Origin of the sequence: Stenotrophomonas sp. ISL-67, from assembly GCF_018612915.1 — a bacterium.
Lineage (GTDB): Bacteria > Pseudomonadota > Gammaproteobacteria > Xanthomonadales > Xanthomonadaceae > Stenotrophomonas.
The window spans coordinates 286,597-343,783 of record NZ_JAGGRL010000002.1; the positions used below are offsets into that span (position 1 = coordinate 286,597).

At 66.7% G+C, this 57,187-nt stretch carries 49 protein-coding genes (2 of these 49 running past the window's edge); 12 read left to right on the forward strand and 37 right to left on the reverse strand.

Annotation, left to right across the window (positions count from 1 at the left end):
* The 3 genes from J7J08_RS04890 to J7J08_RS04900 all read left to right on the forward strand — a co-directional run.
* Positions 1 to 882, forward strand: the 3' portion of a protein-coding gene (locus J7J08_RS04890) for a glucokinase family protein (RefSeq protein WP_214902088.1). 141 nt of this gene lie to the left of the window's left edge; 882 of the gene's 1,023 nt are visible here — the last part of the coding sequence; its start codon lies off the left edge, out of view; it ends in the stop codon at positions 880 to 882.
* A 104-nt stretch (positions 883 to 986) separates the two neighbouring features.
* On the forward strand, positions 987 to 3,692 hold the full coding sequence (locus J7J08_RS04895; protein ID WP_214902091.1) for a TonB-dependent receptor: 2,706 nt from the start codon (positions 987 to 989) through the stop codon (positions 3,690 to 3,692).
* 119 nt (positions 3,693 to 3,811) lie between these two features.
* The gene (locus J7J08_RS04900; protein ID WP_214902093.1) at positions 3,812 to 6,148 is read left to right on the forward strand and encodes a family 20 glycosylhydrolase; all 2,337 of its coding nucleotides are present in this window, start codon (positions 3,812 to 3,814) and stop codon (positions 6,146 to 6,148) included.
* Between the two features lie 214 nt (positions 6,149 to 6,362).
* On the opposite strand, the gene J7J08_RS04905 is transcribed toward J7J08_RS04900, so the two are convergent.
* The gene (locus J7J08_RS04905; protein ID WP_251006420.1) at positions 6,363 to 6,737 is read right to left on the reverse strand and encodes a VanZ family protein; all 375 of its coding nucleotides are present in this window, start codon (positions 6,735 to 6,737) and stop codon (positions 6,363 to 6,365) included.
* A gap of 16 nt (positions 6,738 to 6,753) precedes the next feature.
* Positions 6,754 to 7,938: an SAM-dependent methyltransferase gene (locus tag J7J08_RS04910; RefSeq protein WP_214902099.1), complete on the reverse strand. Its 1,185-nt coding sequence runs from the start codon at positions 7,936 to 7,938 to the stop codon at positions 6,754 to 6,756.
* A gap of 55 nt (positions 7,939 to 7,993) precedes the next feature.
* Between J7J08_RS04910 and J7J08_RS04915 the strand changes: the two genes are divergently transcribed.
* The gene (locus J7J08_RS04915; protein ID WP_214902101.1) at positions 7,994 to 8,731 is read left to right on the forward strand and encodes a pteridine reductase; all 738 of its coding nucleotides are present in this window, start codon (positions 7,994 to 7,996) and stop codon (positions 8,729 to 8,731) included.
* A 405-nt stretch (positions 8,732 to 9,136) separates the two neighbouring features.
* Here J7J08_RS04915 and folK read toward each other — a convergent pair whose 3' ends face one another.
* Complete coding sequence (gene folK / locus J7J08_RS04920) at positions 9,137 to 9,622, reverse strand: 2-amino-4-hydroxy-6-hydroxymethyldihydropteridine diphosphokinase (RefSeq protein ID WP_214902103.1); 486 nt, start codon at positions 9,620 to 9,622, stop codon at positions 9,137 to 9,139.
* 84 nt (positions 9,623 to 9,706) lie between these two features.
* On the opposite strand from folK, the gene J7J08_RS04925 reads away from it, so the two are divergent.
* Positions 9,707 to 10,444 (forward strand): 20S proteasome subunit A/B, encoded by a 738-nt coding sequence (locus tag J7J08_RS04925; protein ID WP_214902105.1) that lies wholly within the window; start codon positions 9,707 to 9,709, stop codon positions 10,442 to 10,444.
* A 7-nt stretch (positions 10,445 to 10,451) separates the two neighbouring features.
* Here J7J08_RS04925 and J7J08_RS04930 read toward each other — a convergent pair whose 3' ends face one another.
* The 4 genes from J7J08_RS04930 to J7J08_RS04945 form a co-directional block, all read right to left on the reverse strand.
* Positions 10,452 to 11,969 (reverse strand): ATP-binding protein, encoded by a 1,518-nt coding sequence (locus J7J08_RS04930; protein ID WP_214902107.1) that lies wholly within the window; start codon positions 11,967 to 11,969, stop codon positions 10,452 to 10,454.
* Between the two features lie 3 nt (positions 11,970 to 11,972).
* Positions 11,973 to 12,413, reverse strand: a complete 441-nt coding sequence (locus J7J08_RS04935) for a response regulator (RefSeq protein ID WP_214902109.1) — start codon at positions 12,411 to 12,413, stop codon at positions 11,973 to 11,975.
* Positions 12,410 to 14,230: an ATP-binding protein gene (locus J7J08_RS04940; protein WP_214902111.1), complete on the reverse strand. Its 1,821-nt coding sequence runs from the start codon at positions 14,228 to 14,230 to the stop codon at positions 12,410 to 12,412. Before J7J08_RS04940 ends, J7J08_RS04935 begins: the two co-directional genes overlap by 4 nt.
* Positions 14,231 to 14,420: 190 nt before the next feature.
* A complete protein-coding gene (locus J7J08_RS04945) occupies positions 14,421 to 14,804 on the reverse strand; it encodes a BON domain-containing protein (RefSeq protein WP_214902421.1) in 384 nt (127 codons plus the stop codon).
* Between the two features lie 160 nt (positions 14,805 to 14,964).
* On the opposite strand from J7J08_RS04945, the gene J7J08_RS04950 reads away from it, so the two are divergent.
* Complete coding sequence (locus J7J08_RS04950; protein ID WP_251006422.1) at positions 14,965 to 16,008, forward strand: oxidoreductase; 1,044 nt, start codon at positions 14,965 to 14,967, stop codon at positions 16,006 to 16,008.
* A 2-nt stretch (positions 16,009 to 16,010) separates the two neighbouring features.
* On the opposite strand, the gene gnd is transcribed toward J7J08_RS04950, so the two are convergent.
* The 7 genes from gnd to J7J08_RS04985 form a co-directional block, all read right to left on the reverse strand.
* Positions 16,011 to 16,916: a phosphogluconate dehydrogenase (NAD(+)-dependent, decarboxylating) gene (gnd, locus tag J7J08_RS04955; protein WP_214902114.1), complete on the reverse strand. Its 906-nt coding sequence runs from the start codon at positions 16,914 to 16,916 to the stop codon at positions 16,011 to 16,013.
* A gap of 3 nt (positions 16,917 to 16,919) precedes the next feature.
* Entirely contained in the window at positions 16,920 to 18,143 is a 1,224-nt protein-coding gene (locus J7J08_RS04960) for a hypothetical protein (RefSeq protein WP_251006447.1), read from the reverse strand.
* Positions 18,144 to 18,219: 76 nt separating this feature from the next.
* Positions 18,220 to 18,906 (reverse strand): DUF2242 domain-containing protein, encoded by a 687-nt coding sequence (locus tag J7J08_RS04965; RefSeq protein WP_214902115.1) that lies wholly within the window; start codon positions 18,904 to 18,906, stop codon positions 18,220 to 18,222.
* 26 nt (positions 18,907 to 18,932) lie between these two features.
* Entirely contained in the window at positions 18,933 to 21,110 is a 2,178-nt protein-coding gene (locus tag J7J08_RS04970; protein WP_214902116.1) for a carboxy terminal-processing peptidase, read from the reverse strand.
* A 597-nt stretch (positions 21,111 to 21,707) separates the two neighbouring features.
* Positions 21,708 to 22,718, reverse strand: a complete 1,011-nt coding sequence (lipA, locus tag J7J08_RS04975) for a lipoyl synthase (protein WP_214902117.1) — start codon at positions 22,716 to 22,718, stop codon at positions 21,708 to 21,710.
* A gap of 18 nt (positions 22,719 to 22,736) precedes the next feature.
* Complete coding sequence (gene lipB, locus J7J08_RS04980) at positions 22,737 to 23,444, reverse strand: lipoyl(octanoyl) transferase LipB (protein WP_214902118.1); 708 nt, start codon at positions 23,442 to 23,444, stop codon at positions 22,737 to 22,739.
* Complete coding sequence (locus J7J08_RS04985; protein WP_214902121.1) at positions 23,432 to 23,710, reverse strand: DUF493 family protein; 279 nt, start codon at positions 23,708 to 23,710, stop codon at positions 23,432 to 23,434. Before J7J08_RS04985 ends, lipB begins: the two co-directional genes overlap by 13 nt.
* Positions 23,711 to 23,900: 190 nt before the next feature.
* Here J7J08_RS04985 and J7J08_RS04990 point away from each other — a divergent pair, with 190 nt between their 5' ends.
* Entirely contained in the window at positions 23,901 to 24,962 is a 1,062-nt protein-coding gene (locus tag J7J08_RS04990; RefSeq protein WP_214902124.1) for a lipid A deacylase LpxR family protein, read from the forward strand.
* Positions 24,963 to 25,496: 534 nt separating this feature from the next.
* Here J7J08_RS04990 and J7J08_RS04995 read toward each other — a convergent pair.
* The 8 genes from J7J08_RS04995 to J7J08_RS05030 form a co-directional block, all read right to left on the reverse strand.
* Positions 25,497 to 26,714, reverse strand: a complete 1,218-nt coding sequence (locus tag J7J08_RS04995) for a D-alanyl-D-alanine carboxypeptidase family protein (protein WP_214902126.1) — start codon at positions 26,712 to 26,714, stop codon at positions 25,497 to 25,499.
* A gap of 59 nt (positions 26,715 to 26,773) precedes the next feature.
* Positions 26,774 to 28,024 (reverse strand): septal ring lytic transglycosylase RlpA family protein, encoded by a 1,251-nt coding sequence (locus tag J7J08_RS05000; RefSeq protein ID WP_214902129.1) that lies wholly within the window; start codon positions 28,022 to 28,024, stop codon positions 26,774 to 26,776.
* Entirely contained in the window at positions 28,021 to 29,166 is a 1,146-nt protein-coding gene (gene mltB / locus J7J08_RS05005) for a lytic murein transglycosylase B (protein WP_214902131.1), read from the reverse strand. The genes J7J08_RS05000 and mltB overlap by 4 nt, the downstream gene beginning before the upstream one ends.
* Positions 29,167 to 29,832: 666 nt before the next feature.
* A complete protein-coding gene (rodA, locus tag J7J08_RS05010) occupies positions 29,833 to 30,945 on the reverse strand; it encodes a rod shape-determining protein RodA (protein ID WP_214902133.1) in 1,113 nt (370 codons plus the stop codon).
* A complete protein-coding gene (mrdA, locus tag J7J08_RS05015; protein WP_214902135.1) occupies positions 30,942 to 33,005 on the reverse strand; it encodes a penicillin-binding protein 2 in 2,064 nt (687 codons plus the stop codon). Before mrdA ends, rodA begins: the two co-directional genes overlap by 4 nt.
* 1 nt (position 33,006) lies before the next feature.
* On the reverse strand, positions 33,007 to 33,492 hold the full coding sequence (mreD, locus tag J7J08_RS05020) for a rod shape-determining protein MreD (RefSeq protein WP_214902138.1): 486 nt from the start codon (positions 33,490 to 33,492) through the stop codon (positions 33,007 to 33,009).
* Positions 33,489 to 34,577 carry a rod shape-determining protein MreC gene (gene mreC, locus J7J08_RS05025; protein ID WP_214902140.1) on the reverse strand — a complete coding sequence of 363 codons (1,089 nt, stop codon included), beginning with the start codon at positions 34,575 to 34,577 and terminating at the stop codon, positions 33,489 to 33,491. The genes mreD and mreC overlap by 4 nt, the downstream gene beginning before the upstream one ends.
* A 177-nt stretch (positions 34,578 to 34,754) precedes the next feature.
* Positions 34,755 to 35,801 carry a rod shape-determining protein gene (locus J7J08_RS05030; RefSeq protein WP_038686189.1) on the reverse strand — a complete coding sequence of 349 codons (1,047 nt, stop codon included), beginning with the start codon at positions 35,799 to 35,801 and terminating at the stop codon, positions 34,755 to 34,757.
* Between the two features lie 275 nt (positions 35,802 to 36,076).
* Here J7J08_RS05030 and J7J08_RS05035 point away from each other — a divergent pair, with 275 nt between their 5' ends.
* A complete protein-coding gene (locus J7J08_RS05035) occupies positions 36,077 to 37,015 on the forward strand; it encodes a carbohydrate kinase family protein (RefSeq protein ID WP_214902142.1) in 939 nt (312 codons plus the stop codon).
* A gap of 197 nt (positions 37,016 to 37,212) precedes the next feature.
* Here J7J08_RS05035 and J7J08_RS05040 read toward each other — a convergent pair whose 3' ends face one another.
* From J7J08_RS05040 to ubiE, 4 genes are all read right to left on the reverse strand, one after another.
* Positions 37,213 to 37,944: a hypothetical protein gene (locus tag J7J08_RS05040; protein ID WP_214902144.1), complete on the reverse strand. Its 732-nt coding sequence runs from the start codon at positions 37,942 to 37,944 to the stop codon at positions 37,213 to 37,215.
* Between the two features lie 389 nt (positions 37,945 to 38,333).
* Entirely contained in the window at positions 38,334 to 40,265 is a 1,932-nt protein-coding gene (locus J7J08_RS05045; protein WP_214902146.1) for a M1 family metallopeptidase, read from the reverse strand.
* A gap of 60 nt (positions 40,266 to 40,325) precedes the next feature.
* Complete coding sequence (locus J7J08_RS05050; protein WP_214902148.1) at positions 40,326 to 41,192, reverse strand: GGDEF domain-containing protein; 867 nt, start codon at positions 41,190 to 41,192, stop codon at positions 40,326 to 40,328.
* Positions 41,193 to 41,260: 68 nt separating this feature from the next.
* The gene (ubiE, locus tag J7J08_RS05055) at positions 41,261 to 42,022 is read right to left on the reverse strand and encodes a bifunctional demethylmenaquinone methyltransferase/2-methoxy-6-polyprenyl-1,4-benzoquinol methylase UbiE (RefSeq protein ID WP_214902150.1); all 762 of its coding nucleotides are present in this window, start codon (positions 42,020 to 42,022) and stop codon (positions 41,261 to 41,263) included.
* 71 nt (positions 42,023 to 42,093) lie between these two features.
* On the opposite strand from ubiE, the gene J7J08_RS05060 reads away from it, so the two are divergent.
* From J7J08_RS05060 to J7J08_RS05070, 3 genes are all read left to right on the forward strand, one after another.
* A complete protein-coding gene (locus tag J7J08_RS05060; protein WP_214902153.1) occupies positions 42,094 to 42,546 on the forward strand; it encodes a nucleoside deaminase in 453 nt (150 codons plus the stop codon).
* 335 nt (positions 42,547 to 42,881) lie between these two features.
* The gene (locus J7J08_RS05065) at positions 42,882 to 43,214 is read left to right on the forward strand and encodes a hypothetical protein (RefSeq protein WP_214902155.1); all 333 of its coding nucleotides are present in this window, start codon (positions 42,882 to 42,884) and stop codon (positions 43,212 to 43,214) included.
* Between the two features lie 70 nt (positions 43,215 to 43,284).
* The gene (locus J7J08_RS05070; protein ID WP_214902157.1) at positions 43,285 to 43,677 is read left to right on the forward strand and encodes a low affinity iron permease family protein; all 393 of its coding nucleotides are present in this window, start codon (positions 43,285 to 43,287) and stop codon (positions 43,675 to 43,677) included.
* A gap of 112 nt (positions 43,678 to 43,789) precedes the next feature.
* Here J7J08_RS05070 and J7J08_RS05075 read toward each other — a convergent pair whose 3' ends face one another.
* The 3 genes from J7J08_RS05075 to smeD form a co-directional block, all read right to left on the reverse strand.
* A complete protein-coding gene (locus J7J08_RS05075; RefSeq protein ID WP_214902159.1) occupies positions 43,790 to 45,184 on the reverse strand; it encodes an efflux transporter outer membrane subunit in 1,395 nt (464 codons plus the stop codon).
* Between the two features lie 261 nt (positions 45,185 to 45,445).
* Positions 45,446 to 48,586, reverse strand: a complete 3,141-nt coding sequence (smeE, locus tag J7J08_RS05080; RefSeq protein ID WP_214902161.1) for a multidrug efflux RND transporter permease subunit SmeE — start codon at positions 48,584 to 48,586, stop codon at positions 45,446 to 45,448.
* Between the two features lie 12 nt (positions 48,587 to 48,598).
* On the reverse strand, positions 48,599 to 49,774 hold the full coding sequence (smeD, locus tag J7J08_RS05085) for a multidrug efflux RND transporter periplasmic adaptor subunit SmeD (RefSeq protein WP_214902163.1): 1,176 nt from the start codon (positions 49,772 to 49,774) through the stop codon (positions 48,599 to 48,601).
* Positions 49,775 to 49,979: 205 nt separating this feature from the next.
* On the opposite strand from smeD, the gene J7J08_RS05090 reads away from it, so the two are divergent.
* A complete protein-coding gene (locus tag J7J08_RS05090) occupies positions 49,980 to 50,648 on the forward strand; it encodes a TetR family transcriptional regulator (RefSeq protein ID WP_214902165.1) in 669 nt (222 codons plus the stop codon).
* 273 nt (positions 50,649 to 50,921) lie between these two features.
* Here the strand turns inward: J7J08_RS05090 and hslU are convergent, their stop codons facing one another.
* The 8 genes from hslU to J7J08_RS05130 all read right to left on the reverse strand — a co-directional run.
* Positions 50,922 to 52,298 (reverse strand): ATP-dependent protease ATPase subunit HslU, encoded by a 1,377-nt coding sequence (gene hslU, locus J7J08_RS05095; protein ID WP_214902423.1) that lies wholly within the window; start codon positions 52,296 to 52,298, stop codon positions 50,922 to 50,924.
* A gap of 252 nt (positions 52,299 to 52,550) precedes the next feature.
* The gene (hslV, locus tag J7J08_RS05100; protein ID WP_017356659.1) at positions 52,551 to 53,102 is read right to left on the reverse strand and encodes an ATP-dependent protease subunit HslV; all 552 of its coding nucleotides are present in this window, start codon (positions 53,100 to 53,102) and stop codon (positions 52,551 to 52,553) included.
* A 91-nt stretch (positions 53,103 to 53,193) separates the two neighbouring features.
* A complete protein-coding gene (gene xerC / locus J7J08_RS05105; RefSeq protein ID WP_214902168.1) occupies positions 53,194 to 54,084 on the reverse strand; it encodes a tyrosine recombinase XerC in 891 nt (296 codons plus the stop codon).
* A gap of 22 nt (positions 54,085 to 54,106) precedes the next feature.
* A complete protein-coding gene (locus tag J7J08_RS05110; protein ID WP_214902171.1) occupies positions 54,107 to 54,784 on the reverse strand; it encodes a DUF484 family protein in 678 nt (225 codons plus the stop codon).
* Positions 54,781 to 55,632, reverse strand: a complete 852-nt coding sequence (gene dapF / locus J7J08_RS05115) for a diaminopimelate epimerase (protein ID WP_214902174.1) — start codon at positions 55,630 to 55,632, stop codon at positions 54,781 to 54,783. Before dapF ends, J7J08_RS05110 begins: the two co-directional genes overlap by 4 nt.
* Positions 55,625 to 55,870 (reverse strand): lipoprotein, encoded by a 246-nt coding sequence (locus J7J08_RS05120; RefSeq protein WP_214902178.1) that lies wholly within the window; start codon positions 55,868 to 55,870, stop codon positions 55,625 to 55,627. Before J7J08_RS05120 ends, dapF begins: the two co-directional genes overlap by 8 nt.
* A gap of 195 nt (positions 55,871 to 56,065) precedes the next feature.
* Positions 56,066 to 56,497: a YbaN family protein gene (locus tag J7J08_RS05125; RefSeq protein WP_214902181.1), complete on the reverse strand. Its 432-nt coding sequence runs from the start codon at positions 56,495 to 56,497 to the stop codon at positions 56,066 to 56,068.
* A 57-nt stretch (positions 56,498 to 56,554) separates the two neighbouring features.
* Positions 56,555 to 57,187, reverse strand: partial view of a S9 family peptidase gene (locus J7J08_RS05130; RefSeq protein ID WP_214902183.1) — the final stretch only. Its footprint extends 1,485 nt past the window's final position; the window shows 633 of its 2,118 coding nt (coding positions 1,486-2,118); the start codon falls outside the window, past its right edge; the stop codon is at positions 56,555 to 56,557.

Sequence of the window (57,187 nt, forward strand, 5' to 3'; positions counted from 1 at the left end):
CTCGAATACCGCAAGTTCCGCAATGCCGACTACGCCGGCCTGAGTGCGATCCTGCAGGCCTTCATCGCCGACGGCGAGCGCCCCGCGCATTGCGTGGTGGCCACCGCCGGGTATGCCCGCGAAGACGGTACGGTGATCACGGCCAACGTGCCGTGGCCGTTGTCTGCCCGCCAGATCGAAGCCGACCTGGGCCTGGAAGCGGTCTATATCGTCAACGACTTCGAGGCCGTGGCCTACGCCGCCGCCCAGGTCGATGCCAGCGGCGTGCTGCAGCTGACCGGCCCGGCAACCGCCCCGCGCGGCCCGACCCTGGTGGTCGGCCCCGGCACCGGCCTGGGCGCTGCAGTATGGATTCCGACCGCGCAGGGTGCGGTGGTGCTGGCCACCGAAGCCGGGCAGCCGACGCTGGCGGTGAGCACCGAGCTGGAAATGGCGATCGTGCGGCAGATGCAGCGCGAGCTTGCGCACGTATCGGTCGAACATGCGCTGTCCGGCCCGGGCCTGATGAACCTCTACCGCGCGCTGTGCGCGATCGAAGGCCAGCCGGCCGTGCTGGCCACGCCCGATGCGATCACCGCCGCAGCCGTCAGCAACCAGGACGTGCTGGCCCGCCAGAGCCTGGAAGTGTTCTGCGGCCTGCTCGGCAGCACCATCGGCGACATGGCGCTGCAGTACGGCGCCCACGGTGGCGTGTACCTGGCCGGCGGGATCCTGCCGCAGATCCGCGAATTCCTGTTGAACAGCACCTTCGTCTCCCGGTACCTCAACAAGGGGCCGATGCGCGAGGCGCTGGAACGCATTCCCGTGAAGGTGGTCGAGCACGGGCAGCTGGGCGTCATCGGCGCCGCCAGCTGGTACCTCGGCCGCACGGACGCTTTTTGAAAGGTAGGTAGGTCGCGCACCGGCAACGGTCGCTGGGCAAGGTCGCACGCATCGCAAACCGCACGCCGTCGCTGGCGCACAAACGATTGATGAGGAGAGACATCATGAACCACCGCAAGAGCCTGCTTTCGGCAGCCATTTTCAGCTGCCTTGCCTTCGGCGCCCACGCGCAGGACGCACAGCCCTCCCCCACCGACCTGGACACCGTGATCGTCACCGGTATCCGCGGGTCGATGGAGAAATCCCTCGACACCAAGCGTGAAGCCAATGCGCGCCTGGAAGTGGTGACCGCCGAAGACGTCGGCAAGCTGCCGGCGCACAACGTGGCCGATACCCTGCAGCGCCTGCCGGGCGTGAACATCAGCTCGGCCAGCGCCGACGAAGGCGGCTTCGACGAGGCCGACCGCGTCAGCCTGCGCGGCACCAGCCCCAGCCTCACCCAGACCCTGATCAACGGCCACAGCGTCGGCTCGGCCGACTGGTTCGTGCTCAGCCAGGGCAACAATGTCGGCCGCAGCGTGAGTTATTCGCTGCTGCCGTCCGAACTGGTCAGCTCGGTGGAAGTGAACAAGTCCTCGCAGGCCAAGCTGCAGGACGGCGGCACCACCGGCACCGTGAACATCATCACCCGTACCCCGCTGGGCTTTGCCAAGCAGTTCACGGCGGAAGCCTCGGTAGGCGCGGTGCGCTCGGACCAGGCCGACTCGACCGATCCGCAGTACTCGGCCCTGTTCAACTACAAGAACGACGCCAACACCTTCGGCGTGCTGGTACAGGGCTTCTACCAGAAGCGCGAGCTGCGCCGTGAAGCGCAGGAAATCCCGGGCGGCTTCTTCGCGCTCAAGGCGACCGACCCGGTGGTGGCAGGTATTCCCGACGAGGCCAACCCCGGCCAGTTCCTGCAGGCACCGCGCCCGGACCTGGAAGGCCTGTCCATTCCCGGCCTGCTGGGTTCAACCCTGTTCGAGCAGACCCGCAAGCGCAAGGGTGGCATGGTTACCCTGCAGTGGAAGCCGATCGACACCCTGACCCTGGGCCTGAGCGGGTTCACTTCCGAACTGGAGGCGAACAACTACAACCGCAACTTCATGATGTTCGGCAGCGGCTTCGGCAGGACCCAGGCCCCGGACCCGGGTTACACCGTGGTCGATGGCGTGATCACCAACGCGACGTACACCGGCGTTCCCGGCACCAATTACGGCGTGTACGACATGATCTACCGTGAGGCCACGGCGAAGACCAGCTACGTCACCTTCGATGCGGATTGGCAGATCAACGACAATCTCACCGCCAAGTTCCAGGCCGGCACCACCAAGGGCACCGGCGAAACCCCGCGCCAGTTCATCGCCGAAGTCACCGTCGGCCAGGGCGGTGGCGCATCCTACGCCAGCCATGGCGCCGGTTCGCCGGTCGATTGGAACATCGGGGGCGACCTCAGCGAAGCCGGTGTCAGCAGCTTCGGCACCTGGGGCAACCAGCTGGTCAAGGCCGAAGACAAGGAAGACTGGGCGTCGCTGGACTTCAACCAGTACTTCAGCGACGGCGGCACGCTGAGCTCGATCGACTTCGGCGTGCGCTTTGCCGACCACGAACGTGAGGCATTGTCCCCGGAAGGCGCGACGCCGGGCGATATCTGGTCGGCCCTGCAAGGCAGCCCCACCGGCCAGTATCCGGGCAACTTCGCCAGCGGCGTCGGCGGCACCTTCCCGCGCAACATCTGGTACTACACCCCGGACGCGCTGAAGAACGCCATCATCAACAACTCCACCTGGCTGTCCAACAATGACGGCGCAGATGGCCGCCACAACTACGGCGCCGAATGGAAGGTGAAGGAAAAGAACTTCGCCGGTTACGTCCAGGCCAACTTCACCGGTGACTGGTGGAGCGGCAACGTCGGCCTGCGTTACGTCAACATCAAGCAGGACATCGACACCTTCCTTGCGGTCAACGACCCGGCCCGTGCGGACGTGAGCAGCCTGTTCGGCATGTGGCAGCGCCAGGCCTTCCAGAACAAGCATGATCGCGTGCTGCCGAGCGCCAACATCAAGTTCGACCTGGACGACGACCTGGTGCTGCGCGTGGCCGCGTCGCAGACGCAGACCCTGCCCGACTACTCGGCGCTGGGCGCGTCGGCGTGGGGCTCGGACCTCAACAAGACCGGCGGCGGTGGCAACCCGAACCTGAAGCCGACCCTGTCGAGCAACCTCGATGCCAACCTGGAGTGGTACTTCATGCCGCGCGGTCTGGTGTCCGTCGGTGCGTACCATATGCGCCTGAAGGACTACATCGCCTTCGACGTGGTCCAGCGCCAGCTGTTCAGCGAGCTGACCAACCAGCTTGAGACCTACGACATCTCCACCCCCATCAATGCCGATGGCCAGGTCACCGGGGTGGAAGTGGCCTACGAACAGCCGATCGGCGATTACTTCGGCGTCAACGCCAACTACACCTACGCCAATGGCAAGACCGACCACACCTGGGCCGATGGCACCAACAACCTGCTGGGCACCTCCAAGAACACCTACAACGTGGGTGCGTACTTCGAGAACGAACGCTTCGGTGCCCGCGTCAGCTACACCCGCCGTTCGTCGTTCCTGATCAGCCTGTCCGGTGCCAACCCGTACTACCAGGATGATTTCGGCACACTGTCGGCGTCGCTGAGCTACAAGGCCACCGACTGGCTGAGCATCAGCCTGGATGGCCTGAACCTCAACAACCCGACCTACAAGTACTACCAGAGCGCGTTGATTCCGACCTCGTTCTACTCCAACGGTCGCCAGTACTATCTGAACTTCCGCTTCAAGTACTGATCCGGCATGGGGTGTGCCGGCCAACGGCCCGCGCTACCCGTGGGCCGTACCGCCCCACCAAAAACGGGCCCGGATCCGGGCCCGTTTTTTTTTTCACACCGCACCAAAGGAATGACCCGATGCATACCCGCACCCGTCGTACCTCGCTGTCGCTGCTGTCGTTCGCACTGGCACTCTCCCTCGTGCCGCTGGCCCATGCCAGCGATGCCCAGGCAGCGAACGGCCCGCGCGCCCTGCCCGGCACGCTACCGCTCATTCCCGCCCCCGCCCAGCTGCAACGCCTTGGTGGCGCGGGCTACACCGTCACCGCCGCCACCGCGCTGCGTGCGCAGGGCGCTGCCGCCCAGCGCGTGGCCGGCCTGTTCGCGACCCAGCTGCAGCACAGCGGCGGCCCTGCACTGACCGCTGCCAACGGAAGCAGCACCGATGGCATCCGCTTCGTGCTCGACGGCACGCTCAAGACCGGCGCGGAGGGCTACCAGCTGCGCAGCGATGCGCGCGGGGTGACCGTGCAGGCCGCGACCGAGGCGGGCCTGTTCTATGGCGCGGCCACCCTCTCGCAGCTGCTCACCGGCGGCAGCGACGGCGTGGTGCCGGCACTGAAGATCGACGACGCGCCCCGCTTCAGCTGGCGCGGCCTGATGCTCGATTCTGCCCGCCACTTCCAGAGCCTGGACGAGATCAAGCGCGTGCTCGACGCGATGGCCGAACAGAAGCTCAACACCTTCCACTGGCATCTCACCGATGACCAGGGCTGGCGCATGGAAATCAAGCGCTACCCGAAGCTCACCGGGGTGGGCAGCTGCCGCATTCCGGCCGGCGATGGCGGCCGTGATCCGGTTACCGGCGCGCCGCGCCCGTACTGCGGTTTCTATACCCAGGACCAGATCCGTGACGTGATCGCCTATGCCGCCGCGCGCCACATCCAGGTGATTCCGGAAATCGACGTGCCTGGCCACGCCACCGCCGCGATTGCCGCCTACCCCGAGCTGGGCACGATCGATACGCCGCTGCAGCCGCTGAGCGAATGGGGCGTGTTCCCGAACCTGTTCAACACCGAGGAGAGCACCTTCGAGTTCCTGGAGAACGTGCTGGAAGAGGTGATCGCGCTGTTCCCCGCCAAGTACGTCCATGTCGGCGGCGACGAGGCGGTGAAGGACCAATGGGAAGCGTCCGCGCGCGTGCAGGAGCGCATGCGCGAAGTGGGCGCTGGCACCGAGAACGAAATGCAGGCGCACCTGATCAAGCGCCTGGAGAAGTACCTGGAGCAGCACGACCGCCGCCTGATCGGCTGGGACGAAATCCTCGAAGGCGGCCTGCCGCCGGAAGCCACGGTGATGTCCTGGCGCGGCACCGAAGGTGGCGTGAAGGCCGCCAGCGAAGGCCACGACGTGGTGATGTCGCCGGTCACCGACATGTACATGGATTACCTGCAGACGAACTCGGAGAACGAGCCGCCGGGCCGCCCGCTGACTACCCCGCTGGGCCGAGTGTACGGCTTCGAGCCGGTGCCCGACGCATTGGCGAAGGACAAGCAGCAGCACATCCTGGGCCTGCAGGCCAATATGTTCACCGAGCACACCCGCAGCGTTGCGCGCCTGCACCACAACGTGTTCCCGCGCCTGGCCGCCGTTGCCGAAACCGGCTGGTCGCCGCGCGACCGCCGCGACTTCGCCGACTTCCTGGCCCGGCTGCCGTCGCAGCTGCAACGCTGGCAGGCGATGGGCATTGCGTACGCGCAGACCCCGTTCGAAGTGGAAGCGGACGTCACCAGCGACCGCAAGGCCGGCACCGCTACGCTGGCACTGCGCACCCCGCTCAACTACGAGATCCGTTACAGCGTGGACGGCAGCCCGGTCACGGCGGCGTCGCCGCGCTACAGCGCGTCACTGACCCGGCCGCTGCCGGTGGGCGTGCAGGCTGCAACGTTCTTCAACGGCCAGGCGCTGGCCAAAGCGGCCAGCCGCTTCGACATCACCGCGCAGTCGCTGCTGTCCCGCACCGACGAGCACCTGGCCATGTGCCCGGGCGAAGGCAAGCTGCTGCTGCGGCTGGAAGACGACGGCCCGGCCGACGGCGGGCGGGCGATCTTCAACGTCAACATCTTCAACCCGTGCTGGTTGTGGGAAGGCGCGGATGTGGACGGTATCGCCACGCTGCGGGTGCGCGCAGGGCAGATCCCGTACTACTTCCAGCTGGCCCATGACGAACCGCAGCGACGCTTCGTGGCGGCCCGCAGTGCGCATGGCGAGATGGACATCCTCAACGCGCAGTGCGATGGGACGCCGCTGGCCAGCGTGCCGCTGCCGGCCACGCCGGGTGCCGATGGCTTCATCACCCTGGAAGCGGCGCTGCCGCGTTCGTTGAAGGGCCGCCAGGACCTGTGCGTGCGCTTCACCGGCGATACGCGGCCGACGATGTGGGTGTTGGACGAGTTCACGCTGGTCCCGCGTTGATGCCGACAGGGTGTCGGCCAATGGCCGGCACCGTGTTTGAAAACACGGAACGTCGGTCGGTAGGGTCGGCTCCCAAGCGACCGCAGTGAACGGATCAACGTTCGCTGACGCATGACCTGCAACGAAGCAAACGCCGTTGCCGTTGATTGCAATGCGTTACCGGGGTTGCAACCGTAATCGGCGGTCGTCTGGGGACCGACCCTACCGTGGCGTTTCAGCCACGCAACCGTAGCAATGCATCACGCAGCGGCGTAAATGCAATGGCCATGCCGGCGAGCACACCCACGCTGTTGGCCAACGCATCCATCGGGTCGGCCATGCGCGTGGTGGTGAGCGCGCCCTGAAGGAATTCGATGCCCACTCCCAGCAGCACCAACCCGGCACTGGCCCACAGCAACGCCGCACGCGTGCGGTAGATCTGCACCGCGGCCGAGGCCAGCAGGAAATACGCCAGGAAATGCTCGACCTTGTCGCTGTTCTGCGGCAACGCCAACGGCGGCGGCGGGATCAGGCAGACCACGATCGTCACCACGATCGCCAGCCACCACAGCCCCAGCCAGACGCGCGCAAAGCGCAGTGGCTTCAACATCCCTGTCGCCTTCATCTCAGAGCCGCCAGGTCAGGTCGCCGAGCAGGAACGCCGGATCGAAATCCACGTCACGCTGGAAGCCCATCACCTGGAAGCGTTCGCCCATTTCGCTGGGCAGCGTGAGTTTCTTGACCTGGTCGCGCAGGCGTACCTTGCCGATCTCATCGGCGCGCGCTTCGGCCAACGCCAGCAACCCATCCAGGCCGTTGCCGAGCAGGAAGCTGGACTGGGTGCAGTAACCGGCCAGCTCGAATCCCGCATGCGTGCCGGCTTCGGCCAACGCGGTGAAATCCACCGACGCGGTCAGGTCCTGCAGGCCCGGCCACAGGAACACGTCGTTGTGCACGTGGTGGCGGTAGAACGCACGCACGGTGCCATCGTCGCGGTCATCGCGGTAGTACTCGTTGCGCGGGTAGCCATAATCGACGAACAGCATCGCGCCACGCTTCAGCCCGCCGGCCACCGCCTGGATCCAGTACGGCAGGTGCGGCAGCAGCTCGGAACGGTAGCCATCGGCGAACGGCTTTTCACGGTAGCGCTCCAGGTGCCGCACCGCCGAGGTGAGCATGGCATCGGCCGGCTGCGCACCCCGGATGAAGCGCCCGTCGGCATCCAGTTCCACGGTTTCTTCGTAGACCATGCCGTCGCGCGCAAGGAAGCGCGGGGTCGGCAGGACATCGATCACTTCGTTGGCAAACACCACGCCGTCCCAGTCGTCGTCGAACGGGCCGTCCAGCCATTCCACCAGTGCAAAGAGCGGTGGCACCAACGCCTTCTCCAGGCGCTCGCGCTGGCGCTCGCGCAGGTCCGCGCTGGGTTCCAGGATCGCGTAGCGCTCGGGCAGTGCATCCAGTTCCAGCATGCGCTTGAGCAGGACCTCGGCGAACGCACCGCTGCCGCCGCCCAGTTCGAGGAAGCGCGCCTGCGGGCCGAGCTGCTGCATCACCGGGGCGATGGCATTGGCCAGGGTAGCGGTGAACAGCGGGCCCAGTTCCGGCGCGGTGGTGAAATCGCCCGCCGCACCGAACTTGCTGGCACCGGCGCTGTAATAGCCCCAGCCCGGTGCATACAGGCTCAGCTCCATGAACCGGGCGAACGGCATGGCGCCGCCATTGGCCAGGATTTCCGCGCGCAGGGCGGCGGCCAGTTCGTCGCTGTGGGCCAGGGCGTCGGAATCGGGCGTGGGCAGGGAAGAATGCATGGTGCAGGCGATTGCGGTGACAATGCACAGCATAGCCGAGCAGCAAGGAGCCCCGATGACCGCCACCACACCCGTCGTGCTGATCACCGGCAGTGCGCGCCGGATCGGCGCGGCCATTGCCCGCCAGTTCCACGCCTGCGGCTGGTCGGTGGTGCTGCATGCGCACACGTCCACCGCCGAACTCCAGCAGATGGCCTTCGACCTGGACATGCTGCGGCCGGGCAGCGTGCTGGCCCTGCAGGCCGACCTGCGCGATGCCGAGGCCCTGCCCGACCTGGTCGAACAGACCGTGGCCCAGTTCGGGCGGCTGGATGCGCTGGTCAACAACGCCTCCAACTTCTACCCCACCCTGCTCGGCCAGATCACCGCCGAACAGTGGGACGACCTGTTCGCGGTGAACGCCCGCGCCCCGCTGCTGCTGGCCCAGGCCGCCGCCGCGCAGCTGCGCCGCCACCAGGGCTGCATCGTCAACCTCACCGACCTGCACGGCACCCAGCCGATGCGCGACCACCCGGTCTACGCCGCAGCCAAGGCCGCGCTGGAAATGATCACCCGCTCACTGGCGCTGGAGCTGGCGCCGAAGGTAAGGGTCAATGCGGTGGCGCCGGGCGCGATCCTGTGGCCCGAACAGGGCAAGGACGACTATGCCCAACAGGCGCTGCTGGCACGCACCCCCCTGGGCCGCACCGGCACGGTGGAGGAGATTGCCGAAGCGGTGTACTGGCTGGTCAACGACGCCCCGTTCGTGACCGGGCACACGCTGCGGGTGGATGGGGGGCGGATGTTGACGTGATGGGGGCCGTTGGTTGATTGATCCCGATCCCAATGGGCCCGTAACGGTTCGTAGCCCCGGCCGTTGGCCGGACACCGCGCGCAACGCGGCCCAAGCGTCCGGAGCCGGTCACTCGATGGTTGTGGCCAACACCCCGGCGTTTACACGTTCCGAAGCCGCGCGTCAGGCGTTCATGTCGCCGGATCGAAGAGCAGCCGGCCAACGGCCCGCGCTACCGCCGGCTTCGGATCGTCTAAACGTCGGGCGGAGTATCGAAACCGCATTCTGCCGTCTCCGGATACTTGGGCCGCGCTGCGCGCGGTGTCCGGCCAACGGCCGGGGCTACGAATTCATACGGCCCCATTGGGATCGGGATCAATCAACCATTGGCTTCGGAGGGTTGGCGATGCCCGCGATTGGATGCTGTCACCCCAGTTCCACGACCTCGAATTCGTCATCGAATTGCCGGTGCGCCCGCCACAACGTCGCCAGGTCCAACCCGCTGACGGGGTCGACGAACGCCGGCGCGATATCCGCCAGCGGCTTCAACACGAAGGCATGCTTGAGCTCGGGGCGCGGAATCCGCAGGTGGCCGGGACCTTCCACGATCAGGTCGCCGTAGAACACCACGTCGATGTCCAGGGTGCGGTCGCTGAAACGCGGCCCGCTGCGATCGCGGCCGTGGGCGTCTTCCAGCGCGTGCAGCCACTGGTCCAGCGCTTCCAGCGGCGCATCGGTCTCGATGGCAACCGCATTGTTGAGGAAGGCCGGGCCGTCGAAGCCGACGGCAGCGGTGCGGTACGCCGGGGATACCCGGATATCGCCGAAACGCCCGCGCAGCGTAGCTACCGCAGCGTGAAGATGCTGCTGCGGTTGCAGGTTGCTGCCCAGGCTCAAGAGCACAGTGGTCATGGTATTCAGCGTACGTGGGGCGAATCCACACGGGGCCAACGGGGGCACCGCATAGAATCGGGGTGCACATCATAGGACACCGACATGACCTATTGCGTCGGCATTGCGGTGGATGAGGGCCTGGTCTTCGCCGCCGATACCCGTACCAACGCGTCTTTGGACGACGTGCGCGTGCACCGCAAGCTGCACGAATTCGAGTTTCCGGGCCAGGCGGCATTCGTGATCATGGCCGCCGGCAACCTGGCCACCACCCAGCTGCTGATCTCGCGGCTGCATCGCGACGTGGAGGAACAGCGCCCGGAGAACCTGCGCGCCTACCGGCACCTGTTCGAGGTGGCCGAGTACGTGGGCCGGGTGCTGGTCGACAGCCAGGTCAAGTGCAGCACGCCCGAACACGGCCATGACGGGGTCAACACCCAGGCGACCCTGATCCTGGGCGGCCAGGTCGGCGGCGAACACCCGGGGCTGTACATGATCTACCCCCTGGGCAATGCGATTGCCGCCTCGCCGGAAACGCCCTTCCTGCAGATCGGCGAATCCAAGTACGGCAAGCCGATCCTGGACCGCATCATCCGGCCGCACACCCGCCTGGACGATGCGGCGCGCACGGCGATCGTGTCGCTGGATTCGACCATACGCTCCAATCTTTCAGTGGGCCTGCCGGTCGACCTGGTGCTGCTGCGTGCCGGCGACCTGCGCGTCAGCCACCGCATGCGCCTGGCCGGCGACAGCCCGCTCTACGCCGAGATCCACGGCAACTGGTCGCGGCGCCTGGAACAGGCCGTGGCCAGCCTGCCCAGCTTCCCCTGGGAAGACGGGTAGGCCGGACCTACCCTCCCGCCAACGCTTCGGCCACCGAGCGGAACACCTGCTGCATTTCCAGCGGTTTGCGCAGCACGTGTACCTCCACACCCTCGGGGAAACCCGGCAGCGGTACCGGCACGCCAGCCTCTTCCAGCACCAGCACCGGGCCGCGATAACCCAGCGCGGCCATCTCATCCAGCAAGTGGCTGGCCGAGAGCAGCTTGGCGCCGGCATCGGCGATCACCAGCGCCGGCATCGCTTCCTGCTGCATCCAGCGCAGGGCCGCGCCGCCGTCGGAGGCCAGCTGGAGGTGATACCCCTGGCTGGACAAGGCGTTGCCCAGCAGCGACAACCGGGTGGCTTCGCCATCGACCACCAGGATCGACTGACCCGTGCCGGCCGCCACCGGCAGTTCCTCTGGTGCGGCATCGGCGGGCGCTTCGCGCATGGGCAGCAGAAGGTCGAAGCGGCTGCCCACCCCTGGCGTGCTGTCTACCCGGATGCTGCCCTGGGCGCCTTCGATGATGCGCTTGCACGAGATCAGGCCCAGCCCGGTGCCATTGGCTTTGGTGGTGAAGAACGGGTTGAACAGGTGTGCCAGCACTTCCGCGCTCATCCCCACGCCTTCGTCGGCCACCGAGATGCGCAGCCATTCCTGGCCGTGCCCATCGGGGTCGGCCACCGCGCGCAGGGTCAGGCGCCCGCCGTTGGGCATGGCCTGGATCGCATTGAGCGCCAGGTTCAACAACACCTGCTGCAGTTCGGTGTAATTGGCATGCACGGCCAGGCCGGGGTCGTCCACGTCCAGGTGCAGGCTGACCTGGGAGGGCAACGTACTTCGCAACAGCAGCTCCATCGCCTCGAACAGGTGGGCGACCTGGATCCGCTCGCTGGGGCTGCGCGAGCCACGCACGAACGACAGCATCGACTCGGCCATCTCATGCCCGCGCCGGCCACATTCGGCGATCACGTCGGCCAGGTGGTGCAGGTGCGGATCGTCGGTGCGGGCCTTGAGCAGCTCGGGCATGATCAACAGCGGCTGCAGGATGTTGCGCAGGTCATGGCTCAGCCCGGCGGCAAGCAGCGACAGGCTTTCCAGCCGCTGCGCGCGCATCAGCTCGGCTTCCACCCGCTGGCGGTCGATCGTGCCGCGCGCCTCGCGCACCGCACGCGCCACCGCCGAAGGCAGCCGCGCCGGCTGGTGCTTGATGATGTAGTCGTTGGCGCCCTGGTGCAGCGCGGCCACGGCGTTCTCCTCGCCGATCGTGCCCGACACGAAGATGAAGGGAACGTCCGGGTGCCAGCCGCGCACGATTTCCAGTGCCTGGTTGCCGGAGAATCCGGGCATGGCGAGGTCGGACAGTACGATGTCCGGCGCAGAACGCAGCAGCGCATCGCGAAGTTCGGCAGCGGTCTCGACACGCTCGAAGCTGGCCTCCAGCCCTGCGTCGAGCATCTGCTCGCACATCAGCTCGGCATCTTCGGGCGAATCCTCCACCAGCAGGATGCGCAGGTGTCCCAGCGGGGAGCCGGTGAGCGGCATGGGTTATTCGACCTCCGGGGCCTGGTTGATCACCGCCCAGAACTTGCCGAGCGTCTGCACGGCACCGAAGAACTGGTCCACGTCCACCGGCTTGACCACATAGGCATTGACGCCCAGGTCCCAGCTGCGGGCCAGGTCGTTCTCCTCGCGCGAAGAGGACAGGATCACCACCGGCAGGCGCTTGAGTTCCTCGGCACTGCGGATCTGGCGCAGCACTTCCAGCCCGTCCATGCGCGGCATCTTGATATCCAGCAACAGCACCGCCGGCAGCCCTTCCTCGCGGTGGGCGAAGGCACCCCGGCGCAGCAGGTAGTCCATCGCCTCCACGCCATCTTCGACGTGCACGATGGGGTTGGCCAGGCGCGCCTCCTTCAAGGCATCGATGGCCATTTCGGCGTCGGCGGGGCTGTCCTCGGCAAGCAGGATGGTGCGGAGAGCGGTCATGCGGCGGGGCCTTTGTTGAGTGCGTCGAGGGAGGAAGGCAGCAGGAAGTGGAAGGTGGCACCCTGGTCCACCGCCGATTCGGCCCAGATACGGCCGCCGTGGCGGGCCAGCACCCGGCGCACGCTGGCCAGGCCGATTCCGGTGCCGGGATAATCGCTGGCCTTGTGCAGGCGCTGGAACACGCCGAAGAGTTTGTCGGCGTAGGCCATGTCGAAGCCGGCGCCGTTGTCGCGCACGCTGAACAGGTGGCTGCCATCCGGCTGGCGCTCGTACGCCACCTCGATCCGGGCCGGGTCGGCGTGGGCCGAGTACTTCACGGCATTGCCCAGCAGGTTCAACCACAGCTGGCGCATCATGTTGTCGTCGGACACCAGGATCGGCAGCGCGGCGATCTTCCATTCGATATGCCGCGCCACCCCGGTCTGTTCCGCTTCCGTCTTCGCGTTGGCATCGAGCAGCGCGCGGGTGTCGGCCACCAGCGACTGCATGTCCACGGCCTGCAGGCGCATCGCCGCGCGACCCAGCCGCGAATACACCAGCAGGTCATCGATAAGGGCCGCCATGCGCCGCGCCGAGCCGGCGATCACGTCCAGGTAGTGCCGCGACTTTTCATCCGCGCCCTCGCCCAGATGCCGCGCCAGCTTGTCCGAGAACCCGGCCACGTGGCGCAGCGGCGCGCGCAGATCGTGCGACACCGAGTAGCTGAAGGCTTCCAGCTCGCGGTTGACCTCCGATACCTGCTCCACCTTGCCTTCCAGCTGGCGGTTCAGTTCTTCCACGCGCTGTTGCACGGCGCGCTGCACGGTGACGTCGCTGATCGTCATCAGCACCACTTCATCGTCGCGGTCCGGCAGCGGCATGCGCCGGGCGTTGATCAGCAGGGTGCGCACCTGGTCGTCGTCGGTGCGCTGTTCGTGTTCGAAGTCCCACAGCTCGCGGCCACGCAGCAGCACGTCCATCAACCGCTGGCGCACCGATGGATCGCTCCACGCACCATCGCCCAGGGTGTCGAGGGCGCGGCCATCGGTGCTCCCGTCGTCGGCCAGGCCATACAGCTCGGCGAACGCCGGATTGTGCAGCTGCACCTTCAATTCGCGGTCAAGCAGCACGATCGGCTCCCGCACGGTATGCAGCACCGACGCCGCACGTGCCGAGGCACGCCGCGTGGCACGCTCGGCGGTGGCGCGGTGCAGGATCTGCCGATGCAACAGCCACAGCACCAGGCCGAGCAGCAGCAGCTGCACCACCAGCGCGGTCCACGAGACCAGCTCGCCCTGCCGCTGCTGCCCGGCGAACACCGCCGAGCGTGCGGCCAGCAGCGTGTCCTCGCGGTCCTGCAGTTCCTCGATCAGGCCGCGGATCGGATAGCGGGTGGTGAGATCCTGCACCAACTGGCGCTGGTCGTCTTCGGGCCCGGAGCGCGCCAGTTCCCGGGCCAGTTCCATGCGCCGGTCGAGCAGCGACTGGATACGGCCAATGCGCACCAGCTGCTCGGGGTTGTCGCGGGTCAACTCGGTCAGCCGCGCCAGCCGCTCCGGGATATGGCGGGCCTGGCCGAGGCGCTCGCGCAGGCCGGGGGCATCGATGCCCTTGGACATCGTCAGCGCCGCCGACTCCACGTCGCGGACATCGGCCTGCAGCTGATAAAGCGCAACGCCGACGTCCTGGGTGTGGGTGACCCAGCGCACCGCGTCCAGATTCTCGTCGGAGAGCTTGCGCAGGGTCAACCACGGCACCACGATGATGGCGACAGTCGCCAGCCCGAGCACCGGCAACCGCCAGCGATCCCAGAGTTCATCACTGAAAACCAGCGCCATAGACCCTCGTCAGCTCGCATGTTCCCCTCCCCGCGGCCCTCATCCCGATTCGGGAGCGACGCCTGCGGGGGCGAAGTCCTGAATATACTCCACACCAACGTGAATACGGGAAAGGAGCGGACAGCGCCTGCAGTGCGCAAAAAAGGCGCGCCAATCGGCGCGCCCCGGTGCCGGGTTGCGAGGTCGCCGATCAGCGCTTGGCAGCGGCAGCGGCAACCGTCAAGGCACCTGCATCGACGCTCTTGACGCCCTTGATGGCCTTGGCCTTCTTGACCGCATTGTCGTGCTCGGCCTGGGTGGCCACGGTGCCGGACAGCGACACAACGCCATCGACCGTTTCCACCTTCACGTCGGTACCGGCAACGGCCTTGCTGGTAAGCAGATCGCTCTTCACCTTGGTGGTGATCCAGGTGTCGGAAACCGGCTCGGTGGATTCATTCTTGTCGGCATGGGTCATGGGATGGTCGGTGGTCTTGGGCGGATCCTTGGCCATCGCCGTGGAGGTGCCAAGCAGCATGCCGATAGCGAGCGAAGCAGCAAGCAGATTACGGGTAGTGTGGGTCATGTGCGGTATCTCCTGGTGTGTGTGGCCAGTGTCGATGCCGGTGCGTACACGGCACGTCGCTGCCAGATCACGTCACCGTGAACCGCTCAGGTTCATCCGTAACGATTCAGGTTTCCGCAGTGCATCATTTGCAATATTCTCGGACGCGACAACGCAGCAGGTGGAACGCATGATGACGATCACGCAGGTGGGATTGATCGGATACGGGTTGGCCGGCAGCGTGTTCCATGCGCCGCTGATCCAGCATACGCCCGGGTTGAATCTGCACGGCATCGTGGGTTCGCAACGCGATCGGCTGCTGCGCAGCTTCACCGATGTGCACATCCATGGCGAAGTGGGGCCGTTGCTGGCCGATCCTGCGATAGACGCCGTGGTGATCGCCACACCCAATGAACAGCACGCACCACTGGCGCTGGCCGCACTGCGCGCAGGCAAGCATGTACTGGTCGACAAACCGTTTACGTTGAGCAGCGCCGAGGCGGTGGCGGTGGTCGACGCCGCGCGCGACGCCGGGCGGGTGGTCACCGTGTTCCAGAACCGGCGTTTCGATGCCGATTTCCTCAGCCTGCGCGAGGTAGTGGACGCAGGCACGTTGGGACGCATTGCAGAGATCCACTCGTACTTTGATCGTTTCCGCCCGCAGGTGCGCGACCGCTGGCGCGAGAGCGCTGCGCCCGGTAGCGGCCTGTGGATGGACCTGGGCCCGCACCTGCTTGACCAGATGCTGCAGCTGTTCGGCTGGCCCGAGGCGATCAGTGCCGACATTACCGCTCAACGTGAGGGAGCGCTCAGCGACGATTATTTCCATGCGGTACTGCACTACCCCGGGCTGCGCGCGATCGTGCATGCCGGCTCACTCGTGGCCGCTTCGGCGCCGCGATTCGCGGTGCATGGCAGCGACGGCAGTTACCTCAAGGAAGGCCGGGATGTGCAGGAAGACCAGCTGCGCCAAGGCATGGCGCCGGGTGCACCGGGTTGGGGCCTGGACCCACTGCATGGGCGGCGGGTACAGGTCGATGCCGAAGGCAAGGTGCACCGCCACAGCGTGAACAATGCCGCGGGCGACTACCGCCGCTTCTACGCCGCGTTCCGCGATGCGGTCCGGGGCGAAGGGGACGCGCCGGTCAGCACGCAGGAAGCGTTGCAACTGATGCGGCTGCTGGAAGCAGGCCGCGAAAGCGCCGACACCGGTCGGCGCGTGGATCTGCGCTGACCCTATTCCTTCACCATCGCGTGGCCGCCGAACTGGTTGCGCAGTGCCGACAACATGCGGTCGCTGAAGGAATTCTTTTCGCGTGAGCGCAGCCGCTCCAGCAACGACAAGGTGATCACCGGCGCGGAGACGTCCAGGTCGATCGCCTCGGCCACCGTCCAGCGGCCTTCACCGGAATCGGGTACAAACGGCGCGATACCGTCCAGCTGCGGGTTGCGGTTCAACGCGTCGGCGCTCAGGTCCAGCAGCCACGAACGGACCACGCTGCCGTGCTGCCAGGCAGCCGCCACCTGGCCGAGGTCCAGCTCGAACTCGGTCTTGCGCTGCATCAGCGCGAAGCCTTCGGCATAGGCCTGCATCATGCCGTACTCGATGCCGTTGTGGACCATCTTGCAGAAGTGCCCTGCACCGCTCGGCCCCACGTGTGCCCAGCCCCGGTCTTCGGCCGGGGCCAGGCTGCGAAAGATCGCGCCGACGCGCTCTGCGGCGCCGGCATCGCCACCGATCATCAGGCTGTAGCCTTCCTGCAGGCCCCACACGCCGCCGCTGGTGCCGCAGTCGAGGTAGCTCACGTCTTCTTCGAGCAGCTGCGTGGCGCGGCGCATCGAATCCTTGTAGTACGAGTTGCCGCCGTCGATGACCACGTCACCCTCGGACAGGTGCGGCGCCAATGAGGCCAGGGTCTGGTCGACCACCTCACCGGCCGGGACCATCAGCCACACCACGCGCGGCACCGACAGCTTTGCCAGGGCCTCGGCAACCGATGCGCTCACCTCGAAGCCGCGCTCGGCGGCGCTGGCGCGTGCCGCTTCACCGGGATCCACGCCGATCACGCGGTGGCCGCCGCGGTGCAGCCGCTCGGCCATGTTGGCGCCCATGCGCCCCAGTCCAATCATTGCAATTTCCATGACTCACCTTTGCTCGGGTTGCGAATAGGTCGACGCTGCCGTGCACTGCTGGAGGTGCGACTGGATCCAGCGGTGGTACAGCGTGGTATGCAGGTTGTGCAGGCCCAGCTCGAACGCGAATGGCGTGCGCGGATTGCGGTCGAGCAGGCGTGCGATGTGATGGCCCACCGGACGTATACCGCGTGGGTGCACATAAATCACGAACTCCCGGTAGAACGGATCGTCCAGCAGCGCGTCCAGTTCAGCCAGCAGCGGCTGCTGGTCGGCGGGCAACGCGGCGCGAAGCACCGGGTCGCGCTCGGCCAGCAGCCGCTCGAAGCGACGCCGCCCGGGCCCTGGCATGCGCCCGGCCACTTCCCAGATGCGCCGGTTGATACGGTCGTAGTACGCAAAGCCTTCGTGCTTGCGCAGTGCATCGGCCGCCGCCGCACCCACATCGACGATGACGAAGTTCTCGGCTTGGTTGTTGAGGTCGTCCAGGTACACCGGGTCGAATACGTGTTCGATGAATCCCGGCGCGCCGACGAACGCTTGGCGCCCGCGCTGCGAGGTCCGCACCGCCTTGCCGTCGGCGAGAAAATCGCCGGCGTGGTGGCCGAGCAGGATGCTGTCGGTGTGGTGCAGGGTCAGGAACGTACCGATCGAGAGCTCGCCCGGGGTGAACCCCGCATCGAACGCGGCATCGCCGTACAACTCGCGCTGGGTGGCCAGCTGCGCCACCTGGCGGCCAACGCCGCATTCGCTGCGCACCCGCCCGTCATAAAATGCCTGCATGGCCGCGCTGTTGGAGCCGTGCGGTTGGTAGCCGCGGCCAAAGCTGCGGAAGCCCTCCCAGCCCTGCTTGCGCGCACCTCCCGGACCAAAGCCGATCCAGCCCAGCTGCAGCGCCGAGAAGCGGTAACCGGGGTTGTCCTGCAGGCGCGTGGTGGCGCGACGGGTGGCCTTGCCCAGTTCAAAGGCGTAGGCGCACACGGTCGCCGGGTCGTCGAGCAGTGTCTGCAGGAAGCGCTCGCGCTGCGCGGTGGGCCACGCGCGCGGCAGCTGCACGCGCAGGTCGCCGGCATCCTGCGCCTGGCGCAGGTCGGCACGTTCACAGACAGGGCCACCGTGCACGCGTGGCGCGGCGATATCGGCGTCCTGGAGCTGCCAGCCGAGGCGCGCGATCAGCGTCTGCACGCAGCCGCCTGCGTCGGCCCGGCCCTCGGCCGCTGGAAGCAGTCCCAGCATCAGCGCCAGCAGCAGGCCCGCAGCGCGCGGCCTGCGCTTGGGATGACGGCCCCTGCGCGGCATGCTCCGCGTCCGCTCAGTGCGTGTCGCGCGGGATATCGGCGGCTGGAATCGGAGGTGGCGTCGGCGTGGCAGACGGTAACGGTGACGGCGCTGGTACGGGCACCTGCGCAGGCTCGGGAACAGGCGTGGCAGGCGGCGCCGGGGCCGGCGGAACCGGCGCGGTGGCCGGCTCGGGTGTGCTGGCCTTGGCCGCCGGCAGGTACTGCTGCAGGCGGGTGAAGAAGCGGCGGTAGAAATCGCCATCCTGCACGGTGCTGCTGGCCACCTTCACCAGCGAATCGTCGTTGCTGCCGAACGGCAGCGACACCGAACCCAGCGCGCCCACGCCAACACTGGCCGAGGTTGGGCTCTTCTTCAGCGCGTAGCGGTCCTGCACCGCGCTGATGAAGACCAGCGCCTCGTCGCCGCGCGCCGCGCAGGAGATGCGCAGCACCAGCTGCTCATGTTGGTCTTCACTCGGCTGGAAGTTCTTGTTGCCTTCCACCGCGTTCTGGTCGGCCAGGGCAATCGCGTACCCCTGGCTGAGCAACGTGCGCCGCGCCGCTTCGCAGGCCTGCGCCGGGGTACCCGGCACGCTGCGCGAATACATGTCGCCCGAATCGAAGGATTCGCGCAGCAGCGTACTGTCGGCAGCACGCCCGCCGCAGGCGCTTAGGGTTACGGCCAGCACGCTGGCCGCCAGTGCATGGGAAGGCCGCATGGGCGCTCCTGCAGGAAGGGATGGAGTCAATCGGCCCAGCGGCCTGCCGCGGTTGACTGCGGCAGCACCTGCGCCGACAGCGGGCGGTCTTCGGCCAGCAGGTTCACCGCATCGGCCAGGATCGCGGCCGATTCACGCAGCAGCGGGTCCGGACGCTTTTCGGCGGCCTTTTCACGGGCGGCATCCTTGACGATGTCGCGCTCGTTGCCGGTCAGGCCATCGTCGTTGCTGTCATCGGCCAGCGGGTCCAGGTCCAGGCCCAGTTCCTTGCGGGTGGCCTGGCGCTGCTTGCGCTGGGTTTCCTGGCGCTCACGTTCGGCCCGGCGTTCGCCCTCGTTGAGCGAAATGTACTTCTTGGCTGCTTCGGTGCGGAACTGCTCCACATCCTCATTCCACCACTGGAACTCCTTGTCCGAGGTGATGCGCGAGGCATGCAGGGTTTCCAGCTTGGGCAGCAGCGGACCGAAGTTGCCGTACTGGGTGTGCGGCACGGCGGCGATGCGGGTCCACGGAAGGGCGTTGTCGTAGGTGCTTTCACCGTACTCGCTGGCATCCACGCTGGCCGGGAAGGCCAGGTCGGGCACCACGCCCTTGTGCTGGGTGCTGCTGCCGCTGACCCGGAAGAACTGCGCGATGGTCAGCTTGACCTGGCCGAAGCGCTGGGCTTCACCGCTCGGCCAGCGGTCCAGGTCCACGATGTTCTGCACCGTGCCCTTGCCGAAGGTGGTTTCACCGATCACCAGGCCACGGCCGTAATCCTGGATCGCGCCAGCGAAGATTTCCGACGCCGAGGCCGAACCGCGGTTGATCAGCACTGCCAGCGGGCCGTCCCATGCCACCGCTTCGCTGCGATCGTTGTTGACCGTGACCCGGCCACCGGATTCGCGCACCTGCACCACCGGGCCCTGTTCGATGAACAGGCCAGTGAGCTCGATCGCCTCATCCAGCGAACCGCCGCCGTTGTTGCGCAGGTCCAGCACCACGCCATCGAGCTTGTCGTTCTTGAAGCCGGCCAGCAGCTTGGCCACATCGCGCGTGGCCGAGGCGTAGTCGGTCGCATTGCGGCGACGGCCTTCGAAGTCCTGGTAGAACGTCGGCAGCTTGATCACGCCGACCTTGCGCGCCGGCGCCCCATCCTTGGCCGGAATGCTGAGCGTTTCGCCCTTTGCGGCCTGCTCGGCCAGGCGAACCTTCTGGCGGGTCAGCACCAGCATGTGCGGCTTGCCATCCACGCCTTCTTCGGCCGGAATGAATTCCAGCCGCACCTGGGTGTCCTTCTTGCCGCGGATCTTGGCAACCACATCATCGATGCGCCAGCCGATCACATCTTCGACCGGACCCGACTTGCCCTGGCCGACGCCGACGATGCGGTCGCCCGGCTTCAGCGTGCCGTTCACCGACGCCGGACCACCGGCGATGATTTCACGGATCACCACCATGTCGTCCTGGCGCTGCAGCTGCGCGCCGATGCCTTCCAGCGACAGCGACATGGCCTGGTTGAAGTTCTCGGCCGTGCGCGGGGTGAAGTAATCGGTGTGCGGATCCACCGCGCTGGTGTAGGCGTTGAGGAAGAACTGGAACACGTCCTCGCCCTTCAGCTCGTTGACCGACTTCTCCAGCTGCGCATAGCGCTTGTCCAGCGTCTTGCGGATGTCGGCCGGCTGCTTGCCGGCCAGCTTCAGGCGCAGCCAATCGTTCTTGACCGACTTGCGCCACAGGTCATCGAGCTCGGCGCTGCTGGCTGCCCATGGCACGTCCTTGCGGTCGTACTCGAAGCGCTCATCGCTGCTGAAATCGAAATCCTGCTTGATCAGTTTGCGCGCATACCCGACCCGCTCGCCGACCCGCTGCTTGTACACCGCGAACACCTGGAACGCCGGCTCCAACTCACCGCCACGGATCGCCGAGGAGATGTTGGTCTCGAATGGCGCGAACTTCGTGATGTCGGCCTGGGTGAAGAACTGCTTGCTGCCGTCCAGCGATTCCAGGTAGCGCTTGAACACGTCCTTGGAGGTGGCCGCATCCAGCGCGCGCGGCCGGTAGGCGTAGCGGCTGTCCGACAGCAACCCGTAGACCAGCTTGGAGGTCGTCACCTGGTCGGCCGTGGCCGCCGACGGCAGGGCCGGCGAATCGGCATAGGCAGCCAGCGCCAAGGGGGCGCTCAGCGCCAGGGCCATCAGGAATGCGGGGGCTTTGAATTTCATCGACTTGCTCATGGCACCTTGCCAACGGGGAGACTGCGTGCGGATCAGACCCCACGACAGTGCCGAAAGTTGCGGGGTTTGTCATCCGCCGCGACAGAACGCGGATTTCCAGCCTAAACGGCGGCGTGTATTAAATTGTGAACGGTGCCGCAGGGCCGCCGGCAATGGGTTTGCGGGCAAAAAGCGGTTTCGCCCGGATGCATCGACGGTTGCGGGATATTCAGCCTGGTGATACCGCGTGGGCCGGCCAACGGCCGGCGCTACCGTCAGGTAACGCAACGACGGATGGATCCACCGCCAGGCATCCAGAGCCCATGGCTGGTTGATCCCGAACCCAATGGGCCCGTAACAATTCGTAGCCCCGGCCGTTGGCCGGACACCGCGCGCAGCGCGGCCCAAGCATCCGAAGGCGGAAACAAACCGCCCCCGTGTTCTGTCCGACGTTTACGCGTTCCGAAGCCGCCCATCAGGCGTTCATGACGCCGCATTGCCGCGCATCCGGCCAACGATATGCCCGCCTTCCTGGCGGTCACCCTGCGGGCCGTCGCTGCGCGACGTTGGGAACGGCTCCTGCCGTTCCCTTCGGGGCTACCGGGATCAGGCGACGCCTGCTCCCTTTGCCTGCACATCCGCATGGTACGACGAGCGCACCATCGGGCCCGAGGCCACGTGGCTGAAGCCCAGCTCGTAACCGTAGTCTTCCAGCGCCTTGTACTCGTCCGGGGTCCAGTAGCGCAGCACCGGGTGGTGGTGCGCGGTCGGCTGCAGGTACTGGCCGATGGTGATCATGTCCACGTCGTGCGCGCGCAGGTCACGCATCGTCGCCCGCACCTGGTCCATCTCCTCGCCCAGGCCGAGCATGATGCCGGACTTGGTCGCGATCGACGGGTGCTGCGCCTTGAAGTTCTTCAGCAGGGTCAGCGACCACTGGTAGTCCGCACCCGGGCGCACGTTGCGGTACAGGTCCGGCACCGTCTCGATGTTGTGGTTGAACACGTCCGGCGGGTTGGTCGCCAGGATGTCCAGCGCCCGCTCCATGCGGCCCTTGCCGCGGAAGTCCGGGGTGAGCACCTCGATGCGCGTGTTCGGCGACGTGGCCCGGATTGCCCCGATGCAGTCGGCAAAGTGCTGGGCACCGCCGTCGCGCAGGTCGTCGCGGTCCACGCTGGTCACCACCACATACTTCAGGCCCATGTCGGCCACGGTCTGCGCCAGGCTCGCCGGCTCGCCCGCGTCCGGCGGCTTCGGCCGGCCGTGGGCCACGTCGCAGAACGAACAGCGCCGGGTGCAGACCTCGCCCAGGATCATGAAGGTGGCGGTGCCGTGGCTGAAGCACTCGTGGATGTTGGGGCAGCTGGCTTCCTCGCAGACCGTCACCAGGCGGTTTTCGCGCAGCTTCGCCTTCAGCGTCTGCACCGCATTGCCCGACGGGATCCGGACCCGGATCCACGACGGCTTGCGCAGCACCGGCGCGTCGGCGAACTGCACCGGCGAGCGGCCGATCTTGTCACCGCCCAGCTGTTTGACCCCGGCCTGCAACGGGGCGGCGGACGGCGTGTCGCCCTGCACGACCTGCAGGGAAATGATGCGAGCGGTGGTTTCAGTCATGGCCTTGGTCGGCGGCACTCAGGCCGCGTCAGTCAGATCGGGCAGGTCCGTGGCAGGCTGGAGGTCCAACCCGAACTGGTGGGCCAGGTGGCCCAGCAATACCGGTTTGACGGCCGCCATGCCGGACGGTCCCCCCAAGTCTACCATTGAGGTGACCTGCAGCCCTTGGTAGCCACAGGGATTGATGCGGTGGAACGGCTCCAGGTCCATCGCCACATTGAAGGCCAGACCATGGAACGTGCAGCCGCGGCGGACCCGGATGCCCAGCGCGGCCACTTTGGCCCCGCCCACGTACACCCCCGGCGCGCCGTCCAGCCGTTCAGCGCCGATATTCCATTCGTCGAGCGTGTCGATGATCGCCTGCTCGATCCGGCACACGTAGTCGCGCACCCCGATCCCCAGCCGGCGCAGCTGCAACAGCGGGTAGACCACGATCTGGCCCGGCCCGTGGTAGGTCACCTGGCCACCGCGGTCCACGTGCAGCACCGGAATGTCGCCCGGCGCCAGCACGTGCTCGTCCTTGCCGGCCTGGCCCAGGGTGAACACCGGGTCGTGCTCGACCACCCACAGTTCGTCGGCGGTATCGTCGGTGCGCGCATCGGTGAAACGCTGCATTGCATGCCAGACCGGCGCATACGGCTGGCGCCCCAGGTCGCGCACGATGGCCGGCCGGGCCAGGCGTTGGCCCGGTGCGGCACTCGATTCGCAGCTGGCTACAGCGTCCACTTCACTTCCGGATGGCCACGCAGCGCCTCATGGGCCAGGTCCAGCTGTTCGCGGCTCTCGGCCATGAAGACCAGCTTCACGGACACGTATTTGCCGTTGGTCGAGGTCTTCCAGGTGATGCGTTCTTTCAGGACCTGGATGCCAGCGACCTGCAGCAACTGGGGAAGTTCATGCTCCAGACCGATGTTGGCCGCGCCCATTGCACTGAGCTCGAACTGACCGGGGAACTGGAAGCCGTGTTCGGGATTGTCAGACGTGATTTCCATGGCCGGATTATGGGGATGGAAGCGGCGGAACCCAAGCCCTGCCTGATCATGCCCACAGCTACGCCGAACCGCACGTGAAGATCGGCGTTCATCAACAAGACGATGCAGTGCATGCACGGCGTTGAGATCACCTCACACCCTGACTACCCTGCACCCGCTTAAAAGTGGATAAACCATCAGCGGGAATACCATGCACTTGAAGCCTTTTGCCTTGCCGGCCGCACTTGCCGGTGTTCTTGCATTCGCCGCGCCCGCCGTACAGGCTGCCGAGCAATGCGGACCGGATGCGATGAACCAGCATCCTCCCCAGATCAACTTCCGGGTCGACAACGATCTGTTCGGCGGCGCCGACCAGGACCAGGGCTACACCAACGGCGCCCAGATCACCCTGGTCTCGCCCAACCTCGTCGATTACACCGACGACCCCTGCCTGCCGCGCCTGGCGCGCTGGGTCAACCGCCACCTCGAACGCCTGGCGCCGGGCGAGTTCGAGCAGCAGAACATGATCTTCAGCTTCGCCCAGCAGATCTACACGCCCAAGGACTTCACCCGCCGCGACCTGATCGAGGACGACCGCCCCTACGCCGGGGTGCTGGTGGGCAGCTTCGGCTACAACGCCCGCCGCGGCGACCGGCTGCAGACCACCCAGCTGACCCTGGGCGTGGTCGGCCCCTGGGCGCTGGGCAAGCAGGTGCAGGACGCCGTGCACGACGCGCTGGGCGACGAGAAGTTCCAGGGCTGGGACAACCAGCTGCGCAACGAACCGGTGGTCATGCTGACCCATGAGCGCATGCATCGCTGGGGCGATGCCGAGGACAACCTGGCCGGTTGGGGCTGGGATGCGATCAGCCATTACGGGGGTGCGGTCGGCAACCTGGCCACCCACCTCAATGCCGGCGGTGAAGTCCGCGTGGGCTGGAAGCTGCCCGACGACTTCGGCAGCACGCCGCTGCGCCCGGCCGGGGAAAACACCGCCCCCACCCGGGGTGGCAAGCCCACCGGCTGGTCGTTCCACGTGTTTGCCACCACCGACGCGGCCTGGGTGGTGCGCGACATCACCCTGGATGGCAACACCTTCCGCAACAGCCACAGCGTGGACAAGCGCAACTGGGTCGCCCAGGGCGGCTACGGCCTGGCGGTGATGTACAACCGCTGGAAGTTCTCCCTCGCCCGCTACCACAGCACCCGCGAGTTCGACCTGCAGGACCAGTCGCCGATCTATGGGTCCTTCACCATCAGCCGGTCGCTGTAACCGACCGGGATCCCCGTGGGCCCGTGACGGTTACGGGTTCATGGTTGATTGATCCGTATCCCGATGGGCCCGCAACGGTTACGGGCTCATGGTTGGTTGATCCCGATCCCAATGGGCCCGTAGGAATTCGTAGCCCCGGCCGTTGGCCGGACACCGCGCGCAGCGCGGCCCAACTGCCCGAAGCCGGAAAAATGCGGTTCCGCTGATCCATCCGGGGTTTAAACGATCCGAAGCCATCGGTAGCGCCGGCCGTTGGCCGGCTGCTTTTCGTTCAAGGGTCATGAACGCCGGACGATCGGCTTCGGAACGTGTAAACGCCGGGGTGTTGGCCACGACCGTCAAGTGACCGCCCTCGGGCACTTGGGCCGCGCTGCGCGCGGTGTCCGGCCAACGGCCGGGGCTACGAATTGTTACGTATCGTCCGCAGAACGGGATCAATCAACCAAGAGCAAGGAACCGTTACGGACCCATTGCGCGACCAAAAAAAAGACCGGCGCGAGCCGGTCTTTTTTTCATTGAATACGGACGGAACCGTTATTCCGATTCCCACCACATCCAGAAGCTGTCCCACAGGCGCTTGAAGAAGCCGGCTTCTTCCACCGCGGCCACGGCCACCAACGGAGCCTGCGCCACCACCTTGCCGTCCAGCGTCACCTTCAGCGTGCCCACTTCCTGGCCGGCGGTGAACGGCGCTTCCAGGGTCTTGGGCACATCGATGCTCGGCTTGAGGTCGTTGTAACGACCGCGCGGCACGCTCACCAGCAGCGGCTGGGCCACGCCCAGCTGCAGCGTGTCAGCCTTGCCCTTCCATACCTTGTGCTCGGCCACGGCCTTGCCCGGCTCATACATGCGGTGCGTTTCGAAGAAGCGGAAGCCCCAGTTGAGCAGCGCCAGGCTGTCATCGGCGCGCTGCTTTTCCGAGCTGCCACCCAGCACCACGGCGATCAGGCGCTGGTCGCCGCGCTGGGCCGAGCTCATCAGGCAGTAGCCTGCTTGGGAGGTGTGGCCGGTCTTGATGCCATCCACGCTCTTGTCGCGCCACAGCAGCAGGTTGCGGTTGGGCTGGGTGATGTTGCCCACGGTGAATTCCTTCACCTTGTTGTAGGCGTAGGTTTCCGGATAGTCGCGCACGAACGCACGGCCCAGCAGCGCCAGGTCGTAGGCGGTGGTGTGGTGGCCTTCGGCGCTCAGGCCGTGGGCGTTGACGAAGTGCGAGTCCTTCATGCCGATCCTGGCGGCATAGCTGTTCATCAGCGAGGCGAAGGCCTCTTCGCTGCCGGCCACATGTTCGGCCAGCGCGATGGCGGCGTCGTTGCCCGACTGGATCGCCATGCCCTTTTCCATGTCTTCCAGGCGCGCGGTCTGGTTGACGGGGAAACCGCTGTAGCTGCCATCGGTGCCGGCGCCACCTTCGCGCCAGGCGCGCTCGCTCATCATCACCTGGTCGTCGGTACGGACCTTGCCGTTCTTCACTTCGGCGGCGACCACGTAGGAGGTCATCACCTTGGTGATGCTGGCCGGTGCCAGCTGCTCATTGATGTTCTCGCCTGCCAGCACCTGGCCGGTGGCGTAATCCATCAGGATCCAGGCCTTGGACACGCTGGGCTTGGGGGCCGGCGGGGTGGCCACGGCGGTCGGCGCAGCGGCGGCGGGAGCAGGTGCCGGGGCCGGGGTCGGCAAGGGGGTCTGGGCGGAGACCATGCCCACGAACAGGGTCGTGGCCATGGCAGCAGCGGCAAAGCGGAATTTCATCGGACAGCAAGCTCCAGGAGGGCGCCAAGCGGATTACAGGGGAGGGTCATTGTAGGCCTTTACTCTTTTACGATCTGCGGTGACCCGAATCCCAGACCGGCAATGCGGCCAGCAAGTTCCGAAGCGCTGGCATGGTCGGCCGCCGGCACGCGCAGCCGCCACAGGGTGCGGCCCCCGCTGACGATGTCGCTGATGCTGGCGCCGACGATCCCGGCCGAGGACAACTGGCCCAGGGCTTTGGTGGCGTTTTCGCGGCTGGCGAAGCTGGCCACCTGCAGCAGCACGTTGCCGACCTGCTGCTGCAGCGTCGGGGCAGGTGCCGGGGCCGCGGCGGGCAGCGGCCGTGCCGCGGCCACCACCGGCGCCGCAGGCGGCAGCGTGCTCACCGTGACCGGGCCTGCATCGAACGACGCCGCCTGGGTGGCGGCCGGCTGCGCGCTGCCGGCCGGGCGCGCGGGCGGCGCCGGCAATGCGCCGACCAGCCGGTCCATGTCGCTGTCGCGGGGGGCCGTTCCCCGTGCGACCGCCACCGGGGCGGCGGCAGCGGTGGCGGCGGCCCTGCGCTCGCTGCGCTCGCTGCGCGACGGTTTGCTGGCCCGCAGGTTGTCTTCGCCCGGGGTCAGCGCGCGCACTTCGACATTGCCGGTACCGCGCTGGGTGATGCCCAGCCGGACCGCAGCGGCGTAGCTGAGGTCGATCACGCGACCGTCGTGGAACGGGCCGCGGTCGTTGACGCGCACGATCACCGACTCGCCGTTGTCCAGGTTGGTCACCCGCGCGAAGCTCGGCAGCGGCAGCGTCTTGTGCGCGGCCGTGAAGGCGTACATGTCGTACACCTCGCGGTTGGACGTGAGCCGGCCGTGGAACTTGGCGCCGTAGTAGGACGCGGTACCCTTTTCGGCATAGCCCTTGGTACGGTCGAGTACCTGGTAGCTCTTGCCCAGCACTACGTAGGGCGAACGGTTACCGACCGCGGAGCGCGGCAGTTCGACCACGTCCGGTTCGGGAATGCAGGCCACGTTGGGAATGTAGGTGGGCGTGCTGTCATTCACGCCGGGCTTGTACAGCCCGCCTGCGCGGTAATTGCCACGGGTGCTGGGATCTTCGGCGGCAGCCTTGTACGGCGAGCCGTCCGGGCAATGCGCCGGGCGCCCGCCCTTGCCCTGCCCCTGCACCAGCGTGCCACCGGGTTTGCCGGTCGTGCCGCCGGCGGTGGCCGGCTTTTTGGGCGCGCTGCTGCAGGCGGCCAGCGCCAGCATCAGCATCAGCAGGCCGGGAACCGCCCATCTGCAGCGTGCACGTACGTTCATGCCGGTGGCAGCTCCTGGCCGGCGATGGCCTGCGACAACTGGTGCACGGCCATCGCGTACATCTTGGACAGGTTGTAACGGGTGATGGCGTAGTAGTTCTGGAAGCCCAGCCAGTACTGCTTGCCGGCGCTGCCTTCAAGCGTGACCGGGGTGGCGGTCAGCCCGGCCGGAACCGGCGCACTGGGCTGATAGCCGCGCTGGGCCAGGTCGGACAACGTCCAGGTCGGGGTCCAGTCGGTGGGATCGAACGGCGCGCGCCCGGCGGCCAGCGTGGCCGGCACCGCGACGGGGCCGCCGCGTACCCAACCGCCCTTCTTGACGAAGTAATTGGCGATGGAAGAGAACACGTCGTCGTAGCTGTTGAACAGGTCGCGGCGACCATCGCCGTTGCCGTCCACGGCGAAGTCCAGGTAGCTCGACGGCATGAACTGGCCCATGCCCATGGCGCCGGCGTAGCTGCCCTTGATTGCCAGGATGTCGAGTTTCTCGTCGCGGCTCAGCGCGAACAGGCGCGCCAGCTCATCGCGGAAGAACAGTTCGCGGCGCACTTCACGTTCCAGCTTGGCCGGATCGCCGCTGCGCGGGTAGTTGAAGGCCAGCGTGTACAGCGCATCCAGCACGCGGTAGCTGCCGGTGTTGGCGCCGTAGCTGGTTTCCACCCCGATGATCGCCACGATCACTTCGGCCGGCACCCCGGTACGTTCCTGCACCCGCATCAGCTCATCGCGGTGCTGGGCCAGGAATTTCCTGCCGCCGTCGATCCGTGCCTGGCTGATGAACATCGGCCGGTATTCGTTCCACGGCTTGACCCGTTCGGCCGGGCGCGACATGGCCGCAATGATCGGGGCGCGCACCTGGGCCTGGGCCAGCGTGGCCTCGATCTGCGCAGCAGGAATGCCGTAACGCGCGGCGGTATCACGCACGAAGTTGGCCCGCGCCACCTCGAACGGCACCGGGGTCAGGTCCACCGGCGGCGCCGTAGCGGCAGCACCTTCAGGCGCCGCCTCCGCGGGCCCCTTGTGGGCCACCCCCGGCTTGTTGGGTGCACCCGACGCCTGTGGCGGCGGTGACGGGGAGTGCGGCTGGGTCGCGCAGGCAACCAAACCGAGCGTAAGCATGCAGGCCAAAGTGCGTCGAATCATCGCCGCAGGTTAGCAGGTCAAAGGTGAAATAAAACCCCTAACACCATGAATACCAACGATTTGCCCGCCATCAGCGAGATTCGTTAAGACCAGGTGTATACGATCGAACCCCCGCCGCCCATTCACGCAGTCAATGGACCCATCAGGCCAGGAGCCCCCCTCTTGTTAAGGGGGGCGCGCCAACGGCGCGGGGGATAGGAGGAATGCTCGGACCTTATTCGCCGGAGGCGGATAAGGTATTCCGGTTGCGCCCCCATCCCCATGGGCGCAACCGGGCTACCGACCCGGTCGATACCGGCGCGACGCGCTACTCCCCAGCGCTACGTCTCGCCCCCTGTACCCGTTAGGTCACTACTTCCCGCAAGCGCCCTTGCGCGTCGCGTGGCTGAACGCGCAGCTGCCTGCGGGTCGCCATTGTGCAGGCCGTTTGCGACATGTCCATTGATCCTGATCAAGCGCATTCATATTTGTGCGCTCCATCCCACTTTCTTGTCGGCTTGTTGACACCTCCTACACCCCAGCCGCCGGTTTCAGCACATTCCTCACGGTCCAATAACGATTTGCGCAAAAACACGGCCAGGCTTTCGCCGATGTTTTGACTAGACATCAAGGCTTATGCGGACGTCGCGTCGGAATGTCGCCACGCCATCGCGTGACCGGCAGCGCTCAGCTGTACCCGCCGTGCACCGGGTTGTGGCTGCGGGCGGCCATGACCAGCCCGAAGCCCGCCAGCAGCGAAACCGCCGAGGTGCCGCCATAGCTGATCAGCGGCATCGGTACGCCCACCACCGGCAGCAGCCCGGAGATCATGCCGCCGTTGACCAGCACGTAGACGAAGAACGCCAGGCCGGTGGCGCCGGCCAACAGGCGCGAATAGGAATCGCGCGACTGCGAGGCGATCCACAGGCAGCGCCCGATCACCACCAGGTACAGGAACAACACCACGGCCACGCCGATCCAGCCGAATTCTTCGCTGAGTACGGAGAAGGCAAAGTCGGTAGTCTGCTCGGGAATGAAGTTCAGGTGCGACTGCGAGCCCTGCCCCCAGCCCTTGCCGTCAAAGCCGCCGGAACCGATCGCGATCTTGGACTGGATAATGTTCCAGCCGGCGCCCAGCGCATCCATCTCCGGGTCCAGGAACATCATGATGCGGTCCTTCTGGTACGGCCGCAGCAGCCAGATCCAGGCCACCGGTGCCGCAGCGGCGACACCGCCCACTGCCACGCCCACCCACCACCACGGCAGGCCGGCCAGCAGCAGCACGAACGCGCCGCTGGCCGCGATCAGCACCCCGGTACCGAAGTCCGGCTGCAGCATCACCAGGCCGGTCGGCACGCCGATGATCACCGCACTGACCATCACCGTGGAAAAGCGCGGCGGCAGCGGCATGCGGTGCAGGTACCAGGCCACCATCATCGGCAGGCTGACCTTGAGCAGCTCGGCCGGCTGCAGGTAGAACAGTTTGAGATCCAGCCACTGGCGCCCGTACTTGCCGGTGCCCAGCACGAACACGGCCAGCAGCGGAATCATCGAGACCGCGTAGATCAACGGCGTGGCCGAACGGATGCGCAGGATCGGCATCCGCGAAACCCCCCACATCGCCCCCAGCCCAACAACGAAACGCGCGCCCTGGGCGAATACCAGGGTATCGCCGCCCGCGCTCTTCAGCACGGACAGGCCGATCAGCATCAGCGCACCCAGCGCCAGGCACAGCACCCAGTCCAGGGTGCTGCAGAAGCGCACGACCATGTCGCTGGCCCAGCGCAGGAAATCCTTCATCGGCTGCGCTCCGGCGGCATGGGCGGATGGGCGGCCGGCGCCGGCGGCGTACCGGGCAACGGTGCAGGCACGGGAACCGGTTCAGGCAGGCCGACCAGCACCGGCAACGACTCCAGCGCGGCAGCGGCGGCATCGCCCGCTTCGCGCGCGGCGCTGTCCCCTTCAAACGCGGTGGCGCCGATCGCCGTGGTGCCACGCACGCTGTCCAGCGGCTCCATGCCTTCGGGCATCTTGCCCAGCAGCCAGGCGTCGAACAGCTTGCGCGCGATCGGCGCCGCCGCCGAGCCGCCGTAGCCGCCGCCTTCCACCGCGATGGCCAGCACGATCACCGGGTCCTCGGCCGGGGCGAAGCCCACGAACAGCGAACGGTGGCGCAGGTGCATCGGCAGGCTCCTGGGGTTCACCGCTGCGGTACCGCGGCGGCTGATCACCTGCGCGGTGCCGGTCTTGCCAGCGATCGTGTACGGCGCACCCGCCGCCGCGCGCGCGCCACTGCCGCCCGGGCGCATGGTGCCCATCATGCCTTCGCGCACCGCCTGCAGGTTGCCCGGGCTGGGACTCACCGGCTTGCTCTTGCCTATCGGCGTGGGCACCCAGTCCGAATCGAAGCTTTCGCGCTGCTGCATGACCAGGTGCGGGGTGCGCAGCTGGCCATCGGCAATGCCGCCCACGCCGTGCACCAGCTGCAGCGGCGTGACCTTCCAGTCACCCTGGCCGATGCTGACGTTGACCGTATCGCCGGGGTACCAGCGCTCCTTGCGTGCCTTGTACTTGTTCTGCGGCGACGGCAGGATGCCGCCGATCTCACCGGTGAGGTCGATGCCGGTGGGCTCGCCGAAGCCGTAGTAGCCCATGTAATGGTCGAAGCGCTCGATCCCCAGGTCCAGCGCGAGCTTGTAGTAATAGGTGTTGACCGACTGGGTGATCGACTTGCGCAGGTCGGTCCAGCCATGGCCGCCGCGGTTGGCATCGCCCCAGCCGCGCGAGGTGCCAGGCAGGTAGAACATGCCGGTGGAGAGGATCTTGTCTTCCGGCTTGCGCACGCCACTGTCCAGGCCGGCCAGGCCGATCAACGGCTTGATGGTCGAACCGGGCGCCACGCCGCCCAGCACCAGCCGGTTGAACTGCGGTCGCGAGGGGTTGTCGTTGAGCGCCTTGAAGTCGGCATGGGAAATGCCGTTGACGAACAGGTTCGGGTCGTAGGACGGCAGGCTGACCATGGCCAGGATTTCGCCGGTGCGTGGATCCATCGCCACGGCGGCACCTTCGAACTCACCAAAGGCGGCCACCATGGCGCGCTGCAGGTCGGCATCGATGGACAGGCGCAGGTCGCTGCCGGACTGCGCGGCGACCCGGCCGATGGTGCGGATGGCACGGCCCTGCACATTGGTTTCAACCTGCTCGTAGCCGACCTTGCCGCGCAGCTGCGGCTCGTAATAGCGCTCCAGGCCGGACTTGCCGATATGGGTAAGCGCGGCGTTGCCCTCGCCCAGCATCTCCAGGTCCTTGTCATCGACCCGGCCGACGTAGCCGATGATGTGCGCGAACAGATCCCCGTAGGGGTAGCGGCGGGTCAGGTAGGGTTCCAGCTCAACGCCCGGATAGCGCCAGCGGTCCACCGCGAAGCGCGCCATTTCCTCATCGGTAACGCGCAGCTTGAGCGTCACCGGCAGGAAGCTGCGGCGGGCTTTGCGCGACTTGTTGAAGGTGTCCAGGTCTTCCGGGGTGAGGGTCAGGATCTTCGCCAACCCGGCCAGGGTGGCATCCATGTCCTTGACCTTGTCCGGCGTGATGTCCAGCCGGAACGCGGGCACGTTCTCGGCCAGCAGCCGCCCGTTGCGGTCGTAGATCATGCCGCGCCCGGGGACCACCGGCCGCGGTTTGATGCGGTTGGCTTCCGACCGCGTCACGTAGATGTCGTGGTCCAGCACCTGCAGCTTGAAGTACCAGCCGCCCAGCCCGACCAGGCAGACCAGCACGCCGAAGAAGCCCAGCGCCGCGCGGCGCCGGAACTGCTCGGCTTCGGCGCGGGGGTTCTTGGCCTGGCGGCGCACGTACATGTCAGCGCCCGCGGCGTCCGAAGCGCACTGCATCCAGCAGCACGAACACCAGCGGCCACAGGCCCATGCCCAGCAGCGGCGCCCACCAGTACGACCATGGCAGCGTGGGTTCGCCCACGGCGATGTGGACCACGGCGCTGACGATACGGTCGTTGAACAGCAGGCCGCCAATGGCCAGCACCTGCTGGGACATCGGGAAGAAGCGGATGCGCGCGCGGAAGCGCTGCAGGATGAACGTGAGCATGACCAGGCGCAGCGCCTGTTCGCCCAGCACGCCGCCATACAGCAGGTCGGCGATCACGCCGCAGACGAACGCCACGCCCAGCCCGACCCGGTCCGGCGCCTCGATCACCCAGTACGCCAGCACCAGCGCCAGCCAGTACGGGCGCAGCGGCTGCAGCAGCTCCGGCAGGGGCAGCAGACCGAGCAGCAGGGCCAGCACCACGCTGACCGGCAGCACCCACGGTTTGTCGCGCAGGCGGCTCATGGTTGTGCCTCCTTCGGAGGCGCGTTTTCCGTTCTCCGGCCAATGGCCGGGGCTACCGCTGGCTGCGGTGGGTTTTCCATGGGCCGGCCAACGGCCGGCGCTACCGGTGAAGCTTCTGGAGGAGAGCCCCCTTCTTGTTGAAGGGGGCGCGCCGAAGGCGCGGGGTTAAGGGGGGATGCACCCCCGGCAGCCGGATTCGTCGTCGACGAATCTGGCTGAAGCAGTTGGCGGGCCGCAGGCACGCTGACTGCTTCACCCGGTCGGAGCAGCAGGACATCGCGGCCGCGATCGAGCTTGGCCGCCGGTTCCAGCTGGCCTACCAGGAAGGCATGGGTGTCGTCGGGGCGCAGCGCGGTGATCCTGCCGACCGGGAAGCCGGCCGGGAAACGGCCGCCGAGGCCGGAAGTGACGATCTCGTCGCCCACTTCCACGCCCGCGCTGAGCGGAATGTCGCGCAGTTCCAGGGTGTCGCCGCGGCCGTACACGATCAGGCGCACGCCGTTGCGGGCCACGGTGACCGGCACTGCATGGTCCGGGTCGGTGAGCAGCAGCACGGTGGCGTTGCTGCCGGTGGTGGCGATCACCTGCCCCATCAGCCCGCCGGCGTCGATCACCGCCTGCCCGATGTGTACGCCATCGCGGGTGCCGGCGGCCAGCACCAGGCGCTGCTTCACCGGGTCCAGGTCGATGTCCAGGATCGGCGCCAGCTGCACGTCCAGGCCGCTGCGCTCGGCCACATTGAGCAGTTCGCGCAGCTGCGCGTTGTCCAGCGCGGCGGTCTGCAGGCGGGTCAGGCGTGCGTTGGCAATCAGCAGCTGGTTGCGCAGCTCGCGGTTCTCATCGACCAGCTGGCCGTGGCTGGCTGCGTTGTCCTTGACCTGGGTACCGAGCCGGCCCGGCAGGCCAGCCAGCGCCCACACCGGCTGTACCAGCACGTTGGCCTGGGCGCGTGCGCGCGCCAGCCAGCCGGCCTGATCGTCGAGCACGATCAGGGTGATGGCCAGGGCGAGGTAGGCGAGCAGCCGCAGTGGGCTGCTGGCATCACCCTGGCGGGAGGCTACGGGAGGACCGGCGTAGGGCGGCACGAGGAGTTTCGACTGATCAAGGGGCGGAAGGCAGCGGGGCAGAGCCCCGCTCTACGGAGAACGGCAGAACGGGGCAACAGGATGCGACAACGCCCCGGCGCTGCGATGCCCGGCGTGGCGGGCACGCAACGGGCATCACGCCGCAGGGGCGCGTCCAACTCACAGGACCGGTACGGCTTACTCCGGCGCAAAGAACTCGTTGCCGTGCATGTCCACCAGCTCCAGCGCACGACCGCCCCCCCGGGCCACGCAGGTGAGCGGGTCGTCGGCCACCTGCACGTGCAAGCCGGTTTCTTCGGAAATCAGGCGATCCAGGTCGCGCAGCAGGGCGCCGCCACCGGTCAGGACGATGCCGCGCTCGGCAACGTCGGCGCACAGTTCCGGCGGGGTCTGCTCCAGCGCCAGCTTGACCGCGCTGACGATGCCCGACAGCGGCTCGTGCAGGGCCTCAAGCACCTCGTTGGAGTTGATTTTGATCATCTTCGGCACGCCCTCGGCGAGGTTCCTGCCGGAGATTTCCATCTCGATGACCTCGGCCTGCGGGTAGGCGCAGCCCAGCTCCACCTTGATCCGCTCGGCGGTGGCTTCACCAATGAGCATGCCGTGATTGCGGCGCACATAGTTGGTGATCGACTCGTCGAAGCGGTCGCCGCCGATCCGCACCGAGGCCGAATAGACGATGCCGTTCAACGAGATCACCGCCACTTCGGTGGTGCCGCCGCCGATATCGATGACCATCGAGCCCCGGGCTTCGGTGACCGGCATGCCGGCGCCGATCGCCGCGGCCATCGGCTCTTCGATAAGGAACACGTCGCGGGCACCGGCTTCTTCGGCCGATTCCTTGATGGCGCGGCGCTCGACCTGGGTCGAGCCGGCCGGCACGCAGACCAGCACGCGCGGGCTCGGGCGCAGGAAGCGCGACTTGTGCACCTTTTTGATGAAGTGCTTGAGCATCGCCTCGGTGTAGGTGAAATCGGCGATGACGCCATCCTTCATCGGGCGGATGGTGGTGATGTGGCCCGGGGTACGGCCCAGCATCTGCTTGGCTTCGGCGCCCACGGCGGCCACCGAACGGGTGCCGCCGATGGCACGGTCCTGGCGCACGGCCACGACCGACGGTTCGTTCAGCACGATCCCCTGCCCGCGCACGTAAATGAGGGTATTGGCCGTGCCCAGGTCGATGGACAGGTCATTGGAGAACATGCCACGCAGTTTCTTGAACATCTGGGAGTTGATCCTGAGGGGTGCCGCGCCCAGCGCCGGATGGCGAAAAATTGGGCAGAATTCGAAGTCGACAAGCCTAGCAATCCCCCTGTGCGCGAGCAAGGACAAATCGGGCCCAACGTCAGCCTTGCCGGCCATTCAGCCCAGACCGGACAGCCGGGGTTCTGGCCCTGCGGCGCCGCACCCGTTAACCTTTCCGCCATTGGGCGCCTCAGGGCGCCGTTTCGTTGCCCGCCTGCCGGGCCTCAAACCCCATTCCGCATAGGCCTTAATCGATGTCCGCTTTGATCTGTGGTTCTCTTGCCTTCGACACCATCATGGTGTTTCCGGACCAGTTCAAGAATCACATCCTGCCGGACAAGGTGCACATCCTGAATGTCTCGTTCCTGGTGCCGCGCATGCGCCGCGAGTTCGGTGGCTGCGCCGGCAACATCGCCTACAACCTGCACCTGCTGGGCGGCGAGCCGATCCCGATGGGCACGGTGGGCTCGGACTTCGGCCCGTACCGCGAGTATTTCCAAGGCCTGGGCATCGATCTGAGCCGGGTCAAGGTGATCGACGAGCTGTTCACCCCGCAGGCCTTCATCACCACCGACCACGACAACAACCAGATCACCGCTTTCCACCCGGGCGCGATGATGCGGTCCTACGAGAACCACGTGAAGGACGTGCCGGGCGTAACCCTGGGGCTGGTCGGCCCGGACGGCCGTGAGGGCATGATCCAGAACTCCCAGGAATTCTTCGAGTCCGGCCTGCCGTTCATCTTCGACCCGGGCCAGGCCATGCCGCTGTTCAATGGCCCGGAGCTGCGCACCTTCATCGAGCAGGCCGACTACGTGGTGGTCAACGACTACGAATCCAACCTGCTGCAGGAACGCACCGGCTGGGACGAAAAGGAGATCGTGAGCCGGGTCAAGGCCTACATCACCACCCGCGGCCCGAAGGGCGCGGTGATCCACACCCCGGAAAAGACCTACGACATCCCGCCGGCGCACGAGCGCCGCGTGGTCGACCCGACCGGCTGTGGCGACGCGTTCCGCGCGGGCCTGATCTACGGCATCGAGAAGGGCTACGACTGGCTGACCATCGGCCGCATGGGCAACCTGATGGGTGCACTGAAGGTGGAGCACCCGGGCACGCAGAACCAGCGGTTTACGTTTGACGAATTCAACGAGCAGTTCAAACAGCAGTTCGGTTACGCCCTGAACGGTTGATCGCCTTGCGATCAACCGCTGCCCACAATTCGCCTTAGGCGAATTGCGGGCCCCATTTGCATACCACCTAATCCCCGCGCCTTCGGCGCGCCCCCTTTAACAAAAGGGGGCTCTCCTCCAGATCGATTACGCGCGGCGGGTTCGCCGTAGCGCCGGGCTCTGCCCGGCTGCCTTTCGCGCGGTGGATCACCGCGCGATCAGTTCCACCAATTGGGCATGCGGCTGGCGTCCACGCCGCCGGTTTCGAAGACGGCGGTGCGGGTGCCGCCGGCCTTTACCGGGAACTCGATGCTGATTCTCTTGCCCTTGCGTGCGAGCTTCCACAGCGCTTTCTGGTCGGTGATGAACATGGCGATGGCTTCGTCGGTCTTCGGGCGCCAGGCGGCCATGTTGATCGGCTTGCCGTCGTCCACGGTCACCTTCACCGTGCACTGCGGGCAGCGGAAATCGCCGGCCTGCAGCACCAGGTAGGCGTGGCGCTTCCACTCGGGATGGTCGCGGAAGATCAGCTGCACCGGCGTGGGGCCGCTACCGTCCACGTCCACGCGCTCCTTGCTGTAGATCGAGGCCGAGACCTGGTTGCCCTTGCTGCCCACCGGCACCTGGTTGTACTGCCACAGGCCCTGCATGCGGCGCAGCTCGCGCGCGGTTTCAGCCTTGGCCTTGACCTCGGCGTAGCCCGGCTCGACGCGCGCGGCCACGTCGGTGTCCTTGTACTGGTCCAGCAGCGAACCGCCATGGATGCGCGCGCGCTCCCAGTCCTGGGCGGCTACCGCCATGTCGTACTGCTTGGCCACGCCTTCGGCTTTTTCTTCCTGCTGCGCCTTGGCAGCGGCGGCAGCGGCTTCCTGCGCCCTGCGCTCTTCTTCCGGGTTGCTGCAGGCAGCCAGGGCAAATGCGCAGGCAGCGGCGAGAATCAGTCGTTTCATTGCAGGCTCCAGGAGTCGACGACGCCCAAACGCGTCACCCGCCTACTGTAACGGGGAGGCCGGTAGGGTCGCATCCCGATCGACGATGTGCATGGATGCACGAGTGGCGCGGCCGCAGGATGCGGAGGAGCGCCCCGCACGCATACTCCCCACGTTCGATGTCGGCATGAAAATCAACGGCAAAGACGTTTGCTCCGCCAAAGGTCATGCCATTACCGAACGTGGAGATTGCGCGTGTGGTCGATCGGGATGCGATCCTACCGGCGACCCTCGCCACCGCGGACGCCCCCGGACAGACAACGGCCCGAAGACCATCACCACCGGTCACGAACCCCGGATACGGCAACGGCGGGTTTCCCCGCCGCTGTCGTTCTACGCATGGCCGGGAATTACTTGCCGGCGCTTGCCTTGTCCAGCATCTCCTGCACCGACCCGGTGGTGATCGGGTGGTAGCTGGGCTTGGCCTTTTCGAAGGCCGCCTTGGCGAAGGCCAGGCCTTCCGGGGTCTTCACCAGTTCGGCGTAGATCGGCAGGATCAGCTTGCGGCGGCCCACGCGTTCGATGAAGGCACCGGCGGCCTCGTTGGCGTCCACATAGCCGCTACGGATCGACAGCGGATACCAGCGCATCGCGATTTCGCCATTGGCCGTACCGGTGAAGTGGTAGGCCTTGTCCAGCGCGGCCAGCTTGTCGACCGGCAGGGTCTTGCCCATGCCGTCGATGAAGTGCACCCATTCCTGGGTACCCCACTCGCTGGTGATCTGCGCGCTCGGCAGCTTGCCGCTGCCCTGCCACGCAATGCGCGCGGTATCGACGATGGAGAAGTTGCGCGAACGCGCCTTGGTGGCGAACGCCGGAATGCCCGGCTCGTCCAGCCATGCCTTCAGCTCGGCATCGGTGACCGCGCCGGGCTTCTTCGACAGCAGGTTCTTCTTCAGGTACTCGACGAACTGGTCGGTGTTGGCGCTCTGGAAGGCGTGGTCATCGAACCAGCCGCGCAGGAACGGATCGAACACGTCACGGCCGAAGCGCTGTTCCAGGAACTGCAGGAACCACGACCCCTTGACGTAGGCCACGTTGCTCAGCGCCTCGTCCGGGTCGCGTTCGGTCAGCGGCGGCAGTGCCAGGGCCTGGTCGGCCGGGCTCATGTCCTTGACCTCGGCCAGCAGGTCGTTCTGGTCGATCTCGCGCTCCATCTCGGCCATTTCCTGGCCATACAGGGCTTCGGTGATGCGGCCCTGCACGTAGGTGGTGAAGCCTTCGTTGAGCCAGATGTCCTTCCAGCTCGAGTTGGTCACCAGGTTGCCCGACCAGCTGTGCGCCAGCTCATGGGCGACCAGCGACACCAGCGACTTGTCGCCCACGATCACGGTCGGGGTGGCGAAGGTCAGGCGCGGGTTCTCCATGCCGCCAAACGGGAACGACGGCGGCAGCACCAGCATGTCGTAGCGGCCCCAGCGGTATTCGCCATACAGCTTCTCGGCCGCACCGATCATCTTCTCGGTGTCTTCGAACTCCTTGGCAGCCTTGCCGACCATGGTCGGCTCGGCCCAGACACCGGAACGGCCGGAGATCGGCTCGAACACCAGGTCGCCGGCAGCGATGGCCAGCAGGTAGGACGGAATCGGCTGCGGCATCTTGAAGGTGTAATCACCGTCACGCGCGGCCTTGGGATCGTTGTCGGCGCTCATCAGCACCATCACGTCCGGGCGCGAGGCCACGTGCGCGCTGTAGGTGAAGCGCACGCTCGGCGTGTCCTGCAGCGGCACCCACGAACGCGCGTGGATGGCCTGGGACTGGCTGAACATGAAGGGCAGCTGCTTGCCTTCGGTCATCGACGGTTCCAGCCACTGCAGGCCCGACGCGGTCGGTGCGGTGTGGTAGGTGACCAGCACCTTGCCCGGCTGTTCCGGTGCCTCGATGGTCAGCTTGCTGCCGAACACCTTGTCGGCTGCCGCCAGCGCGAACTGCAGCGGGGCGGTGCTGCCATCGGCAGCAACGGCCTCCACTTTCTCGATAGTCAGCTCGCGGGTGTCCAGCACCAGCTGTTTGGCCGCCTTGTCCTTCCACTCCAGGGTGTAGGTGGCGGTGCCGCCGATCTGTTTGGCGTCGAAATCCAGCTTCAGGTCCAGCGCAAGGTCCTTGATGACGACCTTATCCGGCTCGGCATAGGAACTTTCATCGTGGCTACGGTTGACGGCTTTCACGGCGGTGTCGGCGCTCGGCTGGGCGGCGGGGGCCGCGGTCGGGGCGGCGGGCTCTTTGGAGCAGCCGGCGACAAGCGCGACGGCCAGGGGAATCAGCAGGAACGGGGATCGCATGAATCGGGACCGATCAGGGTGAAACCGCCAGTTTACCCCCGTCCACGACCTAACCCCCATTCAGTCTCCTTCGCGCAGCAGCCGGGCGCCGCCGGCCGCCTTGGCCCGGTACATCGCGGTATCGGCGCGCCGGTACAGTTCGCGCAGGTCCTCGCCCGGCCGATACGCGGCCGCGCCCGCGCTCGCATTCAGCGGCGGGTCGGCCGGGTCGCCCGGCACGGCCAGCCGCTCCAGCCACTCGCGCAGCCGCGTGCAGGCCACGTCATGGCTGTCGTGCACCGCCAACAGGAACTCATCCCCGCCCCAGCGCCCGATCCAGTCGCCGGGCTGCAGCCAGTGGCGTGCCGAGACGACCAACCTCACCAGCACCTGGTCGCCGGCGAGGTGGCCGTGCGCATCGTTGATGGGCTTGAGATTGTCCAGGTCGATCACGAACAGGGTCAGCGGTTGCCGCCGCGCCTGCGCCTGGCGGGCCGAATCGGCCAGCGCCTGCTCACAGCCGCGCCGGTTCAACGCCTGGGTCAACGGATCCAGCAGCACGCTGCGGCGTAGGTCGCGCAGGCCGGCATCCACCCCATGCAGGCTGCGGTTGATCCCGCGCAGCAGGCGCCCGATCTCGTCGTGGCCGAGGTCAGGCAGGTGCGGAAGGCGCTGTTCGTCGTAATAGGCTTCCAGCGCCTCGGCCGCCTGGCGCAGCGGCGCCATCAGCCGGTACAGCGCCATCATCGCCATGCCGGTACCCACCAGGGTGGCACCCAACACGACGCCCACCACGGCCCACAGGGTCTCCTGCTGGTAGCGGTCGCTGAAGGCCATCCACAGCAGCAGCACCAGCAGCGGCACGTGCACGCCGATGAACACGACCGTCATCAGCTTGGCGCTGAACGAACGGGGGAACACGCGGGCCAAGCCGCGATATAGGCGCATGGCAGGCCCTCTCTGACAACCTGTCTGCAGTGTGGCCGAGCTCTCTCAGCGGGAACCGGACCGGTGTCTCAAACCTTGTAGCCGGAGTGGATCGACACAATGCCGCCAGTCAGGTTCTTGTAATGGCAGCGCGCGAAACCGGCCTCGCCCATCATGATCTTGAGCTGCTCCTGCGGCGGGTGCTTGCGAATGCTCTCGGCCAGGTACTGGTAGCTGTCACCGTCGCGGGCGAACAGCTGGCCCAGCTTGGGCAGGATCTTGAACGAATGGAAATCGTAGATCGGCTTGAACCAGTCGGCGGTGACTTCGGAGAACTCCAGCACCCGCGCCTGGCCGCCCACCTTGAGCACGCGGTACATCTCACGCAGGGCGGCATCCTTGTCGGTCACGTTGCGCAGGCCGAAGGCGATGGTCACCAGGTCGAAGCTGGCATCGGGGAACGGCAGGGCTTCGGCGTTGCACTGGACGAAGTCGAGGCCGGACACCACGCCGCGGTTGGTCAGGCGGTCACGGCCGACGGTGAGCATGCCGGCATTGATGTCGCCCACCACCACCTGGCCGTCTTCGCCCACGCGCTCCTTGAGCAGCGCGGCAATGTCGCCGGTGCCGCCGGCCAGATCGAGCACGCTGTCGCCCGGCTTCACCTGGGCGGTGGCCACGTAGTAGCGCTTCCACGCCCGGTGGATGCCCAGGCTCATCAGGTCGTTCATCAGGTCGTAGTTGCGCGCGACCGAGGTGAACACTTCGCCCACCAGCTTCTGCTTGTCCTTGGCGGCGACATCGCGGAAGCCGAAATGGGTGGTGCCAGTCTTGTAGGGGGATTCGCTCATGGCCCCGATTATCGCACCGCTCGCAGGCCGGCGGCACCTTATGATGCCCCCTTCAGTCCAACGGAACCCCCATGATCACCACCCCCGACTACACCGCCCTGCTTGAAACCGCCATCGCCGAAGCCCGCCAGGGGCTCGCCGAGGGCGGCATCCCCATCGGCGCGGCGCTGTACCACACCGATGGCCGCCTGCTCGGCTGCGGCCACAACCGCCGGGTCCAGGAGGGCGACCCGTCCGTGCATGGTGAAACCGACGCATTCCGCAAGGCCGGCCGCCAGCGCCGCTACCAGGACACCATCATGGTCACCACCCTGGCCCCCTGCTGGTACTGCAGCGGCCTGGTGCGCCAGTTCAACATCGGCACGGTGGTGGTGGGTGAATCGGTCACCTTCCAGGGCGGCATCGACTGGCTGCGCGAAAACGGCGTGCAGGTGATCGACATGCAGAACCAGGAATGCATCGACCTGCTGGGCGGATTCATCTCGGCCCACCCCGAGGTCTGGAACGAAGACATCGGCGAATAACCGCCGGTTTCCGCGCAACCGCGCGGGGATACATGCCGAATGCGCCGCCCCACCGTCGGGCGGCGCCGCGCAGTCATGAATGCTTCAGTTACGCGGCGTCGCACGGACGGCCCGCTGCGCCTGACTGTGCGCTTTTTCCACATGCTGTCAGCGGCGCGGGGGAAAACGCCGCACACGCCACGCTCACAACTCGCCATTCGCGTGCGCGCAGGATGAATGCGCACCCCGGTATCGCTGCAATTCCCCCCACGCCCACTGCACATCGCCATGACACGGCATGCACCGCGCGTTACGCACTATCGGGTTGCCCTTCCTCCTTTTGAATCGAAGCAACCATGTCCTCCGTTCCGCTATCCATCCCCGCCGTGATCAATGTCGAGGCCGAGGTCAACCATTGGCGCCAGAAGCATGATGCCGGCGAACTCCGGTCGGCGTCGTTCGGTCACTACATACCTTGGATCAAGTTCGCCTGCGACTCGCTGATCACCCATCCGAAGGCGTCCGACGACGTGCGTGAACGGGATTTCCAGGACCACTACGCTGCGCAGATCATGGCGAAGTTGAGCGTGGCCGAAGCCCGGGAGTTCGTCGAACAGGTCTGGGAGCACGTCTACCTGACCAACCAGCACGATCAGAATGCGCGCCCGAAGTTGACTGCGCGCGCCTGAGCCGCGGCTGCACGGCGCCTACACGGCGTGCCTGCCATTGATGGGCCCCGACCCACTGCCCCCGGTTCCCATGAAACTTCGCAGCGTCTTCAATCTGGTCGCCAAGAAGGCGTCCTACGCGGCGGGTACGCCGTGGACCTTCCTCGGTGCGGTCAGCATCGTGCTGATCTGGGCCCTGAGCGGGCCCGTATTCAAGTTCAACGACACCTGGCAGCTGGTGATCAACACCGGCACCACCATCATCACCTTCCTGATGGTATTCCTGATCCAGCACAGCCAGAACGCCGACACCGCTGCCATCCAGATCAAGCTCGACGAGCTGATCCGGGTCACCGCCGAAGCCAACAACGAACTGCTGGACCTGGAAGAGCTGGACGAGGAACGGCTGGAAGAGATCCGCCGCACGTACGAGGCCATGGCCCAGCAGGCGACGCAGACCCTTCAGAAGCGGCGCGAACGGTGACGCGTTACATGGGACACGCGCGGCGTGTCGCTACGCGCATGCCGAACCCTCGTCACGTGTCCCGCGCAACGCCCGGCCGTAGCGACACGCCATGCGTGTCCCACGTAACGCGTCACCGCGCGGCGACATCCCCACGCTCATACCACCCGCCGCCCAGCACCTTGTACAGGGCCACCTGGTTGGACAACCGGTTCAACTGCGTGGTCACCAGCGACTGCCTTGCGGTGTACGCCGTACGCCGCGCATCCAGCAACGTCAGGAAGCTGTCCAGCCCCGCGTCATACCGCGACTGCGACAACGTCCGCGCCTGCTCGGCCGCGGCCATCAGTGCTTGCTGCGAGGACAACTGCGCATCCAGGCTGTCATTGAGCGCCAGCGCGTCGGCCGCCTCGCGGAACCCGGACTGGATCGCCCTTTCATACTGGGCCAGCGCGATATCGCGGTTGGCATTGGCCACGCCCAGACCGGCGCGCAGTTTGCCGCCCTGGAAGATCGGCAGGGTCAGCGTGGGCATGAAGCTCCACGCGCGGGTGCCGGAATCGAACAGGCCCGACAGTTCCGACGAGGTAGACCCCACGCTGCCGGTCAGGCTGATCGACGGGAAGAACGCCGCGCGCGCCGCGCCGATGTTGGCGTTGGCCGCCAGCAGCGTGTGCTCGGCGGCCATCACGTCCGGGCGGCGCAGCAGCACATCGCCCGGCACGCCAGCCGGCAGCGCACGCACGGCGGCCACGTCGGTCGCTTCGCTGTCGGGCAGCAGCGCGTCGTCGATCGGGCCACCGGCCAGCAGCGCTAGCGCGTTGCGGTCCTGGGCGACCTGTCCCTGGTACCGCGCTACGTCGGTGCGTGCGGTTTCCACCAGCGTGCGGGTCTGGCTCAACTCCAGCGCCGAGGCGCCACCGAGCTGGTGCCGCGCTTCGCTCAGGCGCAGTGAATCCTCGTAGGTGTCCAGCGTGGCCTGGGCGATCTTCAGCTGTTCGCGGTCGGCGCCCAGGGTCAGCCATGCATTGGCCACCTCCGCCACCAGCGACAGCTGCGCGTTGCGGCGGTTGGCCGCCTCGGCGAAGTACTGCTGCAGGGCCGCTTGGCTGAGGTTGCGGACGCGACCGAACAGGTCCAGTTCGAACTCGACCACGCCCAGGTTGGCGCTGAACTGTTCGGTGACCGGCGCATCGCCACCACTGCGGGTCATCTGCCCCTGCACGCCGAGGGCGGGTACCCGGTCGGCGCGCTGGATGCGGTACTGCGCGCGTGCCTTGTCCACGTTGAGCACGGCCACGCGCAAGTCGCGGTTGTTGTCCAGCGACTGGGCGATCAGCGACTGCAGGCGCGCATCGACGAAGTAATTGCGCCAGCCGATGTCGGCCACGTCCACCGCTGCAGCAGTCGAGGTGGTGGCCGGCCACTGCGCCGGTATCGCCGGGGCGACCTCGGTGCTGCGCGGTTCGAGTGAGGCGCAGCCGGAAAGAAGTGCAACGAGAGACAGTGCGAGGTAAGTGGGTTTCATTGAATGGATTCCGTTTGAGACCGCCTGGGCCGGCCAACGGCCGGCGCTACCGGGGTTTCGACGCCCGTCGGGTTTCGACGCCCGCCGGGTTTCGACGCACGTCGGGTTTCGACGCATGTCGGGTTTCGACGCATGTCGGGTTTCGACGCACGTCGGGTTTCGACGCACGTCGGGTGTGATGCCGTCCGACGGAGAGCGCCGGTAGCGCCGGCCGTTGGCCGGCCCAGGCGGTACATCACCGTCCGGCAATGCCGGCAGCCATCAGAGGTTCTCTACCTTGTCCGCCTTGGCCTTGCGGTTGAAGAGCTTCTGCACCACCACAAAGAACAGCGGAATGAAGAACAGGCCCAGCAGGGTGCCGACGATCATGCCGCCCAGCACGCCGGTACCGATCGCGCGCTGCGCCCCCGAACCGGCGCCGGAGGCGATGGCCAGCGGCAGCACGCCCAGGCCGAACGCCAGCGAGGTCATGATGATCGGGCGCAGGCGGTCGCGTACCGCGTGCATGGTGGCTTCCAGGACGCCAACCCCCTTCTCCATGTTTTCCTTGGCAAACTCCACGATCAGGATCGCGTTCTTGCTGGTCAGGCCCACCGTGGTCAGCATCGCCACCTGGAAGTAGATGTCGCGTTCCATGCCGCGCATGGAGTTGGCCAGCACGGCACCGAGGATGCCCAGCGGCGCCACCAGCAGCACCGAGGTCGGCACGCTCCAGCTTTCATACAGCGCGGCCAGGCACAGGAACACGATCAGCAGCGACAGCGTGTACAGCAGCGGCGTCTGCGAGCCGGCCTGGCGTTCCTGGTAGGACAACGCGGTCCACTCGATCTCGAAGCCCGGTGGCAGGTCCTTGGCGATGCGCTCGATCTCGGCCATGGCGTCGCCCGAGGCCACGCCCGGCGCGGGCTCGCCCTGGATCTCCATCGCCGACACGCCGTTGTAGCGTTCCAGGCGCGGTGAACCGTAATCCCAGCGCTTGGTTGCGAAGGCACTGAACGGCACCATCTCGCCGGCAGTGTTCTTCACCGACCACAGGTTGAAGTCGTCCGGGTTCATGCGGAACTCCGCATCGGACTGCACATACACGCGCTTGACCCGGCCACGGTCGATGAAGTCATCGATGTAGCTGCTGCCCCACGCGGCGGCCAGGGTGCTGTTGATCGCACTGGTCGCCAGGCCGAGGGCATTGGCCTTCTCCACGTCCACGTCGATGCGCAGCTGCGGGGTGTCTTCCTGGCCGTTGGGACGCACGTTGGCCAGCAGCTTGCTCTGCCCTGCCCCGCCCAGCAGCTGGTTGCGTGCATTGAGCAGCGCTTCGTGGCCCTGTCCACTGTTGTCCTTCAGGAAGAAGGTGTACCCCGAACCGATGCCCAGCTCCGGCATGGCCGGCGGGGGGAATGCGAAGATGAAGGCGTCCTTGATCTGGCCCAACGCGCCCATCGCGCGCCCGGTGATCGGGCCCACGCCCTGGTCGGCGTCACGGTCCTTCCAGTCCTTGAGCTTGATGAAGGCCATGCCGGCGTTCTGGCCCATGCCGGCGAAGCTGAAGCCCTGCACCGAGAACACCGATTCCACCGCCTCGGTTTCGTTGGTCAGGAAGTGGTCTTCCAGCTTGTACATCGCCTCCAGGGTGCGTTCCTGGGTGGCGCCAACCGGGGTCTGCACCAGCGCCATCAGGATGCCCTGGTCTTCATTGGGCAGGAACGAGCTGGGCAGGCGGGCAAACAGCAGGCCCATCACCACCACCAGCGCGGCGAACACCGCCATGAAACGCCACGGCCGCGCCAGGATGCCCTTGACCCCGCGCTGGTAGCCTTCGCTGGAACGGTCGAAGCCACGGTTGAACCCGTTGAAGAAACGGCCCGACCAGCCCTTGTGTGCGACGTGGTGCTCGCCCTTCTTCAGTGGCTTGAGCATGGTGGCGCACAGCGCCGGGGTCAGCACGATGGCGACCAGCACCGACAGCGCCATGGCCGACACGATCGTGGCCGAGAACTGCCGGTAGATCACGCCGGTGGAGCCGCTCATGAACGCCATCGGCACGAACACCGCCGACAGCACCAGGCCGATGCCGACCAGTGCACCGGTGATCTGGCCCATGGACTTGCGGGTGGCTTCCAGGGGCGAGAGGCCCTCTTCGGACATGATGCGTTCGACGTTCTCCACCACCACGATGGCATCGTCCACCAGCAGGCCGATCGCCAGCACCATGGCGAACATGGTCAGCATGTTGATCGAGAAGCCCAAGGCCGCGAGGATGCCGAACGTGCCCAGCAGCACCACCGGTACCGCGATGGTCGGGATCAGGGTGGCACGGAAGTTCTGCAGGAACAGGTACATCACCACGAACACCAGCACGATGGCTTCGAGCAGGGTCTTGATGACGCCCTTGATCGAGACCTGCACGAACGGCGTGGTGTCATACGGCACTACCGATTCGAGCCCGGCCGGGAAGTTCTGCTTCAGGTCATCGAGCGCGGCGCGCACGCCGTTGGCGGTGTCCAGCGCGTTGGCGCCAGTGGCCAGGGTGATGGCGATACCGGACGAGGGCTTGCCGTTGTAGCGGGTGACGAAGTCATAACTTTCCGCGCCGAGCTCGACACGCGCGACGTCGCCCAGCCGCAGCTCGCTGCCGTCGGTGCCACCGCGGACCAGGATGTTGCGGAACTGTTCCGGGGTCTGCAGGCGGTCCTGCGCGTTGATGGTGGCGTTGAGCTGCTGGCCCTTGATCGACGGCGCACCGCCAAGCTGGCCGATCGCCACCTGTGCGTTCTGCGCGGTGATCGCCGCAGTCACTTCTTCCACCGACAGCTTGTAGGTGTGCAGCTTGTTGGGATCCAGCCAGATGCGCATGGCGTACTTGCCGCCGAACACCTGGATGTTGCCCACGCCCGGCACGCGGCTGAGCGGGTCGACGACATTGGAGCCGACGTAGTCGGAAATGTCGGTGGCGTCCATGCTGCCGTCGCTGGAGACGAAGCCGATCACCTGCAGGAAGCCGCTGCTGGACTTGGCCACGTTGATGCCCTGCCGCTGTACTTCCTGCGGCAGCAGCGGCATGGCCAGCTGCAGCTTGTTCTGCACCTGCACCTGGGCGATGTCCGGGTCGGTGCCGCTTTCAAAGGTCAGGGTGATGGTGGCCTGGCCATTGGCGGAACTGTTGGAGGAGAAATAGATCAGGCCATCAATGCCCTTCAGGTTCTGCTCGATGATCTGGGTCACCGAGTCCTCGACCACCTTGGCCGACGCGCCCGGGTAGGTGGCGCTGATCTCGACGGCGGGCGGTGCCACTTCCGGGTACATCGACACCGGCAGCTTGAGCACCGCCAGCGCACCGGCGAGCATGATGATGATCGCGATCACCCACGCGAAGATGGGGCGATCAATGAAATAACGAGCCATGAAATTCTCCGCTTACTGCTTGTCGGCCGCGGCCACCGGCGCTGCCGGCTTGGCCGGCGCTGCGCCCATCTCGGTGGCCTGCACGGGCATGCCCGGCTGGATCTTCTGCAGACCTTCGACGATGACCTTGTCGCCGGGCTTCAGGCCGTCCTCGACCAGCCACTTGCTGCCCAGCGCGCGGCTCACCTTGACCGGCCGCACTTCGACCTTGTTGTCCTTGCCGACCACCATTGCGCTGGTGTCACCCTTGGCATCGCGGGCGATGCCCTGCATGGGCACCAGCAACGCGTTGTCGCGCACGCCGCTGCCAACCACCGCACGCACGTACATGCCCGGCATCAGCACCTGGTCGGGGTTGGCGACCTTGACCCGCAGCGCGTAGCTGCCGGTGGCGGGGTCGACGCTGACCTCGGAGAATTCCAGGGTACCCTTCTGGTCGAACGCGGTGCCGTCATCGAGCAGCACGGTCACCGGCAGGCTCTGGTTGTCCTGCAGGCGGCCACTGGCCAGCTCACGGCGCAGCTGCAGCAGTTCACTGGCCGACTGGGTCAGGTCCACGTAGATCGGATCAAGCTGCTGCACGGTGGCCAGCGCGTCGGCCTGGCCGGCGCTGACCAGCGCGCCCTGGGTGACACTGGACTTGCCGATGCGGCCGCTGATCGGTGCGGTGATGCGTGCAAAGCCCAGGGTGACGTTGGCGGCATCCAATGCGGCCTTGGCGGCACCGACATCGGCCTCTGCCTGCTTCTGCGCGGCCACGGCGTTTTCCAGGTCCTGCTGGCTGACCGCATCGACCCTGGCCAGCTCGGTGATGCGCTTGGCGCTCAGGCGGGCGGCGTTGGCGGTGGCTTCGGCGCGGGCCAGCTGGGCACGGGCGCTGTTGGCCTCGGCGCGGTAGCTGGCGTCATCCACCTGGTACAGCGGCTGGCCGGCGGTGACCAGGCCACCTTCGGTGAACAGACGCTTGGCCACGATGCCGCTCACCTGCGGGCGCACTTCCGCCACCAGGAACGCGTTGGTGCGCCCGGGCAGCTCGCGGGTCAGGCCAACCTGTTCGGCCTTCAGGGTGGCCACGGTGACCTGGCCCGGCCCGCCCTGCGGGCTGCCTTCACCTCCCCCGCCACAGGCGGACACGGTCAGGGCAATCGCGAGGGACAGCGCGAGAAGACGGTACGGGGAACGGGACATGGGGAGGCTCGCAGGAGAACGGAAAGGAAGGACCGGCCTGGTATCGACGAACCGGGACAGCGGACGACGACAGGTCGGGCGAGGCCCACGCAGGTACGCGCACGCCTCACCGGATATCAGTGGGGCGTAAATATACATACATGCATGTTTGTTTGTAAACGGGTACAATTCAGGCCGGTTTCATCCAGCACGTGCACCCAGCGCCATGGCCAGAAAAACCAAAGAAGCGGCGCAGGCCACCCGGGAAGGCATCCTGGATGCGGCCCAGAGCTGCTTCCATGAATTCGGGGTCGCCAATACCAGCCTGGCGATGATCGGTGAGCGCGCCGGCTATACCCGGGGCGCGGTGTACTGGCATTTCAAGAACAAGACCGAAGTGCTGACGGCGATGATCGACCGCGAGCGCGTGCCGTTCATCGAGCGGCTGCGCCGCACCGCCTCGTCCAAGCGCACCACGCCGGTGCTGGACCTGCGCTCGGCGTTGCTGGTGTCATTCCAGGAGATTGCCGAGGACGAGCGCCTGCGCAACATGCTGGAGATCATGCTGCGCAACGACCTGTCGGTAGAAAGCCAGGCGATGCAGGACATGCAGCGCGAGATGTCACGCGAGGAACTATCGATTTTTGCTGCGGCGTTCCAGCGCGCGCGCGCGCTGGGTCAGTTGCGCGAAGGCGTGGACGTGGACACGGCGGCCCGCCTCATCAGCACCAGCCTTACCGGCGTGCTGTACAGCACGATGCTGGAACCGGAACTGTTCGACCTTGAACGCGATGGCACCCAGACCTTGGATGCCATTTTCGGCGCGTTCGTACTGCCCGGCGTGTTCACCCCGGGCGCGCCGCCGGAAGCGCTGCCGACCGAAGACGAAGCGTGATTGGTCCGGTGTCGCCTGTGTGCCGGCGACAATGGTGACTGGTGGGTGGTTTCGGTCTGGGTGTACACCCGGACGCATGAATCCGACCGGTCACCTCACCGGCTCCGGACATTCGGGCCGCGCGTAGCGCGGCCCAACCGTCCGAAGGCGTTTGCGCGACGATCGCGGCCAACATTCCGGCGTTTAGAGGTTCCGAAGCCGCCCATCAGGCGCCATGACGTTCGAGCGAAGAGCAGCCGGGCAAAGCCCGGCTCTACCGCGTTGACCCGCCGGTTACAGGATGTACCGGCTCAAGTCAGGGTCCTTGACCAGCTCGCCCAGGTGCTTGTCCACGTACGCCCTGTCGATGGCGATGGATTCGCCGTCACGGTCCGGGGCTTCGTAGCTCAGCGAATCAAGCAGGCGTTCGAGTACCGTATGCAGGCGACGTGCACCGATGTTTTCCTGGCGCTCGTTGACCTGGAAGGCGATCTCGGCAAGGCGGTCCACTGCCTCGGCGGTGAAGTTCACCGCGACGCCTTCGGTCTGCAGCAGTGCTTCGTACTGCTTGGTCAGCGCCGCCTTCGGTTCGGTCAGGATGCGCACGAAATCGTCCTTGCTCAGCGCGCCCAGCTCCACCCGGATCGGGAAACGGCCCTGCAGCTCGGGAATCAGGTCGCTCGGCTTGGCCAGGTGGAACGCGCCGGATGCGATGAACAGGATGTGGTCGGTCTTGATCGTGCCGTACTTGGTCGACACGTTGGAGCCTTCCACCAGCGGCAGCAGGTCGCGCTGCACGCCTTCGCGCGATACATCGCCGCCACCGACGTTGTCGCCTCGCTTGGCCACCTTGTCGATCTCGTCAATGAACACGATGCCGTGCTGTTCGCAGGCCTCGATCGCCGCGGTGCGGATGTCGTCCTCGTTGACCAGGTTGCCGGCCTCTTCTTCGAGCAGCAGCGGGCGCGCCGCCTTGATCGTCAGCGTGCGCTTCTGCGCCTTCGCGCCGCCGCCCAGGTTGGCGAACATCGACTTCAACTGCTGGCCCATTTCTTCCATGCCCGGCGGGGTCATGATGTCCAGGCTCACATTGGCCGAAATATCCAGCTCGATCTCACGATCGTCCAGCTCGCCATTGCGCAGCATGCGCCGGAACTTGACGCGGGTTTCGTTGTCCTGCGCCGACGGCTCGTTGCGGGCCGCTTCCGGGTCGAAGCCGATGCCGCCGGCACGGCGCGGCAGCAGCGCGTCGAGGATGCGGTCTTCGGCGCGCTCTTCGGCCTGGTTGCGCACGCGGACCTTGGCCTGCTCGCGGTACAGCTTCACTGCGGTGTCGGCGAGGTCGCGGATGATCTGCTCGACGTCCTTGCCCACGTAGCCCACTTCGGTGAAGCGGGTCGCTTCCACCTTCACGAACGGGGCATTCGCCAGCGTGGCCAGGCGGCGCGCGATCTCGGTCTTGCCGACGCCGGTCGGGCCGATCATCAGGATGTTCTTGGGCATGACTTCATTGCGCAGCTCGGGCACCAGCTGCATGCGCCGCCAACGGTTGCGCAGCGCGATGGCCACCGCGCGTTTGGCGTCATGCTGGCCGACGATGTGGCGGTCCAGCTCCTGCACGATCTCACGCGGGGTCATGGTGGCGGAGGAAACTTCGATCTTGTGCGGCATGGGATGGGTGCTCACAAAATAATTCTGGGGGAATGGCAGGGCTGTCCGGATCTACGGCAAAACACGTAACGTTTCGGTAGAGCCACGCCCTGCGTGGCTGGATGGGTACGGCTGCCACGCAGGGCGTGGCGCTACACTGAGGCGGTCAATGGTCATGACGTAACGGTGAGGTAGCGCCGGCCGTTGACCGGCATTCCAACACCGCCTGGTCCGGCCAACGGCCGGGGCTACCGCGCTTTAAGCGCTACGCGCTTAAAGCTCTTCCACCACGACATTCCGGTTGGTGTAGATGCAGATGTCGCCGGCGATGTTGATCGACTCGGTGGCAATCGTGCGTGCATCCAGTTCGGTATGCGCCAGCAGGGCGCGCGCGGCGGACAGGGCGTAGGAACCGCCGGAACCGATCGCGATGATGCCGTCTTCTGGTTCGATCACGTCACCGGTGCCGCTGATGATCAGCGAGGTGTCCTTGTCGGCCACGGCGAGCAGCGCTTCGAGCTTGCCCAGGCGGCGTTCGGTACGCCAATCCTTGGCCAGTTCCACGGCGGCGCGCTGCAGCTGGCCATGCTTCTCAAGCTTGGCTTCGAACAGCTCGAACAGGGTAAAGGCGTCGGCGGCGGCGCCGGCGAATCCGGCCAGCACCTGGCCCTCGCGGCCCAACCGGCGTACCTTGCGCGCATTGCCCTTCATGACGGTGTGGCCAAGGGTCACCTGGCCATCGCCGGCCACGGCAACATGACCGTTGCGGCGCACCGAAATGATGGTGGTGGCGTGAAACACGTTGGGATTCTGACTGGGGTCCATGGAGCCTCCGGGGTGACAAGAACAAAGGTGGGGCCGCTGCCCGTTCCTTCAAGCACCCCGCTACGGCGCCCGGGTGACGCAGTCGTGCGGTTCAGCTTTCGTTGTCGCCCTTGCGTCGCTTGGCACGCGGGTGCGCGGCGTCATACACCTTGGCCAGGTGCTGGAAATCCAGGTGGGTATAGATCTGGGTGGTGGCGATATCGGCATGGCCCAGCAGCTCCTGCACGCCGCGCAGGTCACCGGACGATTCGAGGATATGGCTGGCGAAACTGTGTCGCAGCATGTGCGGGTGCACGTGCTTGAACAGGCCCTGGCGCTGTGCCAGTTGGCGAATGCGGATCTGCACGGCGCGCTGGGTGATGGGGCCGCCCTTGCGTCCGGGGAATACCGGCTGGGCATCGCCCCCGCCGCTTTCCGCACGCCACCCGAGCAGGGCTTCCCGCGCGTGCGAGCCGAACGGCACGCGGCGCTGGCGGTTGCCCTTGCCGAGCACGTTGACCAGGCCGGTGGCGAAGTCCAGGTCGCGCCAGATCAGCGCACACAGTTCGCTCAGGCGCAGGCCGGAGGAATAGAACAGTTCCAGCAGCGCGCGGTCCCGCAGGCCCAGGGGTGCATCGGTGGGCAACTCGACCAGGCGCACCGCTTCGTCGGCATCGAGCACCTGCGGCAGTTTGCGCGGTGCCTTGGGCGCCTTCAGTCCAGCGGCGGGGCTGACCGCGATGCGGTGGTGCTTGAGCAGCCACGCATAGAAGCTGCGGCAGGCCGACAGCCTGCGCTGCAGCGATTTTGGCGCCAGCCCACGGCGATGTTCGGCGGCGATGAACTGGCGCAGCTGCGCGCCATCCAGCGCTTCGGCGTCGCCGTCCTGCTGGGATGCCCAGGCACCAAGCGCATCCAGGTCACGCCGGTAGGCATCGAGCGTGTGCGCCGATGCACGCCGCTCCACCTGCAGGTACCCGAGGAAATCCTGGACGGCGTTCATGCAGGGTCGCGCCGATGCGGTCTCAGGCCGGGTCGAAGCGCTTGAGTGCCACGACCAGCGCTTCGCCCATCATGCGCAGGAACAGCGTACCCATGCCCGGGTAGAAGCGGTTGCCGTCGTGGCTGCCGACCGCGATCAGGCCGACCCCGGGCAGCGGCAGCAGCGCGCTGGACTGCACTTCGTCGACGCGGCCGCCGTACAGTACGGCGTTCTTTTCCGGCTGCAGGCGGCCGCAGATTGGCTCGCCGTCCTTCAGGCAATCGCGGAACGAGGCCAGCAGCGGGTTGCCCTCCTCGATCACCTGCAACCACGGCGCCTGTTCCAGGCCCGGCACCGGGTGCAGCACCACCAGCCGGACCAGGTCGCCGGCGAAATCCTCTTCAAGCGATGCGGCCATCGCGCGCAGCGTGTCGGCTGCGTTGCCCTGTTTCATCAGCGCCAGGGTGAGCTGGTGGGTGCGCACCGCCAGGCGTTCGTTGACCTGCGCGTTGGATGCCAGGTCGGCCAGGCGGCGCGCCAGTTCGCGGTTCTTGTCGCGCAGCACGTCCAGCTGGTAGCTGGCCAGCGATGCGGTGGGACCGTCATCGCGTGGCACCACCAGGGTCAGCGCCAGGTCCGGGAACTGCTTGAGGAACGCCGGGTGCCGGCGCAGCCAGGCGGCAACTTCATGCGCGCCGATCTTCTCGATGGTGTCGCTCATGCGTTCCACTCTCCTTCGAAGACGAATGCGGCCGGGCCGGACATCACCACCTGGGCGTCGTCGGCCGGCCAGCGCAGGCGCAGGTCGCCACCCGGCAGCGACACGGTGGCGTCGCGCTGCAGGCGGCCGCGCTGCATCATCACCACGGCTGCGGCGCAGGCGCCACTGCCGCAGGCCAGCGTTTCGCCGACGCCGCGCTCGAACACGCGCAGGCGCGCATGTTGCGGGTCGATCACCTGCACGAAGCCGACATTGACCGACTGCGGGAAGGTGGCGTGCTGCTGCAGCAGGGGCCCCAGCCGTTCGACCGGGGCCGCATCGACCAGACCGACCTCGATCACCGCGTGCGGGTTACCCATCGACACCGCGCCGAAACGCACGGTATCGCCCTGCAGCGGCAGCAGGTATTCCTCGCGCGCACGGGCAAAGCCCAGCAGCGGCACCTTGTGCGGTTCGAAGCGCGGCACGCCCATGGCCACCGCGTAATGGTCCGCACCAACGCGTTCGATGGCATGGGTAGCCAGCGGGCTGTCGATGTTGAAGTGCTCACCCTGGGCTGCACCATCGCGCACCAGCCAGGCCGCGACACAGCGCGCGCCGTTGCCGCACTGTTCGGACTCCGAACCGTCCGAATTCCAGATGCGGTAGGCCGCGACCGAGCCCTCCGCGCGCGGCGGCTCGATGGTCAGGATCTGGTCGCAGCCCACGCCGGTGTGGCGGTCGGCCAGCTGGGCGGCGAGCGCCGGGGTGGGTGCGGGGGTGCCGTCGCGCAGGTCGAGCACGACGAAGTCGTTGCCGGCGCCATGCATCTTGCTGAAACGCAGCGCGGTGGAGGCGGCCTTACTCATTCCCGTCGTCGGACTTGAGCTGCGGGTCGACCGGATCGGGCGCAACCGGCGGATCGTCGGTGGCGTTGGTGTCTTCCGGCACGGCCTCGGCATCAGCGGCCGGCTCGACGGCCTGCTCTTCCACCGGCACCGGCTTCTGCGGCATCACCAGCGGGCCCTTGTTGCCACAGGCCGAAAGGAACAGCAGCGCCAGCGCTGCCAACGGAATCAGGATGCGATTGCGATGGGGGATGCTCATGGCACGAGTATAGCGGCGAGCGAAAGGACAGGTGTGCCGATTCAATGAACGCCCAGATGGGGCCGGTGCGCCCGGAACGGTGACTGCCGCCGCGGGTAGCGCCGGCCGTTGGCCGGCCCAGGCGGTGCTACGGACGTTACGTTGGCCATCCCACGCGATACTGCTGGCCAACCGTGGGCCGGCCAACGGCCGGCGCTACCGGGGTTGGTGTTCCGGCGGCAACGGTCTGCTCCACAGCCACACGGCTACGACCGCCATGCAGCCGATCGACAGCCATTTCACCCAGGCAACCGGGACGCACCACAGCATGATCCCGGCGCAGACCGCCATGGTCAGGGTAGCCATCCATTTGCCCTTGCGGCTGACCGCGCCGTGCGCCTGCCAGTTGGCGATGGCCGGGCCGAACCGTGGGTGCCGCAGCAGCCAGTTGTGCAGCCGCTCCGAACCGCGCGAGGCGGCCCAGGCCGAGATCAGGATGAATACCGTGGTGGGCAGGCCCGGCACGAAGATGCCGACGATGCCGGTACCCAGGCTCGCATAGGCCAGCAACCACCAGGCCCAACGGAAGCGCACCCGTGGCCGCGCGAGTGGGGCGTCGGAAAGCTCGGGACGTTCGGGCAGGTTCATTGCGTCAGGATAGCGAGGCCCGGCGCCGACCGCGATGGTCGGCGCCGGCACGCAGCGTTACGGCGCGGTATCCACGCCCAGCTGGTCAAGCACGAACGCATACGACTCGGCCAGCTCCAGGTAACGCTGGAAGCGGCCGGACTTGCCGCCGTGGCCGGCCTCCATGTTGGTACGGAACACGATCGGCGCGGTGCCGGTGTTGTCGTCACGCAGGCGCGCCACCCACTTGGCCGGCTCCCAGTACTGCACCTGCGAATCCCACAGGCCGGTACCGACGAACAACGACGGATACGCCTGGCGCTGCACGTTGTCGTACGGCGAGTAGCGCAGCATGTAGTCGTAGTACTCGCGCTGTTCCGGGTTGCCCCACTCGTCGTACTCATTGGTGGTCAGCGGGATGCTGGCGTCGAGCATGGTGGTCACCACGTCCACGAACGGCACCTGCGCCACCATCACCCGGTAATCCTGCGGAGCCTGGTTGGCCACCGCACCCATCAGCAGGCCGCCGGCGCTGCCGCCGGACGCAGCCACCCGGTCCTTGGCGGCATAACCCTGCCGGACCAGTTCGCGGGTGACATCGACGAAGTCGTTGAAGGTGTTCTGCTTCTTGAGCAGCTTGCCGTCCTCGTACCAGGCACGGCCCATTTCCTCGCCGCCGCGGATGTGCGCGATGGCGTAGACCACCCCGCG

Bases quoted from the DNA above. Each gene is read 5' to 3' on its own strand.
- J7J08_RS04895 (WP_214902091.1), top strand. From the start codon at position 987: ATGAACCACCGCAAGAGCCTGCTTTCGGCAGCCATTTTCAGCTGCCTT.
- J7J08_RS04900 (WP_214902093.1), top strand. From the start codon at position 3,812: ATGCATACCCGCACCCGTCGTACCTCGCTGTCGCTGCTGTCGTTCGCA.
- J7J08_RS04905 (WP_251006420.1), bottom strand. From the start codon at position 6,737: ATGTTGAAGCCACTGCGCTTTGCGCGCGTCTGGCTGGGGCTGTGGTGG.
- J7J08_RS04910 (WP_214902099.1), bottom strand. From the start codon at position 7,938: ATGCATTCTTCCCTGCCCACGCCCGATTCCGACGCCCTGGCCCACAGC.
- J7J08_RS04915 (WP_214902101.1), top strand. From the start codon at position 7,994: ATGACCGCCACCACACCCGTCGTGCTGATCACCGGCAGTGCGCGCCGG.
- folK (WP_214902103.1), bottom strand. From the start codon at position 9,622: ATGACCACTGTGCTCTTGAGCCTGGGCAGCAACCTGCAACCGCAGCAG.
- J7J08_RS04925 (WP_214902105.1), top strand. From the start codon at position 9,707: ATGACCTATTGCGTCGGCATTGCGGTGGATGAGGGCCTGGTCTTCGCC.
- J7J08_RS04930 (WP_214902107.1), bottom strand. From the start codon at position 11,969: ATGCCGCTCACCGGCTCCCCGCTGGGACACCTGCGCATCCTGCTGGTG.
- J7J08_RS04935 (WP_214902109.1), bottom strand. From the start codon at position 12,413: ATGACCGCTCTCCGCACCATCCTGCTTGCCGAGGACAGCCCCGCCGAC.
- J7J08_RS04940 (WP_214902111.1), bottom strand. From the start codon at position 14,230: ATGGCGCTGGTTTTCAGTGATGAACTCTGGGATCGCTGGCGGTTGCCG.
- J7J08_RS04950 (WP_251006422.1), top strand. From the start codon at position 14,965: ATGATGACGATCACGCAGGTGGGATTGATCGGATACGGGTTGGCCGGC.
- gnd (WP_214902114.1), bottom strand. From the start codon at position 16,916: ATGGAAATTGCAATGATTGGACTGGGGCGCATGGGCGCCAACATGGCC.
- J7J08_RS04960 (WP_251006447.1), bottom strand. From the start codon at position 18,143: ATGCTGGGACTGCTTCCAGCGGCCGAGGGCCGGGCCGACGCAGGCGGC.
- J7J08_RS04965 (WP_214902115.1), bottom strand. From the start codon at position 18,906: ATGCGGCCTTCCCATGCACTGGCGGCCAGCGTGCTGGCCGTAACCCTA.
- J7J08_RS04970 (WP_214902116.1), bottom strand. From the start codon at position 21,110: ATGAAATTCAAAGCCCCCGCATTCCTGATGGCCCTGGCGCTGAGCGCC.
- lipA (WP_214902117.1), bottom strand. From the start codon at position 22,718: ATGACTGAAACCACCGCTCGCATCATTTCCCTGCAGGTCGTGCAGGGC.
- J7J08_RS04985 (WP_214902121.1), bottom strand. From the start codon at position 23,710: ATGGAAATCACGTCTGACAATCCCGAACACGGCTTCCAGTTCCCCGGT.
- J7J08_RS04990 (WP_214902124.1), top strand. From the start codon at position 23,901: ATGCACTTGAAGCCTTTTGCCTTGCCGGCCGCACTTGCCGGTGTTCTT.
- J7J08_RS04995 (WP_214902126.1), bottom strand. From the start codon at position 26,714: ATGAAATTCCGCTTTGCCGCTGCTGCCATGGCCACGACCCTGTTCGTG.
- J7J08_RS05000 (WP_214902129.1), bottom strand. From the start codon at position 28,024: ATGAACGTACGTGCACGCTGCAGATGGGCGGTTCCCGGCCTGCTGATG.
- mltB (WP_214902131.1), bottom strand. From the start codon at position 29,166: ATGATTCGACGCACTTTGGCCTGCATGCTTACGCTCGGTTTGGTTGCC.
- rodA (WP_214902133.1), bottom strand. From the start codon at position 30,945: ATGAAGGATTTCCTGCGCTGGGCCAGCGACATGGTCGTGCGCTTCTGC.
- mrdA (WP_214902135.1), bottom strand. From the start codon at position 33,005: ATGTACGTGCGCCGCCAGGCCAAGAACCCCCGCGCCGAAGCCGAGCAG.
- mreD (WP_214902138.1), bottom strand. From the start codon at position 33,492: ATGAGCCGCCTGCGCGACAAACCGTGGGTGCTGCCGGTCAGCGTGGTG.
- J7J08_RS05030 (WP_038686189.1), bottom strand. From the start codon at position 35,801: ATGTTCAAGAAACTGCGTGGCATGTTCTCCAATGACCTGTCCATCGAC.
- J7J08_RS05035 (WP_214902142.1), top strand. From the start codon at position 36,077: ATGTCCGCTTTGATCTGTGGTTCTCTTGCCTTCGACACCATCATGGTG.
- J7J08_RS05040 (WP_214902144.1), bottom strand. From the start codon at position 37,944: ATGAAACGACTGATTCTCGCCGCTGCCTGCGCATTTGCCCTGGCTGCC.
- J7J08_RS05045 (WP_214902146.1), bottom strand. From the start codon at position 40,265: ATGCGATCCCCGTTCCTGCTGATTCCCCTGGCCGTCGCGCTTGTCGCC.
- J7J08_RS05050 (WP_214902148.1), bottom strand. From the start codon at position 41,192: ATGCGCCTATATCGCGGCTTGGCCCGCGTGTTCCCCCGTTCGTTCAGC.
- ubiE (WP_214902150.1), bottom strand. From the start codon at position 42,022: ATGAGCGAATCCCCCTACAAGACTGGCACCACCCATTTCGGCTTCCGC.
- J7J08_RS05060 (WP_214902153.1), top strand. From the start codon at position 42,094: ATGATCACCACCCCCGACTACACCGCCCTGCTTGAAACCGCCATCGCC.
- J7J08_RS05065 (WP_214902155.1), top strand. From the start codon at position 42,882: ATGTCCTCCGTTCCGCTATCCATCCCCGCCGTGATCAATGTCGAGGCC.
- J7J08_RS05070 (WP_214902157.1), top strand. From the start codon at position 43,285: ATGAAACTTCGCAGCGTCTTCAATCTGGTCGCCAAGAAGGCGTCCTAC.
- J7J08_RS05075 (WP_214902159.1), bottom strand. From the start codon at position 45,184: ATGAAACCCACTTACCTCGCACTGTCTCTCGTTGCACTTCTTTCCGGC.
- smeE (WP_214902161.1), bottom strand. From the start codon at position 48,586: ATGGCTCGTTATTTCATTGATCGCCCCATCTTCGCGTGGGTGATCGCG.
- smeD (WP_214902163.1), bottom strand. From the start codon at position 49,774: ATGTCCCGTTCCCCGTACCGTCTTCTCGCGCTGTCCCTCGCGATTGCC.
- J7J08_RS05090 (WP_214902165.1), top strand. From the start codon at position 49,980: ATGGCCAGAAAAACCAAAGAAGCGGCGCAGGCCACCCGGGAAGGCATC.
- hslU (WP_214902423.1), bottom strand. From the start codon at position 52,298: ATGCCGCACAAGATCGAAGTTTCCTCCGCCACCATGACCCCGCGTGAG.
- hslV (WP_017356659.1), bottom strand. From the start codon at position 53,102: ATGGACCCCAGTCAGAATCCCAACGTGTTTCACGCCACCACCATCATT.
- xerC (WP_214902168.1), bottom strand. From the start codon at position 54,084: ATGAACGCCGTCCAGGATTTCCTCGGGTACCTGCAGGTGGAGCGGCGT.
- J7J08_RS05110 (WP_214902171.1), bottom strand. From the start codon at position 54,784: ATGAGCGACACCATCGAGAAGATCGGCGCGCATGAAGTTGCCGCCTGG.
- dapF (WP_214902174.1), bottom strand. From the start codon at position 55,632: ATGAGTAAGGCCGCCTCCACCGCGCTGCGTTTCAGCAAGATGCATGGC.
- J7J08_RS05120 (WP_214902178.1), bottom strand. From the start codon at position 55,870: ATGAGCATCCCCCATCGCAATCGCATCCTGATTCCGTTGGCAGCGCTG.
- J7J08_RS05125 (WP_214902181.1), bottom strand. From the start codon at position 56,497: ATGAACCTGCCCGAACGTCCCGAGCTTTCCGACGCCCCACTCGCGCGG.